Below are 43,568 nucleotides of genomic sequence, written 5' to 3' on the forward strand. Positions count from 1 at the left end.
GCTCGCGAATGCGGTGTGTCAGGCGATGCAAATGTCGACTGATCAGACCTCTTCGCGAGCAAGCCCGCTCCAACATTTGCTCTGCGTCGCTGTTACTGACCTGTCTAGACAACCACTTCCGTCGAAACAAATGGATATAAAAGTCTGTTTGTCATTTTCAGTGCTGTATCCTGCCCAGGCTTTTTTTAAAGCGCGGATCTACCAGATCTATCAACAGACTTAGCGAGGAGCGCGACTATGCACGAGATTCCTAATCTCCCCTTCCCAAGCCTGCACGTACCTGAGCAGACGACCACGCAGCAAGCCGGTGCCCAACAGCCCGAGCCGAAAGAAGCCACTGGCAGCCGCCAGGCTGACAGCGAAGACTGAAACACCCGCCGTACAGACCGTGTGGAAAGCGCTAACATGCGCTTTCCACACTGCCTGAAACGCGAGCCTGCACCATGACCGATGAACTCAGCGAAACCTTTGATGAAAAGCAGGCCAGCGTCCTGATCGGCACCGCCGAGAAAATGATCGAGATCTGGAATCGCCTCTCCCCCGAGAAACAAGCCGCATTGCTCGCCCGCTTCGGCACCCAGGAAAATGCACTGGCCGCCCTGGTCACCACGCAGCTGGTCGCTCCCGTCAAACCTGAATGACACCGACCGGCAAATAGTTTTACTTTTTCACGACCCGCGACCGTCCACACCGCTATCATAAGCAGCCTATCTATCCTGCTTTGCCGTGGACCTTTACCCATGCCTGAAAACCAGCGCCCCCTGGCGGTCACGCTGCAAGTTGTTTCCATCGTCCTTTTCACCTTCATTGGCTACCTGAACATCGGCATCCCCCTTGCCGTATTGCCCGGTTACGTCCATAGCGACCTGGGCTTCGGCGCGGTGATCGCGGGCCTGGTGATCAGCGTGCAATACCTGGCCACCCTGCTCAGCCGGCCGTATGCCGGAAAAATCATCGACAACAAAGGCAGCAAGCTGGCGGTCATGTATGGCCTGGCCGGTTGCGGCTTGAGCGGGGTGTTCATGCTGATCTCCGCCGGGACCCAGAGCCTGCCGGCCGTGAGCCTGATCAGCCTGTTGATCGGCCGACTGGTACTCGGCAGCGCGGAAAGCCTGGTGGGCTCGGGCTCGATTGGCTGGGGCATCGGCCGGGTCGGCGCGGCGAATACCGCCAAAGTCATCTCGTGGAACGGTATCGCCAGCTACGGTGCGCTGGCCGTCGGCGCGCCCCTGGGCGTGTTGCTCGTCCATCAACTGGGCTTGTGGAGCATGGGGGTGAGCATTGTGCTGCTGGCGATCCTCGGCTTGCTGTTGGCCTGGCCAAAAACCGCCGCGCCAATCGTTGCCGGTGAGCGCCTGCCGTTCATGCACGTGCTCGGACGAGTTTTCCCCCATGGCTGTGGCCTGGCCCTGGGCTCCATCGGCTTCGGCACCATCGCCACTTTCATCACGCTGTATTACGCCACGCGACACTGGGACAACGCGGTGCTGTGCCTGAGCCTGTTCGGTGCCTGCTTCATCGGCGCGCGCTTGCTGTTCGGCAACCTGATCAACCGCCTCGGCGGCTTTCGTGTAGCGATTGCCTGCCTGTCAGTGGAAACCCTGGGCTTGCTGTTGCTGTGGCTGGCACCGGATGCGCATTGGGCATTGGCGGGGGCGGCGCTGAGCGGCTTCGGCTTTTCGCTGGTGTTTCCGGCACTGGGCGTGGAGGCGGTCAATCTGGTCCCGGCCTCCAGCCGTGGCGCGGCAGTCGGCGCCTATTCGCTGTTCATCGACTTGTCGCTGGGGATCACCGGCCCGCTGGCCGGGGCGATTGCGGCCGGGTTCGGTTTTGCGTCGATCTTCCTGTTCGCCGCCTTCGCCGCGTTGAGCGGATTGATACTGAGCCTTTATTTGTACCGGCAGGCACCGAAGCAACGCGAAGCGCGGGACGCCCGTTAGAAATCGACCTTGCCGCGCCCGGCCTTGATGTTGCCACGCTTGCTCTTGGATTCGAGGCGCCGGGTCTTCGAGCCGAGGGTCGGCTTGGTCGGACGGCGCTTCTTCTCGACCTTGGTGGCACTCTGGATCAACTCGGTCAGCCGCAACAGCGCATCGGCGCGGTTCTGCTCCTGCGTGCGGTACTGCTGGGCCTTGATGATCAACACACCGTCGCTGGTGATGCGACTGTCGCGCAGCGCCAGCAGCCGTTCCTTGTAGAACTCGGGCAAGGACGACGCCGGAATGTCGAAACGCAGATGCACGGCACTGGAGACCTTGTTGACGTTCTGCCCACCGGCGCCCTGAGCGCGAATGGCCGTCAACTCGATCTCGGCATCCGGCAGATGCACGTTGTTGGAAATGACCAGCATGGAAAAGCGTCCGGGTTCTTGAGCGTGCAGGATACCGCGAATGACGTCCTGAATTGCAGGTGGTCAACTGATACAGGCGAGTTTTTGAAATCCCCCCAGACTTTTCTTACAGCGTTTTCGGATTTACAAAATGGAAGTTGCCTTGTATCGAATTGCGACACTAACCTAAGGGTTAGAATCAACGAATTAGGCTAGCACATGAATTTTGAAAATATCCGATACCACCTAGCGGTAACCTTACTGGTTTTAGGCTGCTCCGGATTGCCATCCGGACTAATCGTATATGGCATAAGAAAAATAATCCGCATAGATGAAAAATATCTAGACATCGCTTACCTGGCAACATACGCAATTATTGTTTTTTTTGGATTGGTTTTTTACATCCCAAGAATGCGCGGAAAAACTTAAATACCCACCCTCACAGCACCGCTCATTCATAGAAATAATTTTCTTCCGGAAGCATTATTTTAATTGTCAAAAAATCAACCAGCGCTTCGAAAGCCAACGCCAACTTCCCCGTTTGTCGGTAAGCTGCCTCATAGTTTATTGGATCGCGCCGAAAAAGCTCCATCGCCCCAGGCTTGAGAACTTGCCTGGATATTCCGTAACCCGAAACAAACAAGTCCATAGAGTAATAGGCCATGTCCCCCGCATGGTCATCAAATAAAGTTCTGTAGATACGCCGTACAGGCCCGACCGTCACTGGAGTTCCCGGCCCATGATAGATGTTACTCAAACCTTCATAAATATTATTCGCACCATGGCTGACCATAAGCCCCCCCGGAACCGCACCTAGCCCTCCTGAGCTTCCGATGACCGAAACACCTGTCCTGATCTGCATTACACCCGCCACAACCCCAATGCCGTTCTGAAGATAAAACTGAGCCTTCGACGACAATTCCTCGTATTCAGCTCTTAACTCTTGCACCCCCTGCCACGCATTGATAAGCCCTTCATCAACCGCCTGGATAACCTCATCTGCATAAGATGAAATTATCGAACCAAAGCGAAGTCGCGTAATGCCATCCGTAAAATGCGTCATGCCAATGCTGCATCCAACTGCAACCAGATCAGAAGCCGCTTTCGTCACATCATGAATATCGCAAGAATCCTCATCCACCCTCATTCCCCCAGGAGCAATAGGCACTTGTAGCTCCCGGTATGTGTGCCCACGCGATATCTCGATAACGAATGGACACAGATTCCTGCGGCTCTGCATCGTTCATACGAATAGCGTGAGGGACTTGCTGGCTGATATGCGCAATACGTGCACCTGTAAGGTGTATTGAATAATATCGCTCAAGCCCACCAGTCGAGGCAGTACGGTAGAGGTTAAGAATGCACTCCACCTCCTCACACTCATGCAGTGCGATTGCCAACAATGGTGATGATTTATCAATGCTCTTGGTAATCACAATGGGCATGTGTTTACCGCGACCACCTGCAATGCTGCCGTCATTGCCTGTCACCATATCGTGCGAATAAGCCAGCACCATGATTTCGTCCTGATGACCGGCCTGGCATTTGTTACCGATAGAACTATAGCCAGAACAACCAGCGGAAATCAGACCTTGTCGTTTGCCGGTAATACTCATGTAGCTATGACTCGCCATAAGCGCTACTCCTTGTTGTGTTCGGAGCGTCAAACTATGGCAAAAAAACACTAACCCGCGTGTAGGCTGTTTCTGATTCAACGAGGATTGGCCTCCGCCTTTAAAAATTTCCGAAACTGCTGTAGTGAATAGCGACCGCCTATGTAGGAACAAGACATCAGTACAATCGAAAAGCCAGCCAATCAAGCACAAAAAACCCGGCACATGGCCGGGTTTGTTGTTTCTGCGCTCTGCGTTTACTTCACCGAAGAGCCGGCAACCTGCAACGCATATTGCGCACTGCGCTTGTTCTTGATGCCGTAGCAGACCCACATGAACACGAGCCATACCGGAATCGCGTACACCGACGTCTGGATCCCCGGAATCAACAGCATCACACCAAGGATGAACACCACGAACACCAGACAGATGTAGTTGCCGTACGGGTACCACAGGGCCTTGAACAGCGGTGTCTGTTTGGTTTTGTTCATGTGCTGGCGGAACTTGAAGTGCGAGTAGCTGATCATCGCCCAGTTGATCACCAGGGTAGCAACAACCAGCGACATCAGCAGTTCCAGCGCGTTTTTCGGGATCAGGTAGTTCAGCAGTACCGCGATCAGCGTCACGGCAGCCGAAGCCAGGATCGAACGCACCGGCACGCCGCGCTTGTCGATCTTCGCCAGACCTTTCGGCGCGTCACCCTGCTCGGCCATGCCCAGTAGCATACGGCTGTTGCAGTAGGTGCCGCTGTTGTACACCGACAACGCCGCGGTCAGGACCACGAAGTTGAGGATGTGCGCGGCGGTGTTACTGCCCAGCATCGAGAACACTTGCACGAACGGGCTGCCGCTGTAGGAATCACCGGAAGCGTTCAGGGTGGTCAGCAAGCTGTCCCACGGGGTCAACGACAGCAGGATGACCAGGGCGCCGATGTAGAAAATCAGGATCCGGTAGATCACCTGGTTGATGGCTTTCGGGATCACGGTTTTCGGCTTGTCTGCTTCGGCAGCGGTGAAACCGAGCATTTCCAGACCACCGAAGGAAAACATGATGAACGCCATGGCCATCACCAGACCACTGACACCGTTCGGGAAGAAGCCGCCGTGGGACCACAGGTTACTGACCGCCGCTTGCGGGCCGCCATTACCGCTGACCAGCAGGTAGCTGCCCAGGGCAATCATGCCGACGATCGCCACGACCTTGATGATCGCAAACCAGAACTCGGCCTCGCCAAAGACTTTGACGTTGGCCAGGTTAATAGCGTTGATCAGTACAAAAAAAGCCGCCGCGGAGGCCCAGGTCGGGATATCCGGAGCCCAGTAGTGGATGTATTTGCCGACCGCAGTCAGTTCCGACATGCCCACCAGAATGTACAGGATCCAGCAGTTCCAGCCCGACAGGAAACCGGCGAAGCCGCCCCAGTACTTGTGCGCGAAGTGGCTGAAGGAGCCGGCCACCGGATCTTCGACGATCATTTCGCCCAGTTGGCGCATGATCATGAAAGCGATGAAGCCGCAGATGGCGTAGCCAAGGATCATCGACGGACCGGCGGATTTCAGTACCCCGGCCGAGCCGAGAAACAAACCGGTACCGATCGCGCCACCGAGGGCAATCAGTTGAATATGACGATTTTTCAGGCCGCGTTTCAGCTCGCCTGAATGCGAGTTTTGTCCACTCATGAAAAGGGTCTCACGCAAGGTTTGATGATGTTCAGTCGACGTAGCTGCTTGGAAATGACGTTAAGCAGCGCCGATCAAACCCCAGCGCAAGCACCAGGAGTTCAGCGTATTTACAACGGTCATGCGTCACCTGTTTGTTTTTATCTGTGACGAAATCGAACCCGACACGCTCGTGACGCGACGGAGTGAACAAGGCGGATAGCCTTGAGGTTTGCGCAGATGCGCAGGAGGTCACAGGTAAAACGCGGCGCATTGTACACCCGTAACCCCCTGCTGCCAGACCCGCTGGACAAGCGTGTCTATGGCCGGGATTGCCTGTGTCCGCCCCGAGGGGCTCGGGCGGCTGCAAAAAATGGGTCAGATCCTTGCGGATCATTGACGGGAAAGGCAGGAAAACCGCCTCTCACAGAGCGATGGAATCGGATTGCGGCGTTCATTGCGCCTCCTTTTTGTTATGCACATGCACGACAGGCATGGCGCGCATAACACCCTGCATGGAGCGGTGAAACAAGCGGGCCAGAGCGCGGGAAGAAGGACACAAGGCAATAGCGCGTAAGAATTTTCTTACGACACTCGAGAAATGGCGATTTCACGGGGTTAACCCGTGGATTTCGTCAGGTTTTCTTTACAAGGCGTAACATCGGGTTTCCAACCGGGAGAGTGTGGTGTTGCCGCTGACGCCTTCGCGAGCAAGCCCGCTCCCACAATGGATCGCATTTCGACCAAACAACTCCGCCCCCTGTGGGAGCGGGCTTGCTCGCGAAGGCGCCCTCAAAAACACTACCGGACTAAAACCAGACCAAAAAAAACGCCAACCCGAAGGCTGGCGTTTTTAACTTGTCGCTTGCAGCTTATCGCTGCCTCACTCCGGCTTGCGACGACCAAAGCCCGGACGCTGGCCGGAACCGGCCGGTGCGCCACGGCGCTTGCCCGATGGCGTGTCACCGTCGACCAGTTTGATCCCCGGACGCTTCGGCGCCGGCTTGGCCGGACGCTTGGTGTCGGCCGGGCGATCAGCTACCGGCGTACCACGGCCTTCGCCACGCTCGGTACGGCCGTTGGCCGGACGTGGCGTGCGTGGACCGCGCTCACCGTCCTGACGCGCAGCAGGCTTGCGACCTGGACGCTCGCCTTCGATCTGCGGCTCGCGGCTTGCACGTGGAGCAACAGGAGCGGCAGGAGCCCCGGCGGCTGGACGCAGGGTACGCACGCGCTCGGTCTTGGCCATCGGACGCGACGACTTGCGCTGCATCCGATCGAGCTTGTCTTTGCTCTTGGCATTCATTTGCGGCATCGCGACCGGCGTCAGGCCGACTTCAGCACTGAGAATGTCGACTTCGTACTGGCTCATTTCGCGCCAGCGGCCCATCGGCAGGTCGGAGTTGAGGAACACCGGACCGAAACGCACGCGCTTCAGACGGCTGACCACCAGGCCCTGGGATTCCCACAGGCGACGAACTTCACGGTTACGACCTTCCATTACCACGCAGTGGTACCAGTGGTTGAAACCTTCACCACCCGGCGCCTGCTTGATATCGGTGAACTTGGCCGGGCCGTCTTCGAGGACGACGCCGGCTTTCAGACGCTCGATCATCTCGTCGTCAACTTCGCCACGCACACGTACCGCGTATTCGCGGTCCATTTCGTAGGAAGGGTGCATCAGGCGGTTGGCCAGCTCACCGTCGGTGGTGAACATCAGCAGACCGGTGGTGTTGATGTCCAGGCGACCAATGTTGATCCAGCGACCTTCTTTCGGACGCGGCATCTTGTCGAACACGGTCGGGCGGCCTTCCGGATCGACACGGGTGCAGATTTCACCGTCGGGCTTGTTGTACATGATCACGCGGCGCACCGACTCGGCGGCCTCTTCACGCTTGATCACCTTGCCATCGATGGTGATGGCGTCGTGCATGTCGACACGCTGGCCAAGGGTGGCGTCTTTGCCGTTGACCTTGATGCGGCCGTGGCTGATCCAGGCTTCCACGTCACGGCGCGAGCCGACGCCGATACGGGCGAGGACTTTCTGCAGTTTTTCGCCTGCTGGGCCGATTGGCTGGTCGTCTTGCTGGTCTTTGATACTCATCTGGGCACCTCCCGGTGTGGTCTGAAATCTGGGTACTTTGGCGAAGGGATCGCCGAAGGGTCGCGAATCATACGCGCATGCGGGCGATTGCGCATCAGAGACTAGCTGATCAAGGCAAGGTTATTGGTTTTTCCGCCGACCGGTGGTGCGAGGCTTTGCCTTGAACACAATGCCCCTGTGGGAGCGGGCTTGCTCGCGAAGGCGTCAGGTCAGCCAACAAAGATGTCGCCTGACACGCCCTCTTCGCGAGCAAGCCCGCTCCCACAGTGAATCTCCTTTGTTCATAAGAATCGTATCAGTCTTCGAACTGGCGGCGTTCTGCTTCGATAGCTTGCGCCAGGGCCAGGGCTTCGGCCTCTTCGTCCGACAGTTCCGGCTCGGGTTTCGGCTGTTCGAGGGCGGCAACGGCAGCCAGCAGTTTTTCGCGGGCTTCGGCAACGCCGAGGATGTCGTCGGCCTGCTCCGGTTCAATTTCCGGCTCAGCCTCGGGTTGTGCCGCTTCGACTTCTGGCTCAATGACCGACTGTTCCGAATCGAATTCAGGCGATGCCCCATCACGCAGCAAGTCGTCGAAGTCAGTCTTGAGCCCCTCCTCCATGCTGTCCAGCTCCAGCAACAGCGTGTGGAAACTGGTTTCTTCCTTCGGTTCTGCCGGTTCCGCGCTGGCGTCGGCCAACTCTTGCAACCCGGCGGGTACGGGCGCGTCGTCGAAATCGAGCACCGGGTCCGGTTCCAACTCGCGCAGTTCCGCCAGCGGTGGCAAGTCGTCGAGGTTTTTCAGGTTGAAGTGATCGAGGAACGCCTTGGTGGTCGCGAACATCGCCGGTTTCCCGGGTACGTCGCGGTGGCCGACGATACGGATCCACTCGCGCTCCATCAAGGTCTTGACGATGTTGCTGTTGACCGCCACGCCCCGCACGTCTTCGATTTCGCCACGGGTGATCGGTTGGCGATAGGCAATCAGGGCCATGGTTTCGAGCATGGCGCGGGAGTAACGCTGCGGACGCTCTTCCCACAAACGCCCGACCCACGGAGAATATTTCTCGCGAATTTGCAGGCGATACCCCGAGGCCACTTCCTTCAGTTCAAACGCACGGCCATCGCAGGACTTCGCCAGAATCGCCAGGGCCTTCTTGAAGACCGGCGGCTCCGGCCGCTCGCCTTCTTCGAAGAGTTCGAACAGGCTTTCCAAAGATTGCGGCTTTCCCGAGGCCAACAGAAAGGCTTCAAGCAAGGGTGCCAGATCACGGGGGTCAGTCAGGTTCATGATTCAACTCGTTATTCGGCTCGGGCTCGCACGTGGATCGCGGCAAATGGCTCATTCTGCACCAGCTCGACCAGGGATTCCTTGACCAGTTCAAGGATCGCCATAAAGGTCACCACCACGCCCAGACGCCCTTCTTCTGCTGTAAACAACTCGACAAACGGCACGAAGCCGCCACCCTTGAGCCGCTCCAGTACATCGCTCATGCGCTCCCGGGTCGACAGCGCCTCGCGGCTGACCTGGTGGCTTTCGAACATGTCGCCACGGCGCAGCACCTCGGCCATGGACAGCAGCAGCTCGGACAAACGCACGTCCGGCAACAACTTGCGCGCCCGGGCCTCCGGGGCATCGAGCTTGGGCACCACCACATCGCGACCGACGCGGCTCAGGCCATCGATGCCTTCGGCGGCAGCCTTGAAACGCTCATATTCCTGCAAACGGCGGATCAGTTCGGCGCGCGGATCTTCCTCTTCGTCTTCGACGGTTTCAGCCCGTGGCAGCAGCATCCGCGACTTGATCTCGGCCAGCATCGCGGCCATCACCAGGTACTCGGCGGCCAGCTCCAGGCGCACTGACTGCATCAACTCGACGTAGCCCATGTACTGGCGGGTGATTTCCGCCACCGGGATATCGAGGATGTTGATGTTCTGCTTGCGGATCAGGTACAGCAGCAGGTCGAGAGGACCTTCGAACGCCTCGAGAAAGACCTCGAGGGCATCCGGCGGGATGTACAGGTCCAGCGGCATTTCCATGACCGCCTGGCCATAGACCATGGCGAAGGGTAGTTCCTGCTGGGCTCCGGCCTGACTGTCGACGGGTTCTACTGCGGACATCTAGGCCTCGACCATGAACGGCGCAGGGTCGCCGCAACCGACGCGGATGACTTCCGGCTCACCGTCGGCGAGGTTGATCACGGTCGACGCCTTGATCCCGCCGAAACCGCCGTCGATGATCAGATCGACCTGGTGCTCGAGCAACTGGCGCATTTCATAGGGGTCATACATCGGGTCGGTTTCACCGGGCATGATCAGACTCACGCTCATCAACGGCTCGCCGAGCTGCTCCAGCAGTGCCAGGGCAATCGGATGGCTTGGCACCCGCAGGCCGATGGTGCGTTTTTTCGGGTGCAGCAACAGTCGCGGTACTTCGCGGGTGGCGTTGAGAATGAAGGTGTACGGCCCCGGCAAGTGGGCCTTGAGCAAGCGGAAAGTGCCAGTGTCGATCTTGGCGAACAGCCCCAGTTGCGACAGATCACAGCAAATCAGCGCGAAGTTGTGCTTTTCATCCAGCCCGCGCAAACGTCGCACGCGCTCCACAGCCACCTTGTCGCCGATCTGGCAACCAATGGCGTAGGAAGAGTCTGTGGGATAAATCACCACCCCGCCCTTGCGGATGATCTCGACCGCCTGTTTGATCAGGCGCGGTTGCGGGTTTTCCGGATGAATCTGGAAAAATTGACTCACATTCTCTACCTGTTCAGACGGCGGCAATAACTGGGTCATGTTTGAATCGACACCATAGCGGTGGCAAATCCTCCGGGAGTGGCCGGTATTCACCGATCTCCGACCAGCCTCCGGGGCCATGAAAATCACTGCCGGCGCTGACCAGCAGACCGAACTCGCGGGCCAGAATGGCCAGGCTGCCCACTTGCTCGGCAGGCTGATAACCATTGACCACTTCGATGGCGTGGCCCCCTGCTTGAATATAGTCGGCAATCAGGCGACGTCGCTTGCTGCGCGTGAATTCGTAGTGCCAGGGATGTGCCAGGCTGACCCAGGCTTGAGCCGCGCGCAGGGTCTCGACGGTTTCTTCCAGGGTCGGCCAGTGTTGCTTGACGTCACCCAGCTTGCCGGCACCCAGCCATTTGCGGAACGCCTCGGCGCGATCCTTGACGAAACCTTCACGCACCATCCAGTCGGCGAAATGCGGGCGGGCCGGCGCGTTGCCGCTGTCGCCCAGTTCCTGCTGGATCTTGCGGGCGCCTTCAAGCGCCCCCGGCATGCCTTTCAACGCCAGTTTGCGGCTGATTTCCTCGGAGCGCAGCCAACGGCCATCACGTAATTTGGCGATGGCCTCGACCAGCGGCGCGGCATTCACGTCAAAACCGTAGCCCAATACATGAATGGTCGCGCCGCCCCAGGTGCAGGACAATTCGACGCCGTTGACCAGTTGCATCCCCAGCGCGGCGGCCGCGTGCCGGGCCTCGTCGAGGCCTTCAAGGGTATCGTGATCGGTCAAGGCCAGGACTCGCACGCCTTTCTCGAACGCCCGCGCCACCAGAACCGCAGGCGCCAGGGCGCCATCGGAGGCCGTGCTATGGCAGTGCAAATCAACATTCACAGGGCTTTGTAACCTCAAATCAGCTGGCGCTATCGCGCGCCCATATGTTTGTTATTATGCCGCCACATCCTGCTTCTGGCTGCCACTGTGAAACAATTCATCGATTTCATCCCGCTCCTGCTGTTTTTCATCGTCTTCAAAACCGATCCACGGGTCGTCGACATCGCCGGCCATGAGGTCACTGTAGGCGGTATTTACAGCGCCACCGCGATGCTGATCGTCAGTTCCCTGGTGGTCTACGGCACACTGTTCATCAAGCAGCGCAAGCTGGAGAAGAGCCAGTGGCTGACCCTGATCGCCTGCCTGGTCTTCGGCAGCCTGACCCTGGCGTTCCACAGCGAGACATTCCTCAAGTGGAAAGCCCCAGTGGTCAACTGGCTGTTCGCCCTGGCGTTCATTGGCAGCCACTTCGTCGGTGACAGCCTGCTGATCAAACGCATCATGGGCCATGCATTGACGCTGCCTGACGCAGTCTGGACGCGCCTGAACATCGCCTGGATCGCCTTTTTCCTGTTTTGCGGTGCCGCCAACCTGTTTGTCGCGTTCACCTTCCAGAGCTACTGGGTCGACTTCAAGGTCTTCGGCAGCCTGGGCATGACTTTGCTGTTCCTGGTCGGCCAGGGCATCTACCTGTCCCGCCATTTGCACGACGCCGACACCACTACGCCAAAAACCGAGGACTGACATGCTTTACGCAATCATTGCCACAGACGTCGCCAACTCCCTGGAAGCCCGCCTGGCCGCACGACCTGCGCATCTTGAGCGCCTGCAAGTACTCAAGGGCGAAGGCCGCATCGTCCTGGCCGGCCCACACCCGGCGGTCGACAGCAATGATCCGGGCGCGGCGGGTTTCACCGGCAGCCTGATCGTCGCCGAATTCGATTCCCTGAGCGCCGCCCAGGCCTGGGCCGACGCTGATCCGTACATCGCCGCAGGCGTCTACGCCAACGTTCTGGTCAAGCCGTTCAAGCAAGTCCTGCCGTAACTTTCTTCTCGCAATTGCCCCCACGCGATGAACCTTGTCGGTTCATCGCGTTCTCAATCGCTCATTATTCTCGTTTGCCGGCCGACAACCTGCCCAATACTCGTATTGGAATCAGGAGTCGTGATGCGCAAGAGTCCGTTGTGTCTGATGTTGGTCACGTTGTTGATCGTGGCGCCCGCCCACGGTGAAGAGAGCGCCAATGGTGGTGGTTCGACGCCCCTGTCCCTGAGCGCCGGCAGCCAGATCACCGAGTTGCAGCAACGCTTGAAAGATAGCGAACGGCAACGGGAAGAACTGAACAAACAATTGCAAACTGCCGATAGCGAACGCGAAAGCCCGCTGCTGGCTCGGTTGCGCCAGGAGAACCAGCGTTTGAAGCTGCAACTCAAGGAAGCCCAGGCCAGCAGTCCGCTGCCACGCCTGCTGACCGACCAGCAACAATGGTTTGTCATTGGCGCCGGGGTAGCGCTATTGGCTCTGCTCTGCGGTATCTTCGCCAGTGGAGCAAGTCGAAAACGTCGACAATGGCTAAATTGAGTGAGTCATGAGCGAGCTGTTACTTATTGATGATGACCAGGAGCTGTGTGAGCTCCTGAGCAGTTGGCTGAGCCAGGAAGGGTTTCAGGTACGTGCCTGTCACGATGGCCAGAGCGCACGCCGTGCGCTGGCCGAAACCGCTCCGGCGGCCGTGGTGCTGGATGTAATGTTGCCCGACGGCAGCGGCCTGGAACTGCTCAAACAGTTGCGCAGCGATCATCCGGATTTGCCGGTGCTGATGCTCTCGGCCCGGGGCGAGCCACTGGACCGTATCCTCGGCCTGGAACTTGGCGCCGACGATTACCTGGCCAAGCCCTGCGATCCGCGAGAGTTGACCGCCCGCCTGCGCGCTGTCCTGCGCCGTAGCCACCCGGCGGCGGTGTCCAGCCAGATGGAACTGGGCGACCTGTGTTTCAGCCCGGTGCGCGGGGTGGTCAGCATCGACGAACAGGAATTCACCCTCACTGTCTCCGAAAGCCGCCTGCTGGAAGCCTTGCTCAAGCAACCCGGCGAACCCCTGGACAAACAGGAACTGGCGCAGATCGCCCTCGGCCGCAAGCTGACCCTGTACGACCGCAGTCTGGACATGCACGTCAGCAACCTGCGCAAGAAGATCGGCCCACACCCCGATGGCCGACCGCGCATCGTGGCCCTGCGCAGCCGCGGCTATTACTACAGCCTGTAAACCGAGAAAGAGCTGGCTAAGTGCGACCTGTGGCGAGGGAGCTTGCTCCCGTTGACTGCGCAGCAGTCCCGCTTTTGGGGCCGCTTCGCAGCCCAGCGGGAGCAAGCTCCCTCGCCACAGACCGATGCCCCGCATGGCGTTTTGTCAGGTCGGCGGGATATCGTCTTTACCCAAGCTTTACCCTCCGCTGACCGCCGCTGACCTTGATCTGCGTAATCTGTACTCATCCGGAACGTACCGGGAACGAGACAAGGAGATACACCATGCGCAAGACTCTTATCGCTCTGATGTTCGCTGCTGCCCTGCCGACCGTTGCCATGGCCATGCCTGAAGGCACAGGCCCGATGGATGGGCCGATGGACGGTTCGCGCCACGGCGGTCAGATGCACGGCATGCACGGCAAAGGCCCGTACAGTGAACTGGACCTGAGCCGCGAACAGCGCGAGCAGATCCGCAAGATCATGGGCGAGCAGATGCACGAGCGTAAGCAACTGGTCGAGAAGTACCTGGAGAAACTCTCGCCAGCCGACCAGAAAGCCATGAAAGACGAAATGGCCGCCAAGCACCAGAAAGCCGAAGCCGATGTGCGTGCGGTGCTAAAACCGGATCAACAGAAGAAATTCGACGAGATCCAGAAAAAACAGGCCGAACGTCGCGCTGAATGGGCCGAGTTCAAAGCCTGGAAAGCGCAACAAGCGCAAAAAACGCAATAATGCGTTAACCCCGGACCCAATGGCCGAACACCGTTGGGTCTGATGTTTTTGACCCAATGTGGGAGCGGGCTTGCTCGCGAAAGCGGTTTGCCAGTTAAAGCATTTGTTGACTGACACACCGCCTTCGCGAGCAAGCCCGCTCCCACATGGATTGGTGCTGACCTGAGGATTTTCCGTGCGTTCATTGTTCTGGCGTATCCTGGCCAGCTTCTGGCTGGCCATTGCTCTGGTTGCAGGGCTTTCCATCCTGCTCGGGCACATGCTCAACCAGGACGCATGGATTCTCAGCCGCCACCCGGGCCTCAACACGCTGGCCGAACAGTGGACGCAAACCTACGAAAGTCAGGGCGAAGACGCCGCTCAGGACATTCTCCAGCAACGCAAACGCCAGTATCACATCGACGTTCAGGTGCTTAACGAAAGCGGCGATCCGGTGGTGCGCGGCACCTTCCCCAGACGTGCGGCGGCCTTTGAGGCGCGTCAGAACAATGAGGACCGACGCTTGCCATGGCGGCGTCTGACCGATGAATTCACCAGCGAAAAAACCGGCGACACCTACCTGTTCATCTACCGCATCCCGCACCCGGAACTGGACGCCTGGCACCGCGAGAGCCTGCTCTGGCCGCTCAGTGCGCTGGGGATCGCCCTGGTGGTGCTGACCCTGTTCAGCCTGCTGGTGACCTTTTCCATCACGCGCCCGCTCAGCCGTCTGCGCGGAGCGGTGCATGACCTGGGACAAACCGCTTATCAACAGAACAGCCTGGTCAAACTGGCCAATCGTCGCGATGAGTTCGGCGTCCTCGCCAACGATTTCAATCGCATGGGCGCGCGCCTGCAGAGCCTGATTGGCAGTCAGCGGCAACTGCTGCGGGATGTGTCCCACGAACTGCGTTCGCCCCTCGCCCGCCTGCGTATCGCGCTGGCACTGGCGGAACGGGCCACTCCGCAGGAACGGGAGCAGCTCTGGCCGCGCCTGACCCGTGAATGCGACCGACTGGAAGCGCTAATCAGTGAAATCCTGGTACTGGCGCGGGTCGACTCCGATAACGCCAGTGCGGAAGAGGTGGATCTGAACGCTTTGCTCAACACCCTGCAAAAAGATGCGCAACTCGGTTCACCCGAGCAGCTCGTGCACCTCGAAGCCGAATCGCAACTGAATCTGAAGGGCTGGCCAACCATGATCGAACGGGCCGTCGATAACTTGCTGCGCAATGCCCAGCGCTTCAATCCGGTGGATGGCCTGCCGATCGAATTGCAGGCGCTGCGTCAGGGTGAGCGGATCGTCGTGACCGTGCGCGATCATGGGCCTGGGGTCAGTGCCGAATATCTGAGCCAGCTCGGTGAGCCGTTCTATCGGGCGCCGGGGCAGACAGCGGCAGGACACGGCCTGGGCCTGGCCATCGCCCGGCGAGCGGCGGAGCGACATGGCGGCTGCCTGGTGCTGGCCAATCACCCTGAAGGCGGGTTCATCGCCAGCCTGGAATTACCCTTGGTGCCGGGAGCTGTCGTACAACCCTGAAACCTGTGGGAGCGGGCTTGCTCGCGAAGAGGGAGTGTCAGTCGACATCAAAATTGACTGATCCACCGCTTTCGCGAGCAAGCCCGCTCCCACCCTTGATGTGTGCTGTTCAGGCCTTGCCCGGCCAGGCGCTGACGAACTCGGCCAGGTCGACCTTCTCGGCCACTCGCGGTTCTTTCTGCGGTGTGCCCAGGTACAGGAAAGCAATCACCTCTTCCCCTTCCGCCAAGCCCAACCCCTTGGCCACATGCGGCGAGTAAGCCAGGTCACCGGTACGCCACACCGCACCAATGCCCTGCGCATACGCCGCCAGCAAAATCCCGTGGGCCGCACAGCCAGCCGCCAGCAACTGCTCGGACTTCGGATACTTGGCGTGCTCCTGCAACCGCGCAATCACCACCACCACCAACGGCGCCCGCAGCGGATTACTGCGCGCCTTGTCGATGGCCGCTTCGCTGACTTCGCTGTCCGAAAGCTTCGCCGCTTCGGCCAGCAACTCGCCCATTTGCTCGCGCGCCGCGCCTTCCACCGTCAGGAAGCGCCACGGCTGCAAGTGACCGTGGTCCGGGGCGCGCATGGCGGCGCCGAAGAGCACCTCGCGCTGCTCGGCAGTGGGTGCAGGATCAATCAGTCGTGGAACGGAAACACGGTTGAGCAAAGCGTCGAGAGCCTGCATCGGCTACCTCCTGAAAAATTTGTGCGGCTATTCTAGCTGCAACTGCCACAGCAATGCCGGTTTACATGCCCTGCCTCGCGGGTAGAATGGCGCCCTTTCCACCATCAGCCGAGCGGACCTCATGGCGTTGCCGACCTTACGGATCATTGGTTTCATCATCGGCATCTTCCTGATCACACTGGCGATCTCCATGGTCATACCCATGGCCACGCTGGTCATTTTCGACCGCACCAGCGACCTGCCGTCGTTCCTCTGGGCCAGCATGATCACCTTTGTCGCCGGTTTGGCGCTGGTGATTCCCGGGCGCCCCGAACACATTCATCTGCGCCCCCGGGACATGTACCTGCTGACCGTCAGCAGTTGGCTGGTGGTGTGCATCTTCGCCGCACTGCCGTTCCTGCTGACCCAACACATCAGCTACACCGACTCGTTCTTCGAAAGCATGTCCGGCATCACCGCCACTGGCGCAACCGTACTCAGCGGCCTGGACACCATGTCCCCCGGCATCCTGATGTGGCGCTCCCTTCTGCACTGGCTGGGTGGCATTGGCTTCATCGGTATGGCGGTGGCGATTCTGCCGCTGTTGCGCATCGGAGGCATGCGGCTGTTCCAGACAGAGTCGTCGGACCGCTCGGAAAAAGTCATGCCCCGCTCGCACATGGTGGCGCGCCTGATCGTAGCGGCCTACGTCGGCATTACCATTGTCGGCAGCCTGGCGTTCTGGTGGGCCGGGATGAGCCTGTTCGACGCGATCAACCACGCGATGTCGGCGATTTCCACCGGTGGCTTCTCTACCTCCGACCAGTCTTTGGCCAAGTGGCCGCAACCGGCGGTGCATTGGGTCGCGATCGTCATCATGATTCTCGGTGCCCTGCCGTTCACCCTGTATGTCGCCACGATGCGTGGTAACCGTCGGGCGCTGATCAAGGATGAACAGGTTCAAGGCCTGCTCGGCATGCTGCTGGTGACCTGGCTGGTACTCGGTACCTGGTATTGGTGGACAACTCAGCTGCATTGGCTGGAGGCGTTGCGGCATGTGGCGCTGAACGTGACGTCGGTAGTGACCACCACCGGTTTTGCACTGGGGGACTACAGCCTGTGGGGCAATTTCTCGCTGATGCTGTTCTTCTATTTGGGGTTTGTCGGCGGTTGTTCCGGCTCGACCGCGGGCGGCATCAAGATTTTCCGCTTCCAGGTGGCCTATATCCTGCTCAAGGCCAACCTTAACCAGCTGATACACCCGCGCGCGGTGATCAAGCAGAAGTACAACGGTCACCGTCTCGACGAAGAAATCGTGCGTTCGATCCTGACCTTTTCGTTCTTTTTTGCGATCACCATCTGCGTGATTGCGCTGCTGCTGTCGCTGCTCGGTGTGGACTGGATGACCGCCCTGACCGGCGCGGCCAGTACAGTGTCCGGCGTGGGTCCGGGACTGGGCGAGACCATTGGCCCGGCGGGTAACTTCGCCACCCTGCCGGATGCCGCCAAGTGGATTCTGTCGTTCGGCATGCTGCTGGGCCGACTGGAGATCATTACGGTGTTTGTGCTGTGTATTCCGGCATTTTGGCGTCATTGACCGCTTCGGGTGCTTGCATCAGCCGCATCCGGTACTCACCGGGTGTGGCGTCGAACCAGCGGCGGAAAGCACGGAAGAAGTTGCTCGGATCGGCAAACCCCAGCAGGTAGGCAATTTCCAGCAATGTCATGCTCGGTTGCGCCAGGTACTGCTCCGCCAGCTCGCGCCGGGTATCGTCCAGCAGCGCCTGAAAACTTGTGCCCTCTTCCTGCAAGCGCCGCTGCAAGGTGCGCTGGGACAGATGCAGCGTCTGCGCCACGGCATCGCGCTTGGGCTCGCCTTGGGGCAACAGGCGGCACAGCACCTGCCGCGCCTTGTGGGTCACGCGGCTTTCGGAAAAGCGCGCCAGGTACTCGCCGGCAAAGCGGTCATGCAGCAACGCCATCGCCTCGTTAGCCGTCGGCAAGGGCGCTTCCAGGTCTGAACGCTCGAAAATCAGCGCGTCATAAGGTGCGTTGAACAACAGCGGTGCATGAAAGGCTTGCTGATAGGGTTCCAGGTTGGCCGGCTCGGTGCCTTGGAACAACACTCTGCGTGGTTGCAACGTACGCCCGGTCAACCAGCCGCACAGCGCCAAGGCACAGGCCAGTGATGCTTCGGCGCTTTGCCGGGTCGGCGGCAGATGATCGCCATGCACCGTCAGAATCAGCGCGTAGCCTTCTTCCAGCAGTTTGAAACTCAGGTCGGCACTTTCGGCGATGATCCGCTGATAGCGCACCAGCCGCTGGAAACCTTCGGCCAGGGTCTGGCTGGACATCAAGGCGTAGCCGGTCACATGAAACTGCGCAGGTCGCACCACCTTGCCCATGTTCAGGCCGATGGCCGGATTACCGGACAGCTCGACCGCACGCTGCCACAGCCGTGTCATGGAATCTTGTGGGAAGCGTGCATCCGGATCATCCAGTGCCGTGTAGTCGAGCCCCAGTTGCTTGAACAGAACCCGGCAATCCAGGCCGTCCATCTCCAGCGCTTTGACAATCCCCATCGCCCAGCTTGCAGAAGTCGTTCGTTCACTCATGGCGTTTTCTTACATGGTGAGCCGCATGCTACGGCTATTGACCGAAGGATACTAAAGTGGCGCCTATTGTCAGTGGCTGATGCCATTGATCACTCTAGACTCAAATAAGCTACCCGCAGAACAACTTGCAGTCAGAACAATAACCACAGAGATAGCAGTCGTGGAAAACGTCAAACGATTCAACAGCTTCGCTGAGTTCTACCCGTATTACCTCAGCGAACACCGCAACAGTACCTGCCGACGCTTGCACTTTATTGGCACGACACTGGTCATTCTCATTCTGGCACTGACCATTGGTCGCGGGGCATGGATGCTGTTGTGGGCCCTGCCTTTGGCGGGTTACAGCTTTGCCTGGGTCGGGCATTTCTTCTTCGAGAAGAACCGTCCGGCGACGTTCCAACACCCCTTCTATAGCCTGCTCGGTGACTTTGTCATGTACCGGGACATGGTTCTGGGGCGCGTTCCTTTCTAGCTGACATCAGTCACAAGAGAGTTACCTATGAATGCCAATGCCCGCTTCACCCACATGAAGGACGGCACGCAGGAAGACTGGGCGATCATCGCTGCGGACTTCAGTGCCTACGCGCGACAATTGCCGGCACGGATTGCTGCGCACCTGCAGTTGCTCGCGGGTGATTTTGGCGGATTCCCGGTGGATCGCCTGACCCACTCCCTGCAAACCGCCACTCGCGCCTGGCGCGATGGCCGCGACGAAGAATACGTGGTCTGCGCCCTGCTCCACGATATCGGCGACACGCTGGGTTCCTACAATCACCCGGACATCGCGGCGGCGATCCTCAAGCCGTTCGTCAGCGCCGAAAATTTGTGGATGGTGGAAAAGCACGGGATTTTCCAGGGCTACTACTTCTTTCATCACCTGGGCATGGATCGGCATCTGCGTGAGCAGTTCCAGGACCACCCGCAGTACCAGGCGACCGTCGAGTTTTGTGCCAGGTACGATGCGGCGGCGTTTGATCCGGCGTACGACACGCTGCCGTTGAGCTTATTCGAACCGATGATGCAGCGGTTGTTTGCGCACCCCAGGAACTCGATTTACCAGGCGGCGATGCAAGAGCATTCCCCAGCCTGACAAGACCGCTTCGCGGTCCATTCGCGAGCAAGCCCGCTCCCACAGGGTTATCTGGCGACCACAAGTTTTGTGCTCACCTTCGCCCACTGTGGGAGCGGGCTTGCTCGCGAAGAGGCCTGCCCAGGCACTGCACAACTAACAGATCAAGCCAGCTCTGCAACCTTGGCCGCCTTCAACTGCGCCTCTCGCGCCTGGGCATCCGCCAGGCGATACAACTCGATCGAACCATCCCAGTGCTCGATCAGCGCCGTGCACGACTCCACCCAGTCGCCGCAATTGAGGTAGTCCACCTCGCCGACCTTGCGAATCTCGGCATGGTGAATGTGTCCGCACACCACGCCGTGCAGCTCGCGCTTGACGCATTCGTGAGCGATGGCTTCTTCGAAGTCGCTGATGAAGCTGACTGCAGTTTTCACTTTGTGCTTGAGATAGGCCGACAGCGACCAGTAGCCGTAGCCATATCGCGCGCGCCAGTGATTGAGCCAACGGTTGAGGGTCAGGGTGAATTCGTAGGCCGAGTCACCGAGAAAGGCCAGCCAGCGATGGTAACGGGTGATCACATCGAACTGGTCGCCGTGAATCACCAGCAGATGCCGGCCGTCGGCGGTGACGTGTACGGCTTCGTCCACCAACTGGATATTGCCCAGGATCAGCTTCGAATAGCGGCGCAGGAATTCGTCGTGGTTGCCGGTGACGTAGATCACCTCGGTGCCACGCTTGCTCATGGTCAACAGGCGACGGATCACGTTGGTGTGCGCTTGCGGCCAGTACATGCCGCCGCGCAGTTTCCAGCCGTCGATGATGTCACCGACCAGGTAGATTCTGTCCGCGTGATAGCTCTTGAGAAACTGCGACAGGTGTTCAGCCTGGCAATCCCGGGTGCCCAAATGCACGTCGGAAATCCATAAAGTCCGTACGCGTTGTTTACGGGTGGGTTTGGCGAGCTCGGCGCTGGTCATGGGCAACCCTCTGGACATGTTTTGTAAAGTTTGCGCTGGTCGAGTTAATGGTCCATGACAGCACCAAGTCAGTCGTGTGACAGCGCTTATCAGCCTGCCCGGGTGTAGACTGGCGGCCTGAACCGGGAGACCTGCGATGAGACCGATCCTCACGCTCCGCCAATACAGCCACGACCTGATCGTCCACAGCCATGAACACGCGCAATTGGTGTTCGGGCTTTCGGGCGCCCTGGATTTCGAGGTCGACGGCCGTGGTAGCCAGGTGGTCCAGCAGAGTTTCGTGGTGGTGCCCTCCGGAGCGCATCACGCGTGTGGCAGCGCCAACGGCAGCCGCTGCCTGGTGCTGGATGTACCCAGCGAACAATGGGTTGCCCAGTCGTTGGGCGATCACGCCGAATCCAGCCGACGCTTGCTCGACAACGCCGGTCGCCTGCCCCTGGACGCCGGGCAAAACCAATTGGTCAGTTGGCTGGCGAACAGTCCGGTCGATGATCCGCTGATCGCACAACAAGGCGCGGTGCTGCTACTGGCCAGTCTCAACAACGCCAGGCCCGACATCGTCGGCGGTCGGCGCCTTCCTTATGCCGCGCTGAACGCACACATCGATCAGTACGCGGCGTACCCGCTGCAGGTGGCCGACCTGGCCCGTGTGGCCGGCCTCTCCAGTGCCCGTTTGCATGCCCGATTCGTGGCCGAATGCGGGCAGACGCCGATGGACTACATCCGCAGCCGACGCCTGCATACTGCCGTGGGCATGCTGCGCAACTCGGCGCTGCCCATCGGCGAGATTGCCAGCCGCGTCGGCTACAGCTCCCAGAGCGCCTTTGCGGCGGCGGTGTTGCGCGAGTTCGGGGCATCGCCCGGAAAGCTGCGGCGCGAGGCTGGCGACAAAAAACGCTAGTTTGCCGACAGACTTGACGGACGATTACGCGCTTCAATGAGGCTTCTGTTCGTTTGTCGTTAAGGATTGCAATGACTCCCCGTACCGCCCTTGGCGCCTTGCATATCGGCGCATTGATGTTCGGCCTGACCGGCGTGTTCGGCAAACTGGCTGCCGCGTCACCGGCGATCATCGTTTTCGGCCGCGCCGCCTTCGCCGTGCTTGCGCTGGCGTTTTTTGCACGGTTCGCCAGCCAGACGCGCTGGCAGAAACTCGAGCCCGTGGACTGGCGCCGACTGCTGCTCAGCGGCTTGTTGCTGGCCGGACACTGGGTGAGTTTCTTCATTGCGGTAAAAGTCGCAGGCGTGGCGATTGCGACGCTCGGTTTTGCCAGTTTCCCGGCATTTACCGTGATCCTTGAAGGGCTGATCTTCCGCGAGCGCATTCGCACCAATGAAATTGTGCTGGTGCTGCTGGTGAGTGTCGGGTTGGTGCTGGTCACGCCTGATTTTGATCTGGCCAGCGGCGCCACCACCGGCCTGCTGTGGGCCGTGGGTTCCGGGTTGCTGTTCGCCCTGCTGTCACTGACCAACCGTGCCAGCTCCGGGCGCGTCCCGCCCGTGCAGGCAGCGCTGTGCCAGAACGTGGTGGTTGCCCTGTGCCTGCTGCCGGTGGCGGCGCCGCAATTGAGCGAAGTACGCGCCATCGACTGGCTGTGGATCGGCCTGCTCGGTGTGTTCTGTACCGGTGTCGCCCACAGCCTGTTCGTCGCCAGCCTGGCGGTGATCAAGGCACGCACTGCCGCCGTGGTGTTCGCCCTGGAACCGGTCTATGGCATCACCGTCGCCTGGCTGCTGTTCAATGAAAACCCGACCCTGCGCATGTTGCTTGGGGGCGTGCTGATCATTGTGGCGATTGTGGTGTCCAGCCGGTTCTCAGGTGGTTCCAGCAAGAAAGCCGTTGCTGCGGAGGCTGCTTCTCACTGAGAGCGGTCGTTGTGCCCCAGGTCGCGGTCCGGGTCGATCTGGTCACGGACCCGCTGCTTGAGCACTTTGGCCTCAGGGAAGCCTCCGTCCGCTTTGCGCTCCCAGATCTGCACGGTGTCACAGAAGATATGAAAGACACCGCCGGTGCCCGGCACCAGGGAGACTTTGCCCAGGTCATCACCAAAGGTGCTGAGCAGTTCCTGGGCCAGCCAGGCCGCACGCAACAGCCACTGGCATTGCGTGCAATAGGTGATGACGATTTCCGGTTTGCTGACGGTCATGATGGGACGTAACTCCAGAGTTTGACGACGCCGCTATGATAGCCCGGCCGGTGGCTGCCGGGACGGCGGAACGGGTTGCGCCTCTAACTCGAACGCCGGCTCGATCATGGCCAGAGCAACCGACTGCTTGTTTTCGTTTGGGCTGATCACGTCCCAACTCGACGCCATGGACAGCTCCTCCAGGTTGAGCTGGTACTCATCGTCAGTAGCGGATTCGCCGGACATCGCCAACCCCGGAACCACCGCCACGTCAGCAACAACCGGGTTGGAATGACGGTTATCGACCCACTCAAATTCATCATTGGCTGGCACCCCGTCGCGCTGCGCAGTAGGCGATTGCATGACAGGAGGCCATATCACTGGCTCGGTAAAGAGCTCAGCCAACGGCTCATGCTGCGACGGCAGAGCCACTGGCGTTGTGGCCTGATGCTGCCGGCGCCAGCGGCGAACAAACCAGCCCAGCACCATCAGCGCTGACACGCCGGCAATCGGCAGCCAGCCAATCCCGGGATTTTCAGCAATGGCGGGGGCTGGCGCCACTGCGTCAGAAACAATGGGTTGCGCCTTTACCTTCTTGAGCTCCGCCAGTTGGGTTTGCAGCTCGGCCAACTGCTTTTTCTGGTCGGCGATCAGCTCATCCTGGCCTTGAAGCTTCGCGTTGAGCTCATCGACAGTGGTTTGCAACGAATGGTTTTGCAGGGCGCTGGTGGCCAGTTGTTCGACAGCGGGATCAACCACGGGGACGTCCGCTTCCGGCGTCGCCTTTGCCACAGGTGACGGCGAAACGACCGGTTGAACACTGGGAAATCCAGACGCCGGGGAACTGGAAACCGCTTCATCGGTGGCGGGAACAATACCCGGCGAACCCGGCGGATCGATCAGTACCGTGTACTCGCGCAATAACCGACCGTTGGGCTGATTAAGCTGCACGAGAAAATTCAGGAACGGTTCACTGACCGGTTTGCTGGAGGTTACCTGGATCAAGGAGCGATTACCGCGCAGCACCGGGGTGAACTTCAGATTATTGAGGAAAAATACCCGGTCGATCCCGGCACGGCTGAATTCGTCTGCCGTTGCCAGGTTCACCGACAGCTCGTTCTCTTCCAGGCCAGACGCATCCACCAGTGCGATTTCGGCACGCAGCGGTTGATTCAGCGCCGAATGCAGGGTGATTTCACCCAGGCCCAACGCAGGTGCCCATGCCGAATAAGTGACAGCGGCCCCGGCCAGCAACCACTGAGAACAACCACGCAAAACCAATCGCCAACACTTGAGCATGAGCATCCTTGAGATCTACAGAAACTACCCGTACGCGTTCGTACATCCGTTACGAACACGATATTGCCGAGTAGTTCTTATAGTCTGCCCGATGCGGTATCTCTAAAACCTGGCGTTCGGTTATGCCTCAAGATTTTTCAAGGTTGCCCAGGATGTGCCCGTGAACCCGCATGCACACCTTCAAATCCGCCTCATCGACGCCTTCGAACAGTTCGTGACGCAGTTGTGTGGCAATGGTTTCAATTTGTTCGATCAGGGGACGCGCCGGCGCGCAGAGAACGATTTTCTTCGCCCGACGGTCTTCCAGCACTGCTTGGCGTTGCACCAGGCCCTGGCTTTCCAGGCTGTCCAGCAAACGGGCCAGGGTCGGGCCTTCGACGCCGACGCTTTGTGCCAGCTCGCGCTGGGTCGGTGCTTCCTCGAAACGCGCCAGGTGCAGCAGCACCAGCCAGCGTGCCTGGGACAAGCCCATGCCCGCCAGTCGGCGGTCCAGTTCGGCACGCCAGCCGCGGGACATCTGGGCCAATTGCATGCCAAAGCGGTGTTGATCGGTTAACGGCATAAAACACTCATGATCAGACTGAAATAAATAAAAACTAATTATTAGTCAGCTAAGCATGCGCCTCGACTTGAGGCAAGACTTGATCTTTAGTGAATCGTTACATCAGCAATACCGATGTCTCAAATTTCGAATTCGGATTGCAAGGCGGCGCGAACGCAGTACAAAACCCCTTCCGGTACCCGGCCCGCAAACAGCGCAGCGATCTCGGAAACCGGCGGCAACTCGCCTTCGCCGTCGAGGAAGGCGTCCTGGACTTCACCCATCAGGTCCTCAGGCAGATCCAGCGCCTGCTCCAGCGACAATTGCTGCTTGCCGATCGCTTCGGCCAGCATGGTGTAGACGTTCTTTTCCGAGCATTGCAACTGACCGGCGATCTGCACCGGCGTCATACCGGCGCGCGCCAGAGTAATCAGTTCGTGACGCACGTCGGCCACCGCTTTCGGCGCCTCGACCTGGCCGCCGAGCACTTCGAGGAAGGCCTCGCCATAACGCTCCAGCTTGCGCGCACCGACGCCGCTGACCGTGGCCATTTCCGCCAGCGAGGTCGGCTGGCTGCGAAGCATTTCCAGCAAAGTCGAGTCGGGGAAGATGACGTACGGCGGCACGCCATGTTCTTCGGCGAGCTTGCGACGCAGGGCGCGCAAGGCTTCCCACTGTTCGCGCTCCTCGCCACGAACCAGTTGGCTCGCCTGGCTCTTGCTGCTTTTCGCCACCGCTTGCGCCTTGAGGTCGCGGCGCAGCTCCAGGGTCACTTCGCCCTTGAGCAACGGCCGGCAACTGTCGCTCAGGCGCAAGCCGCCGTAGCCTTCAAGGTCGATGTCGGCCAGACCTCGGGCCACCAGTTGGCGGAACAACGAGCGCCATTCGCCCTCCGCCATCGCCTTGCCGACACCAAACACCGACAGATGCTGATGGCCGAAGCTGCGGACCTTTTCGTTGTCCTTGCCGAGCAACACATCCACCAGATGCCCGACGCCATAGCGCTGACCGGTGCGGTAGATCGCCGACAGCGCCTGACGCGCAGGTTCGGTGGCATCCCAGGTTTGCACGCCGTCGACGCAGTTGTCGCAATGACCGCAAGGCTCCGGCATGTCTTCGTCGAAGTAGGCCAGCAGTGTTTGCCGACGGCAGCGGGTTTCTTCGCAGAGCGAAAGCATGGCGTCGAGCTTGTGTTGCTCCAGGCGTTTGTGGCGCTCGTCGCCTTCGGAGTTCTGTAGCATCTGCTTGAGCATCACCACATCTTGCAGGCCGTAGGCCATCCAGGCATCTGCCGGCAAGCCGTCACGGCCGCCGCGACCGGTTTCCTGGTAATAGGCCTCAAGGGATTTCGGCAGATCGAGGTGGGCGACAAAACGCACGTTGGGCTTGTCGATGCCCATGCCGAACGCAACGGTGGCGACCATGATCAAGCCTTCCTCATTGAGGAAGCGTTTCTGATGGTAGGCACGCAGATCGTTGGGCAGGCCGGCGTGGTACGGCAGCGCCGGGAAGCCTTGCGCGCTGAGAAACGCTGCGACTTCCTCGACTTTCTTGCGCGACAGGCAATACACAATGCCCGCATCGCTACGGCGCTCGGCGAGGAACGCCAGCAACTGCTTGCGCGGCTGCTCCTTGGGCACGATGCGATAAAAGATGTTCGGTCGGTCGAAGCTCGACAGGAAGCGCTCGGCGTCTTGCAGGTGCAGACGGGTGACGATTTCTTCCCGGGTGCGCTTGTCGGCCGTGGCGGTCAGGGCGATGCGCGGCACGTCGGGGAACATTTCCGCCAACTGCCCCAGTTGCAGGTATTCCGGGCGGAAATCATGCCCCCATTGCGACACGCAGTGTGCTTCGTCGATGGCGAACAGGGCGATGTTCAGCCCCTGCAGGAAGGACAGCATGCGCGGCTGGACCAGTCGTTCCGGTGCCAGATAGAGCATTTTCACTTCACCGCGACGGATGCGGGCAGCGAGGTCGCGCTGTTGCTCGGCGCTGAGGGTGGAGTTCAATGCGGCCGCCGCGACGCCCAGCTCTTCGAGGGTGGCGACCTGGTCGTCCATCAGGGCGATCAGCGGCGAAACCACCACGGCAAGGCCTTCGCGCAACAGAGCCGGCACCTGGAAGCACAGGGATTTGCCACCACCGGTAGGCATCAGGACCAGGGCATCGCCGCCGCTGGCCACGCGCTCAATGATTGCACCCTGACGGCCACGGAAACTGTCGTAGCCGAAGATGTCCTTGAGGACGCGTTGAGCCTGTTCGAGCATAGAAACTCCAAAAATCACCGAAACATCCCTGCAAGGCTGGTTCAGAATCACTAACGCTGCACTGACAAATCGTAAGTGCGCATTGCATGACGCTGCACATTTCAGCCGTGACGCCCGCAGGGCAATCACAAAACGCGCGAGTATACCCGAGCCCCGTCCGGCAAAGGGCACCGCTGATAAGACTCACACAATCGGACTGTGGGAGCGGGCTTGGTCCGGGCGGCGTTCCGACGAAGTGGGAGTGTCAGTCGACATTAATGCAGCCTGGCACGCCGCCTTCGCGAGCAAGCCCGCTCCCACAAAGGTGCAAATATGCCGTGCGGCTGGCCCAAGCGCTCAAGAAGGCCTAGAATTCCCGCATCGAACATTCCCCAAGGTAGCCCTTTAATGTCCTTCGCTGAGCAACTAACCCGCCTGCAAGTCTTCCTCGACGCCGACGAACTGCATGACGAGGCGCTGGACTACGTGGCCGCCCACGGCTACCTCACTGCGCTGTCGATCTGTTCCGAAGCGGTCCCGGACCGTGAATGGATCGACGCACTCTTCGCCGAGGAGCCGCATTACAGTAGCGAAGCCCAGCGCGAAGAGATCGAAGCCACGCTGATTGGCCTCAAAGCCCACATCGCCCGCCAACTGGCCTCCGACGAGGAGTTCGAGCTGCCGTGCGACCTGGACCTGGGCGACGACCCGGATGACTCCGAACTGCGCGGCTGGTGCATCGGATTCATGGAAGGCGTGTTCCTGCGCGAAGAAGCCTGGTTCGAAACCGCCGAAGACGAAGTCAGCGAAATGCTGCTGCCGATCATGGTCGGTTCGGGCCTGTTCGACGAGCAACCGGAGTTCTCCGACATTGCCGCCGATGCCAACCTGATGGACGACATGATCGTACAGATCCCGGAAGCCCTGACCGCACTGTATCTGCTGTGCAACGCGCCAGACGAAAAACCGGCGATTCTCAAGCCACGTCACCACTAAGGTTCTGCCTATGGACAACCCCATAGGCAACCGCCCCCTGATGTTGCGCTACGTGCTGCTGGCCATCGGCTGGCTGAGCGTAGCGCTGGGGGTGATCGGGATTTTCCTGCCGGTATTGCCCACCACCCCTTTCCTGCTGCTGGCGGCCGCCTGCTTCGCCCGCAGTTCGCCGCGCTTTTATCAATGGCTGGTGGAACATCCACGGCTTGGCCCGTGGATTCGTGACTACCTCGATGGCAACGGCATTCCGCTCAAAGGCAAGGTCTACGCCATCGGCCTGATGTGGGCGAGCATCCTGTTCTCCTGCTACCTGGTGCCGCAGCCCTGGGCCCAGGGTTTCATGTTGACCAGTGCGGTGCTGGTGACGACCTATATCCTCAAGCAGAAAACCCTGCGCAAATCCTGAAGTCTCCCGGGACCATTGTGGCGAGGGAGCTTGCTCCCGCCGGGTTGCGAAGCGACCCCAAACCATTCAATCCAGATACCCCTGGTAGACCGCGCTCACCTGTTTTGCGACTGCTGCGCAGCCGAGCGGGAGCAAGCTCCCTCGCCACAAAAAGCCGTCCACCGAACTCTCTCCCTCCGACGACCTGCCCTACCCCTGCAAAAACTCCACCTAAACTTCAAAAACCTAAACTCGAGCAGCCAGACATGGCCCGCAGTCTGCGTCGTCCAGGATGGCCAACGCTCCGACTTCGGCTCGGCGGGTGGTTGCTGCTGGCAAGTTTGCTACTGAGCGTATTCAACGGGGTCCAGGCCGACTGGGATTTTGCGCTGATTCTGCAAACCGTTGAAAATCGCTACGGCCCTCTTGGACTGGCGCGAGGCCGGCTCGAGGCATGGAGTCAAATGCTGCAGAGCACACGCGGCGTCCCCGAACAAGAGCAGCTCAACGCGGTGAACCGCTTCTTCAATCAGCAGCTGAATTTCCAGGACGACACGCGTATCTGGCAACAGACCGATTACTGGGCCACGCCCGTCGAAGCCCTGATCAAGGGCGCCGCCGACTGCGAGGACTACGCCCTGGCAAAATACTTCAGCCTGCGCCGGCTCGGCCTTCCCAGCGAGAAACTGCGCATCACCTACGTCAAGGCCCTGAGCCAGAACCAGGCGCACATGGTGCTGACGTTCTACAGTACCCCCACGGCCGACCCGCTGGTGCTGGACAACCTGATCGGCGAGATCCGCCCCGCGTCCCAACGCAAAGACTTGCTGCCGGTGTACGCCTTCAACGCCGAAGGCCTGTACCTGCCGGGCAAGAACGGCGGCAAGCGCAGCAGTGACTCGAAAAAACTGTCGCGCTGGCAGGACGTGTTGAAAAAGATGCAGGCCGAAGGGTTCGACATCGGCGACGGCTAGCCGCCATGGCAAGGAGCGATGTATGACACTGCGTAAACAGTTGTTCCTGGCCATCTGCCTGTTCCTGCTGGTGGCGTTCAGCGGCAGTTTTTTTTCCAGCCTGGAAAGCTCCCGCGAGCAAACGCTCAGCCAGCTGCGCGCCCACGCCCAGGATGCAGCCACCGCGCTGGGGCTGTCGCTGACGGCACAGGTCGATGACCCGGCAATGATGGAGCTGATGGTCAGTTCGATTTTCGACAGCGGCTATTTCAGCAGCATCCGCGTCATCAGCCTCAAGGATCAGCAGACGCTGGTGGAACGCAGCACTCCGACGCAAATCGACGGTGTGCCTGACTGGTTCGTCAACCTGGTCGACCTGCGCCCACAAGGTGGCGACGCCTTGATCATGCGCGGCTGGGAGCAACTGGCACGGGTCGAAGTGCTGAGCAATCCGCAATTCGCCTTGGCCAGGCTCTGGGACAGCACCCTCGGCAGCCTGATCTGGTTACTGTTGTGCGGTCTGTTCAGCGCGGTGTTTGGAGGCTGGATGCTGCGCAGGCAATTTCGCCCACTCGACAGCATGGTCCGACAAGCCGAGGCCATCAGTAAACGCGAATTTCTCAGCCTGCCGCAATTGCCACGTACACCGGAATTGAAACGGGTGGTACTGGCGATGAACCAGATGGTCGAGAAGCTCAAGGCGCTGTTCGTCGAAGAGGCTGCGCGCAGCGAAAAGCTGCGGGCCGAATCCTATCTGGACAGCCTCACTGGCCTGGCCAACCGACGCCTGCTCGATGAGCAACTGGCCGACCATTTACGGGTGTGCGAACAGAGTCGCGATGGCCATTTGTTGATGTTGCGGATCAACGACTTGAATGGCCTCAACCAACGTCTGGGCGGCCAACGGACTGACGCGCTTATCAGCGCCACAGGCGAATTGCTCAAGCGCCTGACGCAATTGCCGGAGCGTCGCACCTGGCTGGCGGCACGCAATCGGGGTGGCGAATTCAGCCTGCTGACACCGGGTCTGGACGCTGAAAATGCCGCGCGCCTGGCCGCCGATGTCAGCGCCAGCCTGGAGAACCTGCGCCTGACCGGCACCAGCGATTGCATGCCCGTTGCCCATCTGGGCGTTGTCGCCTACCGTCCCGGTGAGCCGATCGGCAACGTACTCCTGCGCCTTGACCAGGCGTTGACCGAGTCCCGGCAGCATCCCGAGCGACCTTGGGTTTGTTTGAGCCATCGAGACACGGCGCCGAATCATTCCCAGCACGACTGGCGCACCTGGATCGACGATGCCTTGACCGAAGGCAAAATGCAGTTGTACTTCCAGCCCGTCGTGCAATGCACCGACACCCGCCAGGTGCTGCATCACAAAGTGCTCGCACGCCTGCTCGATCCACAGGGCGAGGCGATTGCCGCCGGGCATTTCCTGCCGTGGATCGAGCGTCTCGGCTGGTCGGCACGCTTTGATCTGGCAATGCTCGAAGCCACGCTGGACGACCTGGTGGTCAACCGCAGGCCCTTGGCACTGAGCCTGTCCGGCAGCACCCTGGGCGATCCAGTGCAGCGACGGACAATCCTCGACCTGCTCGACTCCCTCCCGGAACTGGCGCCGCTGCTGACCCTGGAAATCGACGAGCGTCAACTGCCGTCCCCCGAAGTGCTGCAAAACTTGAGCAGCACATTGCTCAAGACCGGTTACCGCATCGGCCTGCAACACTTTGGCGGGCGCTTCAACCAAATCGGCAACCTGACCCAATTGGGGTTGGCTTACCTGAAAATCGATGGGGCCTATATTCGTGACATCGACGAGCAGACCGACAAGCGACTGTTCATCGACGCGATCTTTCGCACGACCCACAGCATTGATTTGCCACTGATTGCGGAGATGGTCGAGACACCAGGGGAACTGGAAATCATCCGCGAGTTGGGCGTATTCGGGGCGATGGGGCGGTTGATCGGAGCGCCAGAACCGATGTAACGGCCGCCCCACTTGATCCTGACCACTGATCCGATAACCTCGCCAACCTGTTATTTCTGACAGTAGTAAACCCGTCGCTCCAGGCTTTAAATCACTCCGTTACCCCCTATTAACGAACGGAGTCAACATCATGACCGCAAAACCACCGAGCGCCTCAACGCTCTCCCCCGAAACCTCAATCGAAACCACTGCAAAGGTGACCTTCGACGAGGTTCGCGATGCCAATGGCGACCTGGTTGAAAAAGACGACGTTACTTTCGATAAAACCCTGACGATCAAGGGCACGGCAGCGTCAAACACAGTGCTCAACTTGCGCGATAGTTTTAGGATTCTATATGAAGTCACAAGCAGGAATGATGGCAGCTGGGTCAATCAGCTCACCCTGTCGGACTTCAAGCGCTATAGCCTTTCCGTAATCGAAAAAGCAGGAGATCGTGATTTTTCCAATCCGCCCAATACTTTCGTCCTGGCGACCGAGACGCCGATCATCGAGAAAGTCACCGGCAATGGTGACAAAATTGAAGATGGCGGTACCTACGACGGTGACTCGCTGGAGTTCTCCGGCTATGCACCTCCCGATATGGAAGTCGAAGCGTTCAACGGCGATACACCCACGGGCAAGAAAGCCACTGTCGATCCCGACGGGTTGTTCACACTCACCCTCGACGGGCTCACCGCAGGCTCCTACAACATCAAGATCAGGGCAGCCAATGGCAAAGAGTCCGATGAGTTCACCTTCAAGGTCGTATTTGATGTGGCCTTGAGTCTCGATGAAGTCACTGATTCCAAGGGACCGATCCTTGAGGGCGGCACGACCTATGAGAATAAGGTGACGGTCAATGGATTCGCTCGCCCAGGTGAAGAAGTCCAGTTGCTCAATAACGGTAGCCCCATCAGCGATGCCACCGATACCGCCGAGGACGATGGGGCGTGGGAAATCATTATCGATGTGACACCTGATTCCTACAGCCTTACCGCTCGGGCGCTCGGTGAAGTGACTGCCCCACCGTACACGTTTATCGTGGCGCAGGACGTCAAGCTGAGCCTGGACGACGTCAAAGACTCCAAGGGAACAATCGCCGAGGGCGGCACGACCGATGAAGTCAAGGTGACCGTCAGTGGCCATGCCAGGCCTGGCGAAGCGGTGCAGTTGCGCAATAACGACACGCCAATCGTAGGCGCAACGGCGCCCGCCAGTGATGACGACGGGTCCTGGGAAATCGAGCTTGATGTGACTCCCGATGACTACAGCCTTACCGTCGAGGCACTGTATGGCGATGGCGAGATCTCCACCCCGCCCCGCACTTTTACCGTAGCGTTGCACGTCGAACTGAGCCTGGATGAAGTCACTGATTCCAAGGGGCCGATCCTTGAGGGCGGCACGACCTATGAGAATAAGGTGACGGTCAATGGATTCGCTCGCCCAGGTGAAGAAGTCCAGTTGCTCAATAACGGCAGCCCCATCAGCGGTGCCACCGATACCGCCGAGGACGATGGGGCGTGGGAAATCATTATCGATGTGACACCTGCTTCCTACAGCCTTACCGCTCGGGCGCTCGGTGAAGAGACCCCACCGTACACGTTTATCGTGGCGCAGGACGTCAAGCTGAGCCTGGACGACGTCAAAGACTCCAGGGGAACAATCGCCGTGGGCGGCACGACCTATGAAGAAAAGGTGACCGTCAGCGGCTATGCCAGGCGTGGCGAAGAGGTGCGGTTGCGCAATAACGACACGCCAATCGTAGACGCAACGACGCCCGCCAGTGGTGACGACGGGTTCTGGGAAATCGAGCTTGATGTGACTCCCAATCCCTACAGTCTGACCGTAGAGGCGCTGTATGGCGATGGCGAGATCTCCATTCCACCCAGGACCTTTAATGTTGAGACAGCAGTCACTCCAACAATCAGCGCCATCGAGGGTGCTTTTGGGCCTATTGATCCCAACACCACTACCATCGAAACGGCCGTGACAGTCAAAGGACGCGCCAGCAAAAATCAGAACATCGAGATATGGAACGGTGCAGAGCGATTGGCCGTGGCACAGGTCGACCCTTCTGGATCTTTTAGTAAAGGCATCAGCGGGCTGACTGCAAAAACATACAATCTCAGAATAAAACCACTTTATGGTACCGGTGTGCCTGACTCCGCAATTCGAAGTTTTACCGTCATCGATTGGCCTGATTCTGTCACGACTTTTAACGATGGTACGATCGGCGGATGGCAGAGAGGCATTGCCTTTACTCAGAGTGTCGTAGCCGAGGGAGTCCTCCGCAATACGACAACAGCGCTGTCTGGTCACGCCGGAGTCGTACTTTCAAAAGCATTTGTCTTCGATGCCAATGAGAAATACTCACTCACCTTTCGCGTTCGAAACTTTAGTACCCAAACTGCTTCCCTGACTCCGAAGTTCTCCGCAACTATGACCACGTCGCCCAACGAGCAGGTGTTGATTCCGGTTTTTGATGTTCCTAAAGACGGACAATGGCATTTTCTAGAGGCCCAATTTACGGTCCCGCGCACTAACAACTACACACTTAACATAAAAAGCAATGAAAATCGAGGTGGTGGCTCCGGGGCGGATGGAGGTAACGATTACGAACTGGATGACATTATCGTGCGTCAGATCAGACCCGAATGGAGCGACTCAATAACGGATTTCAATGATGGTAGCTTAGGGAGTTGGACCCAAGGGATTACCGCTAAGGGGGCAGAAATAATCAACGGCGTGTTTCGCAATGAAACGAAACGCTTGACCGGAAACGCAGGTATCGTGCTTTTAAAAAATTTCCGGTTCGAAAAAGATAGAACTTACTTATTCAGTTATCGAGTTCGTAACTTCAGTGGCGAAGCAGCAAACAAACCTCCAAGGTTGTCGGTTTCGAGTGGCGGCTCGACGATTTTGCCTGAGTATAGTATTCCCCGGGACGGAACGTGGTACACGAGGCAGGGAGAGTTTTCAGTACCCACAACCAACGATAGTATCCGGATCAACATAAACAGTCATGAAGACAGAGGCGGGGGAAGCGGAAGCGACGGAGGCAATGACTACGAAATTGATGACATTGTCGTTCTTAAACTTCGGTAAAAGTTGAAGTTTCCGTCAGTCCGGCAGAATGAAAAAACCGCTTAACGCGGTTTTTTCATTTACTAATTGCACCTACTAGAACCCGTAACTCACCCCCAGAGTTACTGACCATGGCTGTTCGTAGTTTTCCCCTTTGCCGTAATCGAGGTCCGCACTCACCCGTACCTTAGATGCCAAGGCAACGGACACTCCACCACCCACCTCAAAACCACTGCCCGACAAATCGCTGTTGAGCTCGTTGCCGTTGACATGCACATTGTCATTGTTGGCAAACTCATGAACCATCGCGACCCGCCCGTATGGCTGCACGACTGTGCCGCCGCCCATTTTGAAGTCACGGCCGGCAGCGACACCCAGCTTGGCGCGCAATGAACGCGTCCGGTCGCCGTCGGCGTCCATGCCGTTATCGAGGTCATAGCTCGCACCCTCGATAACCGCGGCTGACAATTGGGCGGAAGGCTTGACCCGCCAGTCATCCGCCAGCTGGATATTGCGGCCGACTTCCACCAGGGCGCTGACAGCCGAGTTACTGTAGTCGCCTTTGGCGCGGGTTCCATCGCTCAAACGAACTTTCGAGTCGTTGCGGAAATGGTTGAATTTCAGCGCGCCATCGACGTAGTAGCCGTTGTCCGGATCCTGCCAGCCAACGTATGGACCGGCGTAGAAACTATCGACCGTTGCGCTGCTTCCGCCTTTGAGATCAATGTCCGACTGGCTGTAACCGGCCAGCACGCCGACGCTCCATGGACCGTCGCCCAGACGGGTGTCGGCGCCCAGGGAAACGCCCTGTTGCCGCTGTTGATAGGCCACGCCCGCGCCCTCGCCAACGTTGTACTTGTTGCCGTAGGGGCGTACCCAAACGCCATGCAATTTGCCGTCCGATTGCAAGTCGCCCATGCGGTTTTCCAGTGATTTCAGCTCGCCATAAGAAATGGTCGACGCTGTGCGGAACAACGCCAACGCTGTCTGGGCACCGGGGCTGACCGTTTTGGTGGCGGGGTCGAGGAACCACTCTGTACCGCCGCTGCCATCGGTGGCACTCGCCAGATCGTAAGACCAGGTGCCCAGATCCACCCGCCCGCCGATCAACGAAAACTGCGCATTGCCGCTGGCGGTGCGCACCAGTGCCAATTGCTGCGCGGCCACCGCATCGGTGCCCGAAGCTGCGACTTCCAGCCCGAATTGACCATTGGCTGCGCCGGTCACATTGAGAAAATCACCGGCACCGGTTGAGAAATCGCCCTTCATGGCGAAGGTGCCATTGCCATCAAGGGTTCCAACGTTCAGTTGCCGGTATGCGCCCGAGGCATCACCGAAATCCACCCGGCCGCCATCCATGGTCAGGGTGCCGACCGTGTCATTGCCGGTCATGGTCCAGTTCGACTGGCTGAGCGTGACGCCAGTGACGTTGTCCAGGCGACCGGTGAACTGCGAGCCGTTTTGCAGGGTGACATTGGCGGTCGAGCCGTCTTCAACCACTACGTCGCCGGTCATCTGACCTCGATCGAACGTCAGGTTGGCGGTGCTGTTGTCAGTGACTTGCACGTTGCCTTGCAAGGCACTGCCAGCCACTCTCATCGCGGCCGTCGATGCGCCCAGCACTTCCAGCAGATTGCCGTTACCGCCCGCCAAGGTGGAACCGTTCAACACCTCGATTGTGGCGTCGACACCACCGTCCACCTCCAGCGCCGGTCCGTTGCGACCCACGACGCTCGAACCGTCCAGCACCAATGACCCAGCGCCTGCCGGAGAGTCTGCTTCAAACCGAACACCGGCAGTATCGCCGCTGATTTGCGTATTGGCGGAGGCGCGAACGGAACCGCCCGCGACGATCAGGCCGAAGCTGCCTGCGTCCGTCCCCGTGACCGTGCTGTTGATCAGGTCGAGGGTGCTGAAGCTCGTTACGGCGGCACCGGAGATGGCGCCACTGAAATGACTGTTTGTGGCGGTCACCACCGAACCCTGGGTCGAGTCGGGCTCCCGGTTGACCAACAGTGCGATGCTGTCAGCGGTCACCGTCGCCTGATTAATAGTGCCCCGGCTACCGTTGATGGTGATTCCGTCGCCGCCGGCGTTGCTGTTGATAGTGCCGCCGTTGATAGTGAGCGTCGAGCCACGTTGAATTGTGATGCTTTGTGTCGTGGCACCGTTCACATTGAGAACGCTGTTGTTTTGCACCAGATAGTCGGTGAGTGTGTTTGCTGGATCGATATCCAGCGTACTTCCGTTATCGACTATGACCGCTGCAAATGCGGATGAGCTCAAAAAAAAAGCTGGCATCAACGCCAGCGTTCCAATGGATCTTAAGGTGAAATTTGGGTTTGCTGCTGTGCGGATCGCCATGTATTTATATCCTTTCATCATTGCGCCCTCACTGAACAATGTCACCTGGAGGACTACGAAGGCGGCAGACGATACCGATTCTTCCTACGGAAAAATGTAGGATTAATCTCTGAATGCATCAGATAAAACCGCCACTCCCAATCCAGTCCACCGCACAATAAAAAACGCTTGAAAAAAACAGAGGCGCCGAAGCGCCTCCAGATTACTTGGTCAAGGGAGGGGGTAGATCGCAATAGGAGTCATCCCCATGGTTCATGGTGACGCGGAACTGTAGCCGATCAGAAGATATGCTGTATCCGTCTTGTTTCGTCGTGCAATTAAGCTTACACCAGCCATTGAATATGGTCTGGAAGACATCATGCTCAAAGAACACACTAAAGCCCGCTGCTGCTTCGGTTGCACTAGGTGTTTTGACCACCGTGGCGAATGCACCGTCTATCACAAGACCAAGCTCGTTTTTCCCGTCAACAACGACGTTTTCATATCCCTCGATGACAAACGTAATTTCTTTATCTGCATATTCTGTATCAGGGTCGAATGTCACCTCGACTGCAACCTTGCCCGTGTCTGGATCGCGAACCAAAGAGCCGCAATACACCGTATCACCATCACCATTGCCTGGATCGCCGGTAACTTTAAATCCCGGCGCAGGCATAGTAATTTCATCGACATACACATCAACATATTGATTTACGGCGACAGCAACCGTGTTATTTATATCTTTATGATAAACAGTGTACCCAACAGGCACTTGTTTATCATTCCCCCCTTCAGCAATATAATTTGCGGGGATCGGCATTTCCAGAAATTCCCCATCCTGTTCCGAACCGTTCAATTTCAACACTGTCGGCAGAGGCACACCATAATAGTGCCCCTGAATTTCATCATCTTTTTTGTGCCCGTCATAAATCAAGAAGCGTGCAGTAGCTCCCAGACTAGCATCCTGCTTGATCAAATAATTGTCTCTAAAAAACACCCCTTTCACATTGACAACATTCAATTTCGGATCTGGAGAACCTGGCAAACCAGGATTATCGGGATCAGGTTGCTCACCGGGTTTATCCAGGTGCACTTTCAATATTTTCGTAATTGGCGTATCGGGAACCAACTTGGTACCACGTTGAATCTGGTACTTGTATTCAAGATCTTTAAGATCAAGGTTCCCGTTATCCAGAAGCTCCCTGTAAGTAATTGGATCAACGAAGGGTGGTTCGCTCGGGATATCGATCACTTTTGCCGGTTGGTTACCGATGGTTCTGCGTAACTTATCATCGGGCCTCCAATTCAGGAACTGGTGCCTGCCGTGTACAGGCACTTGCGCATCTCTAAACAAAATTACCCGATCAGTTATATCACCACTTTCCAGCACTACGTCCAGCGTCAGATTCTTGGGCATGGGAATCATTGAAACAGGAACTGTAACGGGTGGCGACGCAGGGCTTCGATTGCCTTTACGATCCGTCACGTATGCAAACAAATCGATTGTACCTTCGTCTATCGTAATCAATGCCCTTGTAAGTTTCGTGGTTTCCAGTGCTTGTCTGGGCGACACGAGTTCCACGGTTTCAATAAGCGTCGAACTGGCAGTAGGCTCCTCATCCGCGCCTATCTCTCCCATCCAGAACTCAAACTTGTCACCTGTCTTGGCTCCGGTGTATGTATCTTTATAACTCAGTAACGCATGGGGCGAGACATCCTCAAAATACTCCGCGGTAAACCCCTCGCTTTCAATTTGATCAGGGTACTTCACTTTGTCGTCAAGTTTCGGTGCCTGGTCATCTACATGAATGGTTATCGGATCAGAATCCTTGCCATTGAGGCCAAACTTCACCCGATAGACGAGCTGGTGAGCTCCCGGTCTGTCGGTATAGCCTCTCGGAATCGTCAATCTTTTATCATCCGCCCAGTTGGCCGGCAAAGGGGTAGTGCCCTCGACAATATTGCCTATCAACGTGCCATCCCATTTTGCTTGCACCTCCACCTTAGTGCCGTCCGGATTACCGCCAGCGGGCAAGTTTGCAAACTTCAAAACCATCGGAAAGCCTTGGTTCAGGGAATGAACCTGATTACCCTCGTCATCATCCGTGGCCCCCAGTAATACAGGCGATTCCACCTCGGGTGCATCGTAGTCAGTCGGTCCGGGGACGCGAAGCTTTCTCCTTTTGTGCAGTGAACTGGTTTTCAACGTGCCTGATTGTTCAATGATGGTCATTTCGCAGTTCCTTCCTGTGATCGGACGTTCTGCCCACGTGTCGACTCTCGCCCCAATCACGAAGACTCGGCGCCAGTTTGATAAACCCGGTATGCGCGTGCCAAAGCAGGGCATCGAGATGCTCTGGCACACATGAGTGTTTAAGGAATGCTCACCCGTTTACTCATGGGTCGAGGCTTGATTTAAAGGCAGCGAAGAGGGGCTGGCTACTGTCAGAAATTACAGTTTTCTCTACCACTGGTCGGACATTCGCCTTTGTCTCTGGCAATAAAAAACCCGTCATCCCTTGCACCGGGATGGCGGGTTTTTTCGTTGCGTTGTCAGATCACACGGTATCCACCTTCAACGAATGATCGTTGAGCATGCCGTTGATGATGGTCGCTGTGTCATGCCCGCTCGCGACCACCCCACCTGCTCCCGCCGTTACACCGTATTGACTGGCGAGGTTGATGCCGGCCAGGTCGATGGTCTGGTTCGGTGCGGCACCGGCCATGGCGCTGACATCGATGCTGGTCACCGTCGACGGCCCACTGCCAGTGACGGTGAAGTGCAGGTAGTCATCCAGCGAAGCCGCGGTGCCGTTTTCCCCTTGCAGCAATTGCGACAGGTCGAGCTTGTCGGTGCCGGGCGTGAAGTCGGTGATCAGATCATGACCGCTGTTGCCCTTGAGCCACTGGAAGGTATCGATCCCTGCCCCGCCGGTGAGGGTGTTGCTACCCAGGCCGCCGATCAGCAAGTCATCGCCACCTCCGCCATTGAGGATGTCGTTGCCCAGGCCACCGTTGATCACGTTGCTGTTGTTGTCACCGCTCAGGGTGTCATTGAAGTTCGAGCCAGTGAGGTTTTCGATGCTGGTCAGGGTGTCGGTGCCGGCGCCCAGTGTGTTTTGCGCACCGAGCAGGCTGAGGTTGACCGTCACCCCGGCGGTGGCATGGGCGTAACTGGCCGTGTCGATGCCCGTGCCACCGTCGAGGAGATCGTTGCCCGGGCCGCTGTAGAGCCAATCATTGCCAGCGCCGCCGTGCAGATCGTTGTTGCCGGAGCCGGCCGTGAGCACATCGTTGCCGTCGCCGGCATTGATAATGTTGTTGCCGGTGCCCGCCACCAGTACGTCATCGCCGCTGGTGCCGGTGAGGGTGTGACCATCCTGATAGCTGATGGTCAGGTTGGCCGAGTCGCTGCCGCCATGGTTGTCGTTGGCGGTATAGGTACCGTGGTAGTCCGGGGTGCCATCTTGTGCCCCGGCATAGTTGACGGTCATGGTCAGCTGATAGTTTTCCGCCGCATTCGTATTGCCGTTACCGGGGTTGGTGATGTTGGTTATGTGGATCTGGTAAGTGCCATCTGCACTTGCGGTGATGGTGCCGCCATCGGCGATGCTTACGAACGCCCCACCGTTGAGCGAATACTCCATCGTGACGTGCCCGGCTGCCAGGTCGTGATCGAGGTTGAGCGTCTCACCCTGTTTCAGCTTGACCGTGATGAGGTCTTCATTGTTGCCATCGGAGCTGTTCGCTTTGTCGAGATAGCCACTGATCACCAGCAGCGCCGTCATGGTCGCCGCGTTGGCCGCAAAGGCATTGCGCACGTCTGCCAGACTCTGGTTGGCGGGGGTGCTGTTGGTGCCGGCGAAGCTGATCGCACCGGTGCCGGTGAAGTCCGCGCCCTTCGCTATCCAGCCGGTGTTGAACGAGGTCGGTGTCGCCGAGAGTTGATCGCCATTGGGGTCGGTGTCGTTGGCCAGCAACAGTTCGCCCGGTACCACGATGGTCCCCGAGAGCACATTGGTGATGACGTGGTCATCGGCGGCCACGGGCGGTGCGTTCGGTATGATTTTGACCGTCAGGGTGGAACTGACCAGGTCGCCGTCGTTATCACTGACGGTGAATCCGATGGTTTCGGTGATCAACACCGAGGTGGTTTTCTGCGAAATGTAGGCGTATTCACCGGTGTCGAGGTTGATCTGCAAGGTACCGCTGTTGTTGGTGGCAATGCTCAAGGTGTTGTCCACGGTATTGAACGTGCCGTGGTTGAGCCCGCCGCTGAAGTTCAGCGAGCCCTGGTTGCTGTTGCCGCTCGGATCGTAGGTGTACGTGGTGCCGTCCACCGTGACGGTTTTGATGAAGCCGCCATCGGCGCCGAATGAACCGCCTTCGCCCAGCAGCGAACCGGTCACCGGTGCGCCGATCACCGTGCCGGACAGCACCGAGTTGAGCTGGTTGAGGTCGGTCACCACCACCGCATTGGTATCGGTGTGGCTGCTGCCGTCATAGGCCAGTGGATTGAGGTTGGCGTTGCTCACGCCGCTGCCCAGGCCGATCGCGTAGTTCTTGATGCTGTTGGCATCGAGGAAGGCTTTCAGCGCGGTCTCGTCGGCAGTGCCGATTTCCTGGCCGGTGGTGGGCTTACCGTCGGAGAAGAAGTAGCCGACGTTTTGCGCACCGGTCAGTTTGCCCGAGGTGTTGAACGCGGTCTGCATGGTCGCCACGGCCGCGTCGTAGTTGGTACCGCCGTTCGCGGTGAGGCCGGCCAGCAGGGTCTTGGCGGTCGCAACATCGACCCATACCGAAGTCATGTCGGTGGCACTGCTACTGAAGGTGACGAGTTGCACTTTCACATCGCCGAGGTCGTCGTATTTATCCAGCAAGGCACTGATGGCCTGCTTCGCCAGTTCCAGCCGCGACAGGTTCGACACGCCGGAAGGGTCGGCCATGCTGCCGGAGATGTCGAGCACGATCAGCAGGTTGGAATCGATCTCCACCGCCGCCACCGAGCGATCCGTTGCCACCGCCTTGGGCACGTCATCGACAATGTTGACCACGATGATGCTGGTGCTGCTGTTGCCCAGCGCATCGGTGGCTTTGTAGGTGAAACTTTCACTCAGGCTGTTCGGCCCGTCGTTGGCGTTCGGCGAGGTTTTCGGCGCCGAGGTCAGGGTGTAGGTGTAGCTGCCGTCGGGGTTGAGCAGGATTTGCCCGTAAGTACCGGTGGCACTGCCGACCAGAGTGTAGGTGAGCGCACCGCTGGCACCCGAGACCGAACCGACCAGGGTGCCGGACGCGGTTTCGCCAGTGTTGCCCGGGTCGCTGCCGGTGACCGTACCGGCGGCCAGGTCCTGACCGTCCTTGCTCAGGTCGAGGGCTTTTTCGTAGACCGTCACATCACTATCGGGGTTGGCCTTGATGTTGCTGTTGGCCACATCGATGGTGATGGTGGTGGTGCTTTCATCACCATCGGAATCACGCACGGTATAGGTGAACGTATCGGTGGCTCCCGGATCACCGACCGAATTCTGGTTGCTGTGATACACCGCGTTGCCGTTGGCATCGAGGGTCAGGTAGCCATAGGTGCCGTTGATCTGGTTGCCCAGCCCGCCGATGGCCGACGTCGCGGTATTGCTGCCGGCGCGCACGCCGACCACCGTCGCCGGACCATCGGCGCCGCTGATGTCGTTACCCAGCACACTGATGTTGACGGTGCCGCCCTCCACTACCGACGACGAGTCAGGTTTGGCGCTCGGCAGGTCATCGACGATGTTGACGTTGATCTGCCCGGTCGCACTGTCGCCGTCCGTATCGGTGGCAATGACGTTGAAGTTCTCGGTCAGGCTGTTGGCGCCGTTGGCCGTCGGATGGGCTTCGTTGTCGTTGAGGGTGTAGCTGTAGCTGATCACTCCGGTCGCCGCATTGAATCCGGTGACGGTCAGGGTGCTGCCCAGCGGGGTGGTGATCGATTGCGGGAAGCCGGCGGCCACGCCAGCCGTGACCACGGCGATACCGCCGACGGTCAGGGTTTGCAGGCCATCCAGCGCGGTGACGGTGAAGGTGCCGCTCTGGGTCAGGGCCGGTGCGTTGGGGCTGCTGCCGTCGCTGAGGTTTTTCTCGAAGACAGTGAGTTCGCCACCCTGAACGTTCAAACCGCCAATCGTGATCGGGTCATCGTTGTTGTGGATCTGCAGCACCAGGTAGGCGCTGCTGCTGTCGCCATCGGCGTCCGTCAGCGTATAGGTGAAGGTTTCCGTACCGTCGCCGCCGCCGTGCAACGCCTTGAAATCGGCATCGCTGGTGTTGAGGGTGTAGGTGTAAGTGCCGTTGGCATTGAGCACCAACGTGCCGTAAGTGCCGGTGAAGGTACCGGGGGTGATCGGGCCGGCGTTTGCGCCGAGCGGCACGCGGTCGGCGCCTTGCACATCGTTGCTCAGCACGTTGCCGTTGAGGGTCAGCAGGGTTTCCGAAGCGGTACTGGTGTTGCTGTCGTCCACGCCATACGGCAGGTCGTCGACGATGTTCACGTCCAGTGAACCGGTGGCAGTGCTGCCGTTGTCGTCGACCA

General features: G+C 58.9%; 40 protein-coding genes. 21 read left to right on the forward strand and 19 right to left on the reverse strand.

The genetic code is table 11. The annotated features are described in order from the left end of the window. From PMI28_RS30970 to PMI28_RS21670, 4 genes are all read left to right on the forward strand, one after another. Positions 1-223 (forward strand): hypothetical protein (locus PMI28_RS30970; protein ID WP_033063160.1); only part of this gene is annotated, 223 nt, incomplete at its 5' end. Positions 224-237: 14 nt separating this feature from the next. After that, complete coding sequence (locus PMI28_RS31380) at positions 238-369, forward strand: hypothetical protein (protein ID WP_007984112.1); 132 nt, start codon at positions 238-240, stop codon at positions 367-369. A 74-nt stretch (positions 370-443) separates the two neighbouring features. After that, entirely contained in the window at positions 444-641 is a 198-nt protein-coding gene (locus PMI28_RS21675; protein WP_007984114.1) for a hypothetical protein, read from the forward strand. A gap of 99 nt (positions 642-740) precedes the next feature. Then, on the forward strand, positions 741-1,940 hold the full coding sequence (locus tag PMI28_RS21670; protein WP_007984115.1) for an MFS transporter: 1,200 nt from the start codon (positions 741-743) through the stop codon (positions 1,938-1,940). Here PMI28_RS21670 and arfB read toward each other — a convergent pair. The 9 genes from arfB to PMI28_RS21625 form a co-directional block, all read right to left on the reverse strand. Beyond that, on the reverse strand, positions 1,937-2,350 hold the full coding sequence (arfB, locus tag PMI28_RS21665) for an alternative ribosome rescue aminoacyl-tRNA hydrolase ArfB (RefSeq protein ID WP_007984117.1): 414 nt from the start codon (positions 2,348-2,350) through the stop codon (positions 1,937-1,939). The genes PMI28_RS21670 and arfB overlap by 4 nt on opposite strands. Before the next feature lie 430 nt (positions 2,351-2,780). Continuing rightward, complete coding sequence (locus PMI28_RS21660) at positions 2,781-3,476, reverse strand: DUF4225 domain-containing protein (RefSeq protein ID WP_177318955.1); 696 nt, start codon at positions 3,474-3,476, stop codon at positions 2,781-2,783. Continuing rightward, a complete protein-coding gene (locus PMI28_RS21655) occupies positions 3,463-3,963 on the reverse strand; it encodes an Hcp family type VI secretion system effector (RefSeq protein ID WP_007984120.1) in 501 nt (166 codons plus the stop codon). The genes PMI28_RS21660 and PMI28_RS21655 overlap by 14 nt, the downstream gene beginning before the upstream one ends. 236 nt (positions 3,964-4,199) lie before the next feature. Then, positions 4,200-5,621: an amino acid permease gene (locus tag PMI28_RS21650; protein WP_007984123.1), complete on the reverse strand. Its 1,422-nt coding sequence runs from the start codon at positions 5,619-5,621 to the stop codon at positions 4,200-4,202. An 862-nt stretch (positions 5,622-6,483) separates the two neighbouring features. Then, a complete protein-coding gene (rluB, locus tag PMI28_RS21645; RefSeq protein WP_007984125.1) occupies positions 6,484-7,704 on the reverse strand; it encodes a 23S rRNA pseudouridine(2605) synthase RluB in 1,221 nt (406 codons plus the stop codon). A 295-nt stretch (positions 7,705-7,999) separates the two neighbouring features. Continuing rightward, on the reverse strand, positions 8,000-8,971 hold the full coding sequence (gene scpB, locus PMI28_RS21640; protein WP_007984126.1) for an SMC-Scp complex subunit ScpB: 972 nt from the start codon (positions 8,969-8,971) through the stop codon (positions 8,000-8,002). An 11-nt stretch (positions 8,972-8,982) separates the two neighbouring features. Beyond that, positions 8,983-9,741 (reverse strand): segregation and condensation protein A, encoded by a 759-nt coding sequence (locus PMI28_RS21635; RefSeq protein WP_172435389.1) that lies wholly within the window; start codon positions 9,739-9,741, stop codon positions 8,983-8,985. Between the two features lie 60 nt (positions 9,742-9,801). Further along, on the reverse strand, positions 9,802-10,431 hold the full coding sequence (locus tag PMI28_RS21630; RefSeq protein ID WP_033063162.1) for an L-threonylcarbamoyladenylate synthase: 630 nt from the start codon (positions 10,429-10,431) through the stop codon (positions 9,802-9,804). 13 nt (positions 10,432-10,444) lie between these two features. Next, a complete protein-coding gene (locus tag PMI28_RS21625) occupies positions 10,445-11,308 on the reverse strand; it encodes a PHP domain-containing protein (protein WP_007975299.1) in 864 nt (287 codons plus the stop codon). 87 nt (positions 11,309-11,395) lie between these two features. Between PMI28_RS21625 and PMI28_RS21620 the strand changes: the two genes are divergently transcribed. From PMI28_RS21620 to PMI28_RS21595, 6 genes are all read left to right on the forward strand, one after another. Beyond that, positions 11,396-11,992: a septation protein A gene (locus PMI28_RS21620; protein ID WP_007984132.1), complete on the forward strand. Its 597-nt coding sequence runs from the start codon at positions 11,396-11,398 to the stop codon at positions 11,990-11,992. 1 nt (position 11,993) lies between these two features. Continuing rightward, entirely contained in the window at positions 11,994-12,293 is a 300-nt protein-coding gene (locus PMI28_RS21615; RefSeq protein ID WP_007984134.1) for a YciI family protein, read from the forward strand. Positions 12,294-12,416: 123 nt separating this feature from the next. Beyond that, on the forward strand, positions 12,417-12,830 hold the full coding sequence (locus PMI28_RS21610) for a hypothetical protein (RefSeq protein WP_007984136.1): 414 nt from the start codon (positions 12,417-12,419) through the stop codon (positions 12,828-12,830). Positions 12,831-12,837: 7 nt separating this feature from the next. Further along, positions 12,838-13,515, forward strand: a complete 678-nt coding sequence (locus PMI28_RS21605; RefSeq protein ID WP_007984138.1) for a response regulator transcription factor — start codon at positions 12,838-12,840, stop codon at positions 13,513-13,515. A gap of 263 nt (positions 13,516-13,778) precedes the next feature. Next, positions 13,779-14,228 (forward strand): Spy/CpxP family protein refolding chaperone, encoded by a 450-nt coding sequence (locus tag PMI28_RS21600; RefSeq protein ID WP_007984140.1) that lies wholly within the window; start codon positions 13,779-13,781, stop codon positions 14,226-14,228. 175 nt (positions 14,229-14,403) lie between these two features. After that, complete coding sequence (locus PMI28_RS21595; RefSeq protein WP_007984142.1) at positions 14,404-15,747, forward strand: sensor histidine kinase; 1,344 nt, start codon at positions 14,404-14,406, stop codon at positions 15,745-15,747. Between the two features lie 109 nt (positions 15,748-15,856). Here PMI28_RS21595 and PMI28_RS21590 read toward each other — a convergent pair whose 3' ends face one another. Continuing rightward, positions 15,857-16,423 (reverse strand): NAD(P)H nitroreductase, encoded by a 567-nt coding sequence (locus PMI28_RS21590; protein ID WP_007984144.1) that lies wholly within the window; start codon positions 16,421-16,423, stop codon positions 15,857-15,859. A 121-nt stretch (positions 16,424-16,544) separates the two neighbouring features. On the opposite strand from PMI28_RS21590, the gene PMI28_RS21585 reads away from it, so the two are divergent. Beyond that, entirely contained in the window at positions 16,545-17,999 is a 1,455-nt protein-coding gene (locus tag PMI28_RS21585; RefSeq protein ID WP_007984146.1) for a TrkH family potassium uptake protein, read from the forward strand. Here the strand turns inward: PMI28_RS21585 and PMI28_RS21580 are convergent. Next, positions 17,956-19,017, reverse strand: coding sequence for an AraC family transcriptional regulator (locus tag PMI28_RS21580; protein ID WP_081501391.1), 1,062 nt, complete (start codon positions 19,015-19,017; stop codon positions 17,956-17,958). The genes PMI28_RS21585 and PMI28_RS21580 overlap by 44 nt on opposite strands. Before the next feature lie 160 nt (positions 19,018-19,177). Here PMI28_RS21580 and PMI28_RS21575 point away from each other — a divergent pair, with 160 nt between their 5' ends. Both PMI28_RS21575 and PMI28_RS21570 read left to right on the forward strand, forming a co-directional pair. Then, positions 19,178-19,489 carry a DUF962 domain-containing protein gene (locus PMI28_RS21575; RefSeq protein WP_007984150.1) on the forward strand — a complete coding sequence of 104 codons (312 nt, stop codon included), beginning with the start codon at positions 19,178-19,180 and terminating at the stop codon, positions 19,487-19,489. Positions 19,490-19,516: 27 nt separating this feature from the next. Continuing rightward, positions 19,517-20,107, forward strand: a complete 591-nt coding sequence (locus PMI28_RS21570) for an HD domain-containing protein (protein ID WP_007984153.1) — start codon at positions 19,517-19,519, stop codon at positions 20,105-20,107. A gap of 143 nt (positions 20,108-20,250) precedes the next feature. On the opposite strand, the gene PMI28_RS21565 is transcribed toward PMI28_RS21570, so the two are convergent. Next, a complete protein-coding gene (locus PMI28_RS21565; protein WP_007984154.1) occupies positions 20,251-21,066 on the reverse strand; it encodes a UDP-2,3-diacylglucosamine diphosphatase in 816 nt (271 codons plus the stop codon). A gap of 136 nt (positions 21,067-21,202) precedes the next feature. On the opposite strand from PMI28_RS21565, the gene PMI28_RS21560 reads away from it, so the two are divergent. Both PMI28_RS21560 and PMI28_RS21555 read left to right on the forward strand, forming a co-directional pair. After that, positions 21,203-21,967, forward strand: coding sequence for a helix-turn-helix transcriptional regulator (locus PMI28_RS21560; RefSeq protein ID WP_007984156.1), 765 nt, complete (start codon positions 21,203-21,205; stop codon positions 21,965-21,967). A 71-nt stretch (positions 21,968-22,038) separates the two neighbouring features. Continuing rightward, the gene (locus PMI28_RS21555) at positions 22,039-22,932 is read left to right on the forward strand and encodes a DMT family transporter (RefSeq protein WP_007984158.1); all 894 of its coding nucleotides are present in this window, start codon (positions 22,039-22,041) and stop codon (positions 22,930-22,932) included. Here PMI28_RS21555 and PMI28_RS21550 read toward each other — a convergent pair. The 4 genes from PMI28_RS21550 to recQ all read right to left on the reverse strand — a co-directional run bounded on the left by PMI28_RS21550 (position 22,926) and on the right by recQ (position 27,299). After that, complete coding sequence (locus PMI28_RS21550) at positions 22,926-23,213, reverse strand: SelT/SelW/SelH family protein (RefSeq protein WP_007984159.1); 288 nt, start codon at positions 23,211-23,213, stop codon at positions 22,926-22,928. The genes PMI28_RS21555 and PMI28_RS21550 overlap by 7 nt on opposite strands. Before the next feature lie 33 nt (positions 23,214-23,246). Continuing rightward, positions 23,247-24,491: a type IV pilus assembly protein FimV gene (locus tag PMI28_RS21545; RefSeq protein WP_007984161.1), complete on the reverse strand. Its 1,245-nt coding sequence runs from the start codon at positions 24,489-24,491 to the stop codon at positions 23,247-23,249. A 127-nt stretch (positions 24,492-24,618) separates the two neighbouring features. Then, positions 24,619-25,053: a MarR family transcriptional regulator gene (locus PMI28_RS21540; RefSeq protein ID WP_007984163.1), complete on the reverse strand. Its 435-nt coding sequence runs from the start codon at positions 25,051-25,053 to the stop codon at positions 24,619-24,621. 119 nt (positions 25,054-25,172) lie between these two features. Then, the gene (gene recQ / locus PMI28_RS21535; protein WP_007984165.1) at positions 25,173-27,299 is read right to left on the reverse strand and encodes a DNA helicase RecQ; all 2,127 of its coding nucleotides are present in this window, start codon (positions 27,297-27,299) and stop codon (positions 25,173-25,175) included. Positions 27,300-27,686: 387 nt separating this feature from the next. Here recQ and PMI28_RS21530 point away from each other — a divergent pair, with 387 nt between their 5' ends. From PMI28_RS21530 to PMI28_RS29085, 5 genes are all read left to right on the forward strand, one after another. Further along, positions 27,687-28,274: a UPF0149 family protein gene (locus PMI28_RS21530; RefSeq protein ID WP_007984167.1), complete on the forward strand. Its 588-nt coding sequence runs from the start codon at positions 27,687-27,689 to the stop codon at positions 28,272-28,274. A gap of 10 nt (positions 28,275-28,284) precedes the next feature. Beyond that, the gene (locus tag PMI28_RS21525; protein WP_007984168.1) at positions 28,285-28,680 is read left to right on the forward strand and encodes a YbaN family protein; all 396 of its coding nucleotides are present in this window, start codon (positions 28,285-28,287) and stop codon (positions 28,678-28,680) included. Between the two features lie 245 nt (positions 28,681-28,925). Continuing rightward, a complete protein-coding gene (lapG, locus tag PMI28_RS21520) occupies positions 28,926-29,633 on the forward strand; it encodes a cysteine protease LapG (protein ID WP_007984170.1) in 708 nt (235 codons plus the stop codon). 22 nt (positions 29,634-29,655) lie between these two features. Continuing rightward, positions 29,656-31,596, forward strand: coding sequence for a cyclic di-GMP receptor LapD (lapD, locus tag PMI28_RS21515; protein WP_007984172.1), 1,941 nt, complete (start codon positions 29,656-29,658; stop codon positions 31,594-31,596). A 130-nt stretch (positions 31,597-31,726) separates the two neighbouring features. After that, a complete protein-coding gene (locus tag PMI28_RS29085; protein ID WP_007984175.1) occupies positions 31,727-34,681 on the forward strand; it encodes a carboxypeptidase regulatory-like domain-containing protein in 2,955 nt (984 codons plus the stop codon). 75 nt (positions 34,682-34,756) lie between these two features. On the opposite strand, the gene PMI28_RS21510 is transcribed toward PMI28_RS29085, so the two are convergent. Next, complete coding sequence (locus PMI28_RS21510) at positions 34,757-36,961, reverse strand: autotransporter outer membrane beta-barrel domain-containing protein (RefSeq protein WP_033063161.1); 2,205 nt, start codon at positions 36,959-36,961, stop codon at positions 34,757-34,759. On the opposite strand from PMI28_RS21510, the gene PMI28_RS30975 reads away from it, so the two are divergent. Beyond that, positions 36,918-37,124, forward strand: a complete 207-nt coding sequence (locus PMI28_RS30975; protein WP_238540674.1) for a hypothetical protein — start codon at positions 36,918-36,920, stop codon at positions 37,122-37,124. The two genes, PMI28_RS21510 and PMI28_RS30975, sit on opposite strands and share 44 nt — an antisense overlap. A gap of 102 nt (positions 37,125-37,226) precedes the next feature. Here the strand turns inward: PMI28_RS30975 and PMI28_RS21505 are convergent, their stop codons facing one another. Together PMI28_RS21505 and PMI28_RS21500 are read right to left on the reverse strand one after the other, a co-directional pair. Beyond that, a complete protein-coding gene (locus tag PMI28_RS21505) occupies positions 37,227-39,236 on the reverse strand; it encodes a hypothetical protein (protein ID WP_007984179.1) in 2,010 nt (669 codons plus the stop codon). 325 nt (positions 39,237-39,561) lie between these two features. After that, positions 39,562-43,568 (reverse strand): beta strand repeat-containing protein (locus PMI28_RS21500; RefSeq protein ID WP_007984181.1); only part of this gene is annotated, 4,007 nt, incomplete at its 5' end.

The organism is Pseudomonas sp. GM48, from assembly GCF_000282335.1.
Classification (GTDB): Bacteria; Pseudomonadota; Gammaproteobacteria; order Pseudomonadales; family Pseudomonadaceae; genus Aquipseudomonas.

Bases quoted from the DNA above. Each gene is read 5' to 3' on its own strand.
- PMI28_RS21605 (WP_007984138.1), top strand. From the start codon at position 12,838: ATGAGCGAGCTGTTACTTATTGATGATGACCAGGAGCTGTGTGAGCTC.
- PMI28_RS21525 (WP_007984168.1), top strand. From the start codon at position 28,285: ATGGACAACCCCATAGGCAACCGCCCCCTGATGTTGCGCTACGTGCTG.
- PMI28_RS21505 (WP_007984179.1), bottom strand. From the start codon at position 39,236: ATGACCATCATTGAACAATCAGGCACGTTGAAAACCAGTTCACTGCAC.
- PMI28_RS21545 (WP_007984161.1), bottom strand. From the start codon at position 24,491: ATGCTCAAGTGTTGGCGATTGGTTTTGCGTGGTTGTTCTCAGTGGTTG.
- PMI28_RS21675 (WP_007984114.1), top strand. From the start codon at position 444: ATGACCGATGAACTCAGCGAAACCTTTGATGAAAAGCAGGCCAGCGTC.
- PMI28_RS29085 (WP_007984175.1), top strand. From the start codon at position 31,727: ATGACCGCAAAACCACCGAGCGCCTCAACGCTCTCCCCCGAAACCTCA.
- recQ (WP_007984165.1), bottom strand. From the start codon at position 27,299: ATGCTCGAACAGGCTCAACGCGTCCTCAAGGACATCTTCGGCTACGAC.
- PMI28_RS30975 (WP_238540674.1), top strand. From the start codon at position 36,918: ATGACCGCTGCAAATGCGGATGAGCTCAAAAAAAAAGCTGGCATCAAC.
- PMI28_RS21530 (WP_007984167.1), top strand. From the start codon at position 27,687: ATGTCCTTCGCTGAGCAACTAACCCGCCTGCAAGTCTTCCTCGACGCC.
- arfB (WP_007984117.1), bottom strand. From the start codon at position 2,350: ATGCTGGTCATTTCCAACAACGTGCATCTGCCGGATGCCGAGATCGAG.
- PMI28_RS21540 (WP_007984163.1), bottom strand. From the start codon at position 25,053: ATGCCGTTAACCGATCAACACCGCTTTGGCATGCAATTGGCCCAGATG.
- PMI28_RS21650 (WP_007984123.1), bottom strand. From the start codon at position 5,621: ATGAGTGGACAAAACTCGCATTCAGGCGAGCTGAAACGCGGCCTGAAA.
- PMI28_RS21635 (WP_172435389.1), bottom strand. From the start codon at position 9,741: ATGGTCTATGGCCAGGCGGTCATGGAAATGCCGCTGGACCTGTACATC.
- PMI28_RS21600 (WP_007984140.1), top strand. From the start codon at position 13,779: ATGCGCAAGACTCTTATCGCTCTGATGTTCGCTGCTGCCCTGCCGACC.
- PMI28_RS21670 (WP_007984115.1), top strand. From the start codon at position 741: ATGCCTGAAAACCAGCGCCCCCTGGCGGTCACGCTGCAAGTTGTTTCC.
- PMI28_RS31380 (WP_007984112.1), top strand. From the start codon at position 238: ATGCACGAGATTCCTAATCTCCCCTTCCCAAGCCTGCACGTACCTGAG.
- PMI28_RS21560 (WP_007984156.1), top strand. From the start codon at position 21,203: ATGAGACCGATCCTCACGCTCCGCCAATACAGCCACGACCTGATCGTC.
- PMI28_RS21590 (WP_007984144.1), bottom strand. From the start codon at position 16,423: ATGCAGGCTCTCGACGCTTTGCTCAACCGTGTTTCCGTTCCACGACTG.
- PMI28_RS21585 (WP_007984146.1), top strand. From the start codon at position 16,545: ATGGCGTTGCCGACCTTACGGATCATTGGTTTCATCATCGGCATCTTC.
- PMI28_RS21555 (WP_007984158.1), top strand. From the start codon at position 22,039: ATGACTCCCCGTACCGCCCTTGGCGCCTTGCATATCGGCGCATTGATG.
- PMI28_RS21550 (WP_007984159.1), bottom strand. From the start codon at position 23,213: ATGACCGTCAGCAAACCGGAAATCGTCATCACCTATTGCACGCAATGC.
- PMI28_RS21660 (WP_177318955.1), bottom strand. From the start codon at position 3,476: ATGAGGGTGGATGAGGATTCTTGCGATATTCATGATGTGACGAAAGCG.
- PMI28_RS21615 (WP_007984134.1), top strand. From the start codon at position 11,994: ATGCTTTACGCAATCATTGCCACAGACGTCGCCAACTCCCTGGAAGCC.
- PMI28_RS21570 (WP_007984153.1), top strand. From the start codon at position 19,517: ATGAATGCCAATGCCCGCTTCACCCACATGAAGGACGGCACGCAGGAA.
- rluB (WP_007984125.1), bottom strand. From the start codon at position 7,704: ATGAGTATCAAAGACCAGCAAGACGACCAGCCAATCGGCCCAGCAGGC.
- PMI28_RS21565 (WP_007984154.1), bottom strand. From the start codon at position 21,066: ATGACCAGCGCCGAGCTCGCCAAACCCACCCGTAAACAACGCGTACGG.
- PMI28_RS21610 (WP_007984136.1), top strand. From the start codon at position 12,417: ATGCGCAAGAGTCCGTTGTGTCTGATGTTGGTCACGTTGTTGATCGTG.
- lapG (WP_007984170.1), top strand. From the start codon at position 28,926: ATGGCCCGCAGTCTGCGTCGTCCAGGATGGCCAACGCTCCGACTTCGG.
- PMI28_RS21510 (WP_033063161.1), bottom strand. From the start codon at position 36,961: ATGCCAGCTTTTTTTTTGAGCTCATCCGCATTTGCAGCGGTCATAGTC.
- scpB (WP_007984126.1), bottom strand. From the start codon at position 8,971: ATGAACCTGACTGACCCCCGTGATCTGGCACCCTTGCTTGAAGCCTTT.
- lapD (WP_007984172.1), top strand. From the start codon at position 29,656: ATGACACTGCGTAAACAGTTGTTCCTGGCCATCTGCCTGTTCCTGCTG.
- PMI28_RS21655 (WP_007984120.1), bottom strand. From the start codon at position 3,963: ATGGCGAGTCATAGCTACATGAGTATTACCGGCAAACGACAAGGTCTG.
- PMI28_RS21580 (WP_081501391.1), bottom strand. From the start codon at position 19,017: ATGAGTGAACGAACGACTTCTGCAAGCTGGGCGATGGGGATTGTCAAA.